The organism is Halalkalibacter sp. HAAS-P014, assembly GCF_056619965.1.
Genome location: NZ_JBWQTV010000013.1, coordinates 115,343 through 173,013 on the forward strand (window position 1 = coordinate 115,343; position 57,671 = coordinate 173,013).

The 57,671-nt window shown below is 40.1% G+C and carries 45 protein-coding genes and 1 pseudogene (1 of these 46 cut by a window edge); 38 read left to right on the plus strand and 8 right to left on the minus strand.

Annotated elements, in window-relative coordinates; all coding sequences use genetic code 11:
• Positions 1-130: 130 nt before the first annotated feature.
• A complete protein-coding gene (locus AC1FXZ_RS10660; RefSeq protein ID WP_480053364.1) occupies positions 131-1,441 on the minus strand; it encodes a hypothetical protein in 1,311 nt (436 codons plus the stop codon).
• A gap of 783 nt (positions 1,442-2,224) precedes the next feature.
• Between AC1FXZ_RS10660 and AC1FXZ_RS10665 the strand changes: the two genes are divergently transcribed.
• The 14 genes from AC1FXZ_RS10665 (at position 2,225) to AC1FXZ_RS10730 (ending at position 18,741) form a co-directional block, all read left to right on the plus strand.
• Positions 2,225-3,529: a PrsW family glutamic-type intramembrane protease gene (locus tag AC1FXZ_RS10665; RefSeq protein WP_480053366.1), complete on the plus strand. Its 1,305-nt coding sequence runs from the start codon at positions 2,225-2,227 to the stop codon at positions 3,527-3,529.
• A gap of 802 nt (positions 3,530-4,331) precedes the next feature.
• Positions 4,332-5,114, plus strand: coding sequence for an IclR family transcriptional regulator (locus AC1FXZ_RS10670; RefSeq protein WP_480053368.1), 783 nt, complete (start codon positions 4,332-4,334; stop codon positions 5,112-5,114).
• Positions 5,115-5,433: 319 nt separating this feature from the next.
• Positions 5,434-6,771, plus strand: a complete 1,338-nt coding sequence (locus AC1FXZ_RS10675; RefSeq protein ID WP_480053370.1) for a short-chain fatty acid transporter — start codon at positions 5,434-5,436, stop codon at positions 6,769-6,771.
• Positions 6,772-6,840: 69 nt separating this feature from the next.
• A complete protein-coding gene (locus AC1FXZ_RS10680; protein WP_480053372.1) occupies positions 6,841-7,287 on the plus strand; it encodes a MaoC/PaaZ C-terminal domain-containing protein in 447 nt (148 codons plus the stop codon).
• Positions 7,288-7,387: 100 nt separating this feature from the next.
• The gene (locus tag AC1FXZ_RS10685; RefSeq protein WP_480053374.1) at positions 7,388-9,004 is read left to right on the plus strand and encodes a class I adenylate-forming enzyme family protein; all 1,617 of its coding nucleotides are present in this window, start codon (positions 7,388-7,390) and stop codon (positions 9,002-9,004) included.
• A 31-nt stretch (positions 9,005-9,035) separates the two neighbouring features.
• Positions 9,036-10,067: a zinc-binding dehydrogenase gene (locus AC1FXZ_RS10690; RefSeq protein ID WP_480053376.1), complete on the plus strand. Its 1,032-nt coding sequence runs from the start codon at positions 9,036-9,038 to the stop codon at positions 10,065-10,067.
• 41 nt (positions 10,068-10,108) lie between these two features.
• Positions 10,109-11,308: a CaiB/BaiF CoA transferase family protein gene (locus AC1FXZ_RS10695; RefSeq protein ID WP_480053378.1), complete on the plus strand. Its 1,200-nt coding sequence runs from the start codon at positions 10,109-10,111 to the stop codon at positions 11,306-11,308.
• Positions 11,309-11,368: 60 nt separating this feature from the next.
• On the plus strand, positions 11,369-12,145 hold the full coding sequence (locus tag AC1FXZ_RS10700) for an enoyl-CoA hydratase/isomerase family protein (protein ID WP_480053380.1): 777 nt from the start codon (positions 11,369-11,371) through the stop codon (positions 12,143-12,145).
• 23 nt (positions 12,146-12,168) lie between these two features.
• Entirely contained in the window at positions 12,169-13,344 is a 1,176-nt protein-coding gene (locus tag AC1FXZ_RS10705) for an acyl-CoA dehydrogenase family protein (protein ID WP_480053382.1), read from the plus strand.
• A gap of 99 nt (positions 13,345-13,443) precedes the next feature.
• Positions 13,444-14,637 (plus strand): thiolase family protein, encoded by a 1,194-nt coding sequence (locus tag AC1FXZ_RS10710; RefSeq protein ID WP_480053384.1) that lies wholly within the window; start codon positions 13,444-13,446, stop codon positions 14,635-14,637.
• A gap of 49 nt (positions 14,638-14,686) precedes the next feature.
• Entirely contained in the window at positions 14,687-15,985 is a 1,299-nt protein-coding gene (locus tag AC1FXZ_RS10715; protein ID WP_480053386.1) for an acetyl-CoA hydrolase/transferase family protein, read from the plus strand.
• Positions 15,986-16,054: 69 nt separating this feature from the next.
• Entirely contained in the window at positions 16,055-16,807 is a 753-nt protein-coding gene (locus tag AC1FXZ_RS10720) for an SDR family oxidoreductase (protein ID WP_480053388.1), read from the plus strand.
• A gap of 134 nt (positions 16,808-16,941) precedes the next feature.
• Positions 16,942-17,868, plus strand: coding sequence for a hydroxymethylglutaryl-CoA lyase (locus AC1FXZ_RS10725; protein ID WP_480053390.1), 927 nt, complete (start codon positions 16,942-16,944; stop codon positions 17,866-17,868).
• A 42-nt stretch (positions 17,869-17,910) separates the two neighbouring features.
• Complete coding sequence (locus AC1FXZ_RS10730; protein ID WP_480053392.1) at positions 17,911-18,741, plus strand: enoyl-CoA hydratase-related protein; 831 nt, start codon at positions 17,911-17,913, stop codon at positions 18,739-18,741.
• A gap of 263 nt (positions 18,742-19,004) precedes the next feature.
• Here the strand turns inward: AC1FXZ_RS10730 and AC1FXZ_RS10735 are convergent, their stop codons facing one another.
• Positions 19,005-19,895 (minus strand): LysR family transcriptional regulator, encoded by an 891-nt coding sequence (locus AC1FXZ_RS10735; RefSeq protein ID WP_480053394.1) that lies wholly within the window; start codon positions 19,893-19,895, stop codon positions 19,005-19,007.
• A gap of 222 nt (positions 19,896-20,117) precedes the next feature.
• Here AC1FXZ_RS10735 and AC1FXZ_RS10740 point away from each other — a divergent pair, with 222 nt between their 5' ends.
• The 6 genes from AC1FXZ_RS10740 to AC1FXZ_RS10765 all read left to right on the plus strand — a co-directional run bounded on the left by AC1FXZ_RS10740 (position 20,118) and on the right by AC1FXZ_RS10765 (position 26,359).
• Complete coding sequence (locus AC1FXZ_RS10740; protein ID WP_480053396.1) at positions 20,118-21,137, plus strand: phosphotriesterase family protein; 1,020 nt, start codon at positions 20,118-20,120, stop codon at positions 21,135-21,137.
• A 23-nt stretch (positions 21,138-21,160) separates the two neighbouring features.
• Positions 21,161-22,117, plus strand: coding sequence for a phosphotriesterase family protein (locus AC1FXZ_RS10745; protein WP_480053398.1), 957 nt, complete (start codon positions 21,161-21,163; stop codon positions 22,115-22,117).
• A gap of 160 nt (positions 22,118-22,277) precedes the next feature.
• On the plus strand, positions 22,278-23,216 hold the full coding sequence (locus AC1FXZ_RS10750) for an MBL fold metallo-hydrolase (RefSeq protein WP_480053400.1): 939 nt from the start codon (positions 22,278-22,280) through the stop codon (positions 23,214-23,216).
• A 267-nt stretch (positions 23,217-23,483) separates the two neighbouring features.
• A complete protein-coding gene (locus AC1FXZ_RS10755) occupies positions 23,484-24,305 on the plus strand; it encodes an ABC transporter ATP-binding protein (protein WP_480053402.1) in 822 nt (273 codons plus the stop codon).
• Between the two features lie 51 nt (positions 24,306-24,356).
• Positions 24,357-25,175, plus strand: coding sequence for an ABC transporter permease (locus AC1FXZ_RS10760; RefSeq protein ID WP_480053404.1), 819 nt, complete (start codon positions 24,357-24,359; stop codon positions 25,173-25,175).
• Between the two features lie 53 nt (positions 25,176-25,228).
• Positions 25,229-26,359 (plus strand): ABC transporter substrate-binding protein, encoded by a 1,131-nt coding sequence (locus AC1FXZ_RS10765; RefSeq protein WP_480053406.1) that lies wholly within the window; start codon positions 25,229-25,231, stop codon positions 26,357-26,359.
• A 154-nt stretch (positions 26,360-26,513) separates the two neighbouring features.
• On the opposite strand, the gene AC1FXZ_RS10770 is transcribed toward AC1FXZ_RS10765, so the two are convergent.
• Complete coding sequence (locus AC1FXZ_RS10770; protein ID WP_480053408.1) at positions 26,514-28,322, minus strand: tannase/feruloyl esterase family alpha/beta hydrolase; 1,809 nt, start codon at positions 28,320-28,322, stop codon at positions 26,514-26,516.
• 595 nt (positions 28,323-28,917) lie between these two features.
• On the opposite strand from AC1FXZ_RS10770, the gene AC1FXZ_RS10775 reads away from it, so the two are divergent.
• The 7 genes from AC1FXZ_RS10775 (at position 28,918) to AC1FXZ_RS10805 (ending at position 38,796) form a co-directional block, all read left to right on the plus strand.
• Complete coding sequence (locus tag AC1FXZ_RS10775) at positions 28,918-29,607, plus strand: nuclease-related domain-containing protein (RefSeq protein ID WP_480053410.1); 690 nt, start codon at positions 28,918-28,920, stop codon at positions 29,605-29,607.
• 5 nt (positions 29,608-29,612) lie between these two features.
• The gene (locus AC1FXZ_RS10780) at positions 29,613-29,768 is read left to right on the plus strand and encodes a hypothetical protein (protein ID WP_480053412.1); all 156 of its coding nucleotides are present in this window, start codon (positions 29,613-29,615) and stop codon (positions 29,766-29,768) included.
• A gap of 562 nt (positions 29,769-30,330) precedes the next feature.
• Positions 30,331-33,516, plus strand: coding sequence for a TcaA NTF2-like domain-containing protein (locus AC1FXZ_RS10785; RefSeq protein WP_480053414.1), 3,186 nt, complete (start codon positions 30,331-30,333; stop codon positions 33,514-33,516).
• 3 nt (positions 33,517-33,519) lie between these two features.
• A complete protein-coding gene (locus tag AC1FXZ_RS10790) occupies positions 33,520-35,445 on the plus strand; it encodes a dynamin family protein (RefSeq protein ID WP_480053416.1) in 1,926 nt (641 codons plus the stop codon).
• A 3-nt stretch (positions 35,446-35,448) separates the two neighbouring features.
• A complete protein-coding gene (locus AC1FXZ_RS10795) occupies positions 35,449-37,218 on the plus strand; it encodes a dynamin family protein (RefSeq protein WP_480053418.1) in 1,770 nt (589 codons plus the stop codon).
• Positions 37,219-37,261: 43 nt separating this feature from the next.
• Complete coding sequence (locus tag AC1FXZ_RS10800) at positions 37,262-37,648, plus strand: hypothetical protein (protein WP_480053420.1); 387 nt, start codon at positions 37,262-37,264, stop codon at positions 37,646-37,648.
• A gap of 191 nt (positions 37,649-37,839) precedes the next feature.
• On the plus strand, positions 37,840-38,796 hold the full coding sequence (locus AC1FXZ_RS10805; RefSeq protein WP_480053422.1) for an Rpn family recombination-promoting nuclease/putative transposase: 957 nt from the start codon (positions 37,840-37,842) through the stop codon (positions 38,794-38,796).
• Positions 38,797-38,833: 37 nt separating this feature from the next.
• Here AC1FXZ_RS10805 and AC1FXZ_RS10810 read toward each other — a convergent pair whose 3' ends face one another.
• Entirely contained in the window at positions 38,834-40,300 is a 1,467-nt protein-coding gene (locus AC1FXZ_RS10810) for an amidase family protein (RefSeq protein WP_480053424.1), read from the minus strand.
• Between the two features lie 158 nt (positions 40,301-40,458).
• Between AC1FXZ_RS10810 and AC1FXZ_RS10815 the strand changes: the two genes are divergently transcribed.
• The 7 genes from AC1FXZ_RS10815 to AC1FXZ_RS10845 all read left to right on the plus strand — a co-directional run bounded on the left by AC1FXZ_RS10815 (position 40,459) and on the right by AC1FXZ_RS10845 (position 47,158).
• The gene (locus AC1FXZ_RS10815) at positions 40,459-41,508 is read left to right on the plus strand and encodes a response regulator transcription factor (RefSeq protein WP_480053426.1); all 1,050 of its coding nucleotides are present in this window, start codon (positions 40,459-40,461) and stop codon (positions 41,506-41,508) included.
• A gap of 366 nt (positions 41,509-41,874) precedes the next feature.
• Positions 41,875-42,633 carry an SDR family NAD(P)-dependent oxidoreductase gene (locus AC1FXZ_RS10820; RefSeq protein WP_480053428.1) on the plus strand — a complete coding sequence of 253 codons (759 nt, stop codon included), beginning with the start codon at positions 41,875-41,877 and terminating at the stop codon, positions 42,631-42,633.
• Positions 42,634-42,674: 41 nt separating this feature from the next.
• Entirely contained in the window at positions 42,675-43,448 is a 774-nt protein-coding gene (locus AC1FXZ_RS10825; RefSeq protein ID WP_480053430.1) for a hypothetical protein, read from the plus strand.
• A 36-nt stretch (positions 43,449-43,484) separates the two neighbouring features.
• On the plus strand, positions 43,485-43,742 hold the full coding sequence (locus tag AC1FXZ_RS10830) for a hypothetical protein (RefSeq protein ID WP_480053432.1): 258 nt from the start codon (positions 43,485-43,487) through the stop codon (positions 43,740-43,742).
• 87 nt (positions 43,743-43,829) lie between these two features.
• Positions 43,830-44,045, plus strand: a complete 216-nt coding sequence (locus tag AC1FXZ_RS10835) for a DUF3311 domain-containing protein (RefSeq protein ID WP_480053434.1) — start codon at positions 43,830-43,832, stop codon at positions 44,043-44,045.
• A gap of 59 nt (positions 44,046-44,104) precedes the next feature.
• Complete coding sequence (locus tag AC1FXZ_RS10840) at positions 44,105-45,664, plus strand: sodium:solute symporter family protein (protein WP_480053436.1); 1,560 nt, start codon at positions 44,105-44,107, stop codon at positions 45,662-45,664.
• A gap of 30 nt (positions 45,665-45,694) precedes the next feature.
• Positions 45,695-47,158, plus strand: a complete 1,464-nt coding sequence (locus AC1FXZ_RS10845; RefSeq protein WP_480053438.1) for an aldehyde dehydrogenase family protein — start codon at positions 45,695-45,697, stop codon at positions 47,156-47,158.
• 60 nt (positions 47,159-47,218) lie between these two features.
• On the opposite strand, the gene AC1FXZ_RS10850 is transcribed toward AC1FXZ_RS10845, so the two are convergent.
• The 3 genes from AC1FXZ_RS10850 to AC1FXZ_RS10860 form a co-directional block, all read right to left on the minus strand.
• Positions 47,219-47,983, minus strand: a complete 765-nt coding sequence (locus AC1FXZ_RS10850) for an IclR family transcriptional regulator (RefSeq protein ID WP_480053440.1) — start codon at positions 47,981-47,983, stop codon at positions 47,219-47,221.
• A gap of 181 nt (positions 47,984-48,164) precedes the next feature.
• Positions 48,165-48,617, minus strand: coding sequence for a hypothetical protein (locus AC1FXZ_RS10855; RefSeq protein ID WP_480053442.1), 453 nt, complete (start codon positions 48,615-48,617; stop codon positions 48,165-48,167).
• A gap of 186 nt (positions 48,618-48,803) precedes the next feature.
• Complete coding sequence (locus tag AC1FXZ_RS10860) at positions 48,804-50,165, minus strand: methyl-accepting chemotaxis protein (protein WP_480053444.1); 1,362 nt, start codon at positions 50,163-50,165, stop codon at positions 48,804-48,806.
• Between the two features lie 451 nt (positions 50,166-50,616).
• On the opposite strand from AC1FXZ_RS10860, the gene AC1FXZ_RS10865 reads away from it, so the two are divergent.
• The 4 genes and pseudogenes from AC1FXZ_RS10865 (at position 50,617) to AC1FXZ_RS10880 (ending at position 56,040) form a co-directional block, all read left to right on the plus strand.
• Positions 50,617-52,416, plus strand: coding sequence for an SEC-C domain-containing protein (locus AC1FXZ_RS10865; RefSeq protein WP_480053446.1), 1,800 nt, complete (start codon positions 50,617-50,619; stop codon positions 52,414-52,416).
• 430 nt (positions 52,417-52,846) lie between these two features.
• Positions 52,847-53,821, plus strand: a complete 975-nt coding sequence (locus AC1FXZ_RS10870; RefSeq protein WP_480053448.1) for a quinone oxidoreductase family protein — start codon at positions 52,847-52,849, stop codon at positions 53,819-53,821.
• A 188-nt stretch (positions 53,822-54,009) separates the two neighbouring features.
• A complete protein-coding gene (locus tag AC1FXZ_RS10875; protein ID WP_480053686.1) occupies positions 54,010-54,987 on the plus strand; it encodes a YbgA family protein in 978 nt (325 codons plus the stop codon).
• A gap of 168 nt (positions 54,988-55,155) precedes the next feature.
• Positions 55,156-56,040: pseudogene (locus tag AC1FXZ_RS10880) on the plus strand (Rpn family recombination-promoting nuclease/putative transposase).
• Between the two features lie 235 nt (positions 56,041-56,275).
• Here AC1FXZ_RS10880 and AC1FXZ_RS10885 read toward each other — a convergent pair.
• On the minus strand, positions 56,276-57,671 hold the 3' portion of the coding sequence (locus AC1FXZ_RS10885) for a catalase (RefSeq protein ID WP_480053450.1). 254 nt of this gene lie beyond the right edge of the window; only the last 1,396 of its 1,650 coding nucleotides appear in the window; its start codon lies off the right edge, out of view — the gene reads right to left on this strand; it ends in the stop codon at positions 56,276-56,278.

The following is a 57,671-nucleotide window of genomic DNA, read 5'->3' on the forward strand; positions in this document are numbered from 1 at the left end:
CGTTTTTGTAGTCGTTCTTAATTATAAAAGTACATGTATTCATCTATTGCCCACGAAAGCTCCCTCCTGGGTAGCACAGATAATCTGTCTATCTAGAAAGGAGCCTATCAGTTCTCATGCTACCTTCTATTCATTTTTTGCCGAAAATATCATCGTATTTGCTTTTGACATACATCTCTTTTTCATGTTTCTGTATGTCATGTCCTTTACCGAGATAATACGCTAAAGACATGATCAACAATACTAGACTACTGAGCAACTGTAAAAATTCAAATAGCGACCATAAAGATTCAATTTGGATATCAGGTAAGGTCACAGCTACGGAAAAAGAGTAAAGGATAAATTGGATAATCCCGAGGTCGTGATTCAAAGCAATAGGTGAAGCCCATAACGGAAAGTAATGAGATAATCCAGCTAATAAAAAATAAAGAACGCTAAAAATGATTGTTAGTTCCAAGATGCTATGTAAGGCAAGAGAAGTTCTTGATGATGGAAGCAGAAGAGTATTATTCCAAGAATTGATATAGACAATTTCAGCGTTGCCCAGTTCTTTTTTGCCATTGAATTCTTTGATGTCTTTTATATGATCATGATTAATCGTTCTATATTGATTCTTACTCCAGAAGAAAAGCTTTTCACGTTTAGTAACGATATCATTATAAAAAGCAATAAGAATTTCTAAAACCCTGGAAACCGTTCGGAAGATGACAAAAAGGAGAGTAGCAAAAGGAACCATCCCATATAAAAGTGGTTTATCCGAAAAGCTATAAAAACAAATAATCGCTATAAAAACAGTTACGATAATATTTAACCAATTACTTCTTTCGATATAGAACTTCTTAAGAAGCCGTGAATATTCTAATGCACCCAATGAAATAACATCCATATCGCAAGCAATTGACCCCATTTTTCGTTTGTAATATTCAGCCCAAAAATAATCAGGAGTCAAAAGAAACTTCAGGATTTTTGTTATAAGAATATAAATACATGATCCTATAATATAAAAGATTTTACCCAGAATGTTTTTATCCTTTGTTGGAAACAGCTCTCCCCAGCTTTTTACTTCTGCAGATAGTTCTTTAATAAAGCTTCCCTTTAAGTAATCGTATTTCTTCTTTGGAACGCTTGCACCTTTGATTGTCCGCCAAGCCACAAGTTTATGAAGCCAAAAAGAGAGGAGGTGTGTAAGGAAAAATACGGCAACAAGGAACCACCACCAATGGCCGTTAAAATCTATGGTCTTTTCTTCTAATGAATAGCTGAAGCCGTTAGGGCTGAAGGTAGAATACAAACTCACCACAATAAAGGCTAATAGAAAAAGGTATTTCCATATAGCCCATGTATTGTTCTTTTCTACAAGACTAGTATATTTTCCAGTGAGACCATGATATTTACCTGTTTCATAGATTTCTGCTAGTGTTGTGTGCTTAATTTGATTCATAACTAAAATCCTTTTATCCTTTTTTTGTAAGTTGTCTGCATAGATGTGTTAGGTATCATGATACAGTTTTTACCTGTTAATGAAAAGAGTAGTGAGGAAGCACCGGGTATGGAGACCTTTGTTTCAAAGAATAGTAGTGAACAGAACTAATGTTTGGTATAATTGAGTGACAACTACATTAAGTGGATGGTCGGTTGACCATCTCCCGATAGAAGGGAGGTGGGGAAAATGACGACATATGAAGCAATTACTGTTGCGCTGCAATCAAATTTAGTTTTGGTAGGAGTACTAACATTGATACTAATATTCGTCAAAGAAAGAAAAAAGTAACCGTCCAGCCCCTGACCAAAGGATAGGATAGGTTACTTTTTCCTTGAGAGATCTACTTAATTCACATGGTCAGCCGCTCTTCACGCGGCATGTAGTTGTGTTGACCGGGTGTTGACGCACTCGGTCTTTTTTACTCTAGGTTGATCTTGATAATATTATACATGATTAGTATTTGACTTTCATGATATTTTTACATTTATATATGAACATTCACAAATGATGCGATGTATTGGTGTGAGTTTGTTGAAGGGTTGGGGGAGAAGTAGGAGCATGGGGTTCTGATGCTTCCTCCAGATAAGAAGAGAACGACAATCAGTGGGCCAGCCCAAAAGGAAGCGCGAGAACCGACCCTGCGCTTCCTCGCATATTTCCTAGTTTTGCTCCTACTTTCCTACTGGTCAATATAGTAATATAAATACAGAATTGTTGATTACTAGATAGGAGGGTGCCTTTGTGTCAGAGCAGTGGTACTACTTAGAACAAGATCAAGAGATGGGCCCACATGACTGGGGAGAATTACAGCAACGTTATGAACGAGGGGAAATATTAGATTTGACGCTTGTTCGGAGGAATGCAAATGACAAGTGGGAACACTTTCAAGTGGTGAAAGCGATGGAAGAAACGGCGGTAACAGCAAGTACGGCGCCTACGTTAGATGATTTTACCCACCAAGTAAAAGGGACTTTTTTGCAAGCAACGGCCAAAGTAAATGAAATGGTCGGGGAAAAAGGAAATATTGATTTGAAGTTAAAAGATGTGTTCTCTGCTGTCTTGAAACCACACACGAAAGAGGAAGGCGAATTGCTTTTCATTTCTGGAACAACGGTCACGACACCACCTGAGAATGAAATCACGACATCATGGCCGAAGCCCTGGCTCTTCTTCAGGGTCTTTCTAGTATTTGCCGTGACGTATGTATTATTGTACATATGCACGTATGCCTTTCAAAATATGAACACGATACCTGGTTTGATTGTGATTGGGTCGTTTGCTGTGCCTTTTTCACTGCTTATATTCTTCTGGGAAACGAATGCGCCTCGAAATATCAGTATCTTTGATGTTGTTCGAATGTTTTTTGTTGGGGGAGTAGCCTCTTTAGTCGCAACCTTGTTTCTTTTTACGTTGTTTCCTATTTACACGTTAAGTTATTCAGGGGCGATTACGGTTGCGATTGTTGAAGAGGTGGGCAAGTTAATCGTTGTGGCTTATTTCATTTATAAATTACGGACGAAATTTATTTTAAATGGCTTATTGATCGGTGCAGCAATAGGAGCGGGATTCGCTGCCTTTGAATCGGCGGGGTATGCGTATAATTATGGGATGCACTATGGTGATGATGTCATGCTCTCGGTGATTATCGCTAGAGCTTGGTCATCAATAGGTGGTCATGTCGTATGGGCTGCCATAACGAGTGCAGCACTTGTGCTTGTAAAAGGTGAACAGCCCCTTTCGCACTCGCACTTTTTCGACTCAAGATTTCTGAGATTATTTTCTGTGCCGATCATCCTTCATGCGGTTTGGAATTCGCCTTTTTTACAGGAGTTAACGATTATTAAATACCTCATTCTTATTTTTATTGCTTGGGTCTTTATTTTTACAATTATGAATGCAGGGTTAAAACAGATCTCTCGCTTGAATGAATCTGCTAGTCTGTTAGCGGAAGCTGCTGTTACGAGTTCTTTCTGTCCAGAGTGTGGCAGCCGAAATGAGAAGAAGGGGTACTTTTGTTCGAACTGTGGAAGGAAGTTGGGAGCGTGAGTGAAGTGTGGGGACGGTTTAGCTGAGGAAGCGCGAGAACCACGCCGACGATCCCTGTAAAATTGCTACTAAGCGTTGTTTGCTATTAAATTGGGCCAAATTGCCGTTATATCAGTGGTTTCGCCGTTATATTGCGAAAGTCGCCGTTATATCAGCGGTTTCGCCGTTATATTCGCAAAATTGCTAGTAAACTTGAAAAATTGCAATAAAACGTGATTCGTAAGGGTGTTGAAGAGTTAAAAGGGGCACTTTGAAGGCAAATGAAGCGTTAAAAGTAGAAAATACTACACTTTGAATCTATTTTGTGAAAAAGTGTGCTGTTTTTTTCATTATAATGATTATTTTTCGTTGCCATGCTACTAGTTAATGAAAAATAACAACCTTTTGATTGGCTGCTGAAAATCGTTTCACCGGCAGTCACGGTTCTAATGCGTTCTCTAGATGACAGAGAACTAGGACCGCGGAAGCACGAGAACCATTCGAGGCTGGTGAAAAAGCATCTCGAAGAAGCGCAATGGCTCCACACGTTACGCGTCTTACTATGAGAAACCCACTCATAGTAAGGCTTTTTAAAAGAGGGTAATAGCTTCGCTTATTGCCTAGAGGGTAGTGGAAAAGGGAAAACGCCTTCTTCACTACCCTCGAATCATCCTCGCGCTCCTCCCACTTTCAGCTCCTTGCTCACACATAAGATCGGAGTGACAAGAATAATATTTCATATACAAAATATCTTTTAATACTCTAAATATTTCATTGACAAAAAAATGTTTTGTATGTAAAATCCAATTAAGAGGTGGGGGATATGAATACACAAAAAAAAGAAGCAAACAAAAAATATTCAGTACCGGCTTTAGAGAATGCTTTTGAAATACTTAAATTATTAAGTAGGAAACGGTTCCGTGAAAGTACCGTTACCGAAATTGCCAATGCTATCCCGTTGAGTACAGCTACTTGCTATAGACTTTTACAAAGTTTAGAAGGGTTAGCCCTTGTTCGCTATATAGAGGAAAAAAAACGATATACCTTAGGACCTTATCTTGTGGTATTAGGTGAGAGAGCGAAAGAACATTTAGATTATATATCAATGATTATGCCGTATCTTGAAAGATTAACAAAGGAAACACAAATGACTTCCATTCTGGTTAACAGGATAGGGGAAGAAAAAGTCGCCATTGTTGCAAAAGAAGAGGCGAGTGATTTTGGAATTAGCGTTTCGGTTGGGAGACATTTTGACATCACGGATGGATCATATGGAATGTGTTTCTTAGCTTATTTAAGTAAGGAAGAGCGCGAATTTCATTTGAAGCAAAATAAGGGATTAAAACCTTTCTCAGATGAAGAAATTGCATTTCTTGAAGTGGAAATTGAAAAAGTTAGGGATAATGGATTTTATATCACTTATGGAGAGTATCTAAAAGGAATATGTGGTATAGCAGCTCCAATTTTCAGTAGTAAAGATAAGGTTGAAATGTCAATCGCTTTAGTAGGGTTAACAGCCCAATATGATAAATCGGAACTTCATAAAAAGGGAATATTAGTTAAGCAAGTCGCTGAAGATATAACAAGAAAAATAAGAATAGAATAGGGATTTTACTCTTCGCTATAGAAACTGAATATAGCGAGGAGGAGGAGCCTACAAATAAATATGACCTCTGAATGTTAGGTGAGCATTTGTATTAGTTTGTTTTGTAACCGTTTTCAAAATGGGGGGTGTTGATATCTGTTCCACATCTAAGAAGGATTTGCTGGGCCCCGTATCTTTTCAAACTTTCAATCACTGGTAGTTTCAATGAAACCTAGATAAATAGTCTTGAATTCTTTATAGGGGGTGAGATTAAACTAGTTGCTGTTTCTTTGTCCCGTGAGAAAAGAATTATAAGTGAAAAGAGGGGGATGGTTAGTTGATGAATAAGGTAACTTCGTTTTTTACAGAATTGATGAGGAAGTATACGCCTGATCCACTTGTATTTGCAATTGGTATTACCTTTTTCACATTGTTTTTAGCGGTTATTATGGGCAATAGTTTTATGGGTGTCACACAGATGTGGGGAGATGGTTTTTGGGATCTGTTAGCTTTTACCGCACAAATGGCAGTGATGCTAGCAATGGGCTATGTATTAGCCATTACACCTATTGTTGATAGAGTATTAACCGCTATCGTTAGAAAAGTTAAAAAGCCAAGAACAGCTATTATAGTTGCAACATTAGTTGGGGGGATTGGCTGTTATATTAACTGGGGATTCGGTCTTGTACTTGGGGGGATTGTAGCTAGAAAACTTGCTTCTCAAGTTAAAGGGGTTCATTATCCTTTAATTATTGCCGCGGCTTACAGTGGATTAACAATGTATGGATTAGGGCTTTCATCAACCATTCCATTGCTCGTTTCATCACCTGATCATCCATTAGTAGAGCAAATGGGCGTCATTCCTCTTTCAGAAACGATCTTCTCACTACCTATGCTAGTAACTGGCCTTATCATCATGATCACCTTACCTATTTTCAACTCGTTACTACACCCGAAGCAAAGTGAGGAAATCATTGAGTACAACTCTAGTGTTGATTCAAGTAAAACTCAGACGGCAGCTGCTTCAGAGAATGTATTGCAGGACAATACAATAGCACAAAAGTTAAATCAAAGCCGTTTTATAGTCTGGGGCATCGCATTATTAGGCCTTACTTATGTTATAACCTACTTTATAAACGGTGGGTCATTAAGTATAAATATTATCAATTTCTGTCTTCTATTCCTTGGATTCATGCTTTTAGGATCAACCGAAAAATATGTGGAAAAGTTATTGGAAGGGATTAAATCTATTTCAGGTATTATTCTACAATATCCTTTCTATGCTGGGATCATGGCTATTTTGGTAGGATCCGGATTAGTTGCAACGTTTGCAAATGGGTTTGTTAATTTAGCTTCAGCAGAAAGTTTACCTTTTTACAGTCTATTAAGTGCATTCTTTGTTAATATGTTAGCTCCTTCTGCTGGTGGTCAGTGGGTTGTGCAAGGACCTGTTATGGTGGAAGCAGCAAGGGAATTAGGGGCTTCATTTTCTCAGGTATCTATGGGCGTAATGTTAGGGGATGCTTGGAACAATATGATTCAACCATTCTGGATTTTGCCAATATTAGCATTATCGAGTTTAAAGTTAAAAGATATTATGGGTTACTTGGTGCTTATTATGGTTTGGGTTGGAATTGTGTTTACCGTTTCATTTTTAGTTTGGGGATATTTCGGATAGTTATAGCCTTTATTTTCAGAATATTAATTATAATCTGTAAAAACAGAATAGTTAAGGGGTGTTGTACAGGTGGGAGCTTTATATTTTGAAGATTTCGAAGTGGGAAGTACATTTGAAACACCAGCTCGAACGATAACAGAAAGCGATATTATGATGTTCGCTGGACTCTCAGGTGACTATAATGCTCTTCATACGGATGAGGAGTTTTGTAAGAATACGAAATTTGGTCATAGAATTGCGCATGGCTTGCTTGGAATTTCGATTGCAAGTGGATTAATGAGCCGCTCAGGAATTTTTGAAGGGTCAGCCGTTGCGTTACTAGGGATTAATAATTGGAAGTTTTTAAAGCCTATTTTTATAGGAGATACGATTTTTGTTAGATTTACTATCGCTTCTAAAAAACGATCAAAGTCAAATCCAACAACAGGCATCCTTAATAGAAGCTATGAACTTGTGAATCAGAGAAGCGAGGTTGTTCAACAAGGTGAAATGCCAGTTATGTTAAAAACTCGTTAATAAATCTCCTTTTATGAAGTTATAAAAAGAAAGATAACATCATCTATTAATGAAGTAGTTCCTGTTATCTTTAAGCAGTAGAATTTATGGGGGTTGGAATATGGTCCTAAGTATCGGTGAATGGGTCGAAAACGTACTTTCCGAAAAAGATTATAAGAATCAAACTGCTTTTATGAATGGTGAGGGTTTACAAGTAAGTTATGAGGAATTAATTAAGCGATCTAGTGAGGTAGCGAATGCGTTGAAGGGCGCTGGAATTGGAAAAGGGGACCACATTGCAGTGTGGCTTCCTAATTCGATTGAGTGGGTAACGTTGGAAATAGGCTGTGGAATGGTTGGTGCCACGCTTGTATGCTTAAATACTAGATATCGAGCTCATGAATTATCCTATATTCTTAAACAATCTGATAGTAAAATGCTATTTTTTACTGATAATGTTGATGGGCATAAAACGAATGACGTCTTAAAAGAGATTATGCCAGAATTATTCAACAGCAACTATACCTCCCGATTCAAAGAGTTTCCTTATTTGCGAATGGCAGTTTGTATATCAAACTCTGTCGTTCGGGGGGCATGGACACTCCAAGATTTTATCCAACATTTTAAAGCTACCGATGAAGTTACCTTTCAAACTAACAAGACGGATATACTAAATATCCTCTACACCTCAGGAACAACTTCTAAACCAAAAGGCGCGATGTTATCGCATCAAAACGTTTTGGGTCATTCTTCTAATATATCAAAGCATTTAAGAGTAAGTAAGGCTGATACATCGTTAGAGATTCTTCCTTTTTGTGGAATCATGGGTTTGAATTCTTTATGGCTCTCTCTTTTGGGGGGATCTAAGATTATCGCGCCAGAAACGTTTAAAGTAGAGCAAGTTTGCCAGTTTATTAGTAAATATCAATGTACCATTTTGAACGCAGTAGATGAAATGTATTGGGTCATTATTAATTATATGAAGCAAAATGCAGTTGATTTATCAAGCTTAAGAATTGGAACTACCGGAATTTTTATTTATGAAGAATGGGACATTTTGAGTCAAATGGAGCAAAGGAATCAGTTTCGAATCCTTCATACGTATGGAATGTCGGAAATCGGTTCAATGTTATTACTTAGAAATCCGGAAGATTCAATTGAAAGCAGGGTGATTTCAGGTGGTAGACCCGTTAGTGGTCAAGTGAAAATAATTGATCCAAATACGTTACAAGAAGTTCCGGATATGGAACGAGGAGAAATTGTTGCCTCTGGTATAAACGTCATAGATCAATATTATAAAGCACCTGATAAAACGGCTGAAGCATTTTTAGAAGATGGATATTTTAGAACTGGTGATTTAGGAATAAAGCACCCTGATGGAACGGTTGAATTCCATGGACGTATGCATGAAGCTTTGCGACTCTCAGGATTTCTTGTTTCACCATCAGAGATAGAAGAGTTTTTGAATAGATTAGATGGAATTGAATTAACGCAAGTGGTTGGGTTGAAATCTAATCAAAAAACAGTAGTAGTAGCCTTTGTTATCTTAGAAAAAGATAGTAATTTGCAAATAGATGAGATTAGACAATATAGTCAAAGCCTAGCTCACTTTAAACGGCCGAAGCACTTTTTTATCGTTGATGATTTCCCGAAAAGCAAAGGGCCTAACGGGGAAAAAGTTATGAAGAAAAAACTAGTTGAAATGGCTGAAGAGATGATTGTAGGGCAGAGTCAGTAGGAAAAAACCGGGAATTAATGGAGGGGTTATAATGCGTGCATGTTATATAGAATCATTTGGTGGACCAGACAAAATTAAATATGGAGAAGTTCCAAAACCAGTAGTTGGGGATAAGGATGTATTGGTCAAGATCGCCTCATGTGGAGTTTGTTTTCACGATACATTGACTAGAAAAGGAGTGTTTCCAAGAACAAAGTTACCAGTTATATTAGGCCACCAAGCTGCTGGAGAAGTCATCGAGACAGGTCCTTTAGTAAAAGATATTAAACCAGGGGATCGTGTACTGTGTTTACCATTTTCGACATGTGGTGAATGTGAGTATTGTCTATCAGGCAGGGAGCCACTTTGTCAAAATGCATTATTTGTGGGAGAAGAATTAGATGGGGGATATGCAGAGATGGCTGCCTTACCAGAAACAGCATGGGTCAAGGTTCCCGATGAGGTATCTGACGATGTCGCTTCCGTGTTAGCATGCAGTCTCGGTACTCCTTATCACGCGCTTAAAACGATTGGTGAAGTGCAACCGAATGAAAATGTTGTTATTACTGGGGCGAGCGGAGGCGTTGGGAGTCACGCGATTGAAGTTTTGAGATGGATTGGAGCCCGAATCATAGCGATCACAAGCTCCGATTCGAAGGTAGAGTATTTAAAACAATTAGGTGCCGATGAGGTGATCGTCAACCGTGATGCTACTTATTCAAAAGAAGTCAAAAGGCTCACAAACGGAAAGGGAGCAGATTGCGTGCTAGAAATAGTCGGAGGTGCATACATCCCGGAGAGCTTAAAGAGCTTGAAAAAAGATAGCAGAATTGTACTGGTCGGTAATGTTGCTGGCACACCAACGGAGTTAAAGCCAGCAGTAATGATTTTGAAGCAACTAAGAATGCTAGGAACAAAAGGCGTTACCAGAGCAGAAATGCTAGAAATACTAGAGCTCGTCAAAAATGGTGAACTAAATGTAAACATAAGTGAAACGCATCATTTAGATCAAACATCTGCGATTCATGAACGAATGTCGAATCGAGATACGACGGCAAGAGTTGTGTTACATCCCGATAAGTAAAACATTAGTACCTATTCATACAAAAAGTTTTGGAGGGAATTATGGGCTTACTTAATGGAGTTAAAGTATTGGATTTATCAAGATTATTGCCTGGGCCATATTGTACGTTAATGATGGCTGATTACGGTGCAGATGTCATTAAAGTGGAAGAACCAGGTAAAGGAGATTATATACGTTGGAGAAAGCCAGCAGTTGAAGGGATTGGTGCACGTCATTTAACGATCAATCGAAATAAAAAGAGTATTGAATTAAACCTTAAATCTGAGGAAGGGAAAGAAATTTTTAAACAAATGGCAGCAGAGGCTGATGTCATTTTGGAAAGCTTCAGACCGGGGGTTATGGAACGGCTAGGACTAGGTTATGACGAGATCTCTAAAATAAATGAAGGTATTGTGTATTGTTCATTAACTGGTTATGGCCAGACAGGACCGTATCGCCACTTACCAGGACACGATATCAACTATATAGGGTATAGCGGGATCCTAGGTCTAATTGGAGAAAAGGATGGAAAGCCAGTTGTGCCGGGAGTGCAAATTGCTGACTTAGGTGGAGGAGCGTTAATGGCACTGTCTGGGATTTGCATGGCTCTTTTCCACAAGGAGCGCACTGGAAAAGGGCAGTATATTGATGTATCGATGATGGATGGCGCTGTTACATGGTTATATGCTGCAGCATCAGATTATTTCGCTTCAGGCAAGGTTCCTGAAAGAGGGAAAAATCGATTGGATGGTTATTACGCTTCTTACAATGTGTACGAAACAAAGGATAACAAGTTTCTATCGATTGGAGCATCAGAAGAGAAATTCTGGAGGAGATTTTGCGAATTAGTAGAGAAGCCAGAATGGATTGAACTACACGAAGGTTCAGAAGAAATACAAACAAAATTGAAAGAAGAGCTCTCCCATTTATTTAAGACAAAAAATCAACAAGAGTGGCTAGACTTATTGGCGTTAGAAGATACATGTGTAGGTCCTGTTAATGATATAAGCCAAATTTTTTCTGATCCACAAATTATCGATCGAGAATTATTTACAGAAACAACTCATCCAGTCGCCGGAACGATAAAACAATTTGGATTTCCGATAAAGTTTTCAGAAACACCTGGAAAAATTCAATCACACGCACCGATACTTGGTGAGCATACAGAGAGCATACTAGAACAGTTTGGACACACAAATGAAAGCATTGAAAGTCTTAGAAATAAGGGTGTTATAGGTAAGAAACTTTCTATAAATATCTGAATGTTCTAACAAAATATTTTGGGTTGAAGCGATTTTCCCTAAAGAAAGGGAGTACGAAAATTGAACTATCAAAATATTAACGTATCCATAGAAAACGGTGTTTGTACGGTTACATTGAATCGACCAGAAGTGAGAAATGCGATTGTACTTGAAATACGCGAGGAGCTAAGGGATTTTTTCACGCATATAAAAGACAACGATGAAGCGAAAGTCATTGTGTTAACAGGTGAAGGGAAAGCATTTTCAGCTGGTGGTGATCTTAATACATTAAAAGATATCGATGCTGTTTCTGGTAGAAATAGATTAAAAGCAGGTCATGAGATGATCCAGGCCATTTTGAACTTAGAAAAGCCAGTTATTGCAGCAGTAAACGGGGTTGCGGCCGGAGCTGGAATGAGTCTAGCGTTAGCTTGTGACATGATTGTAGCTAGTCGTTCAGCTGTCCTGATTCAAAGTTTTGCCAAGGTAGGGTTAGTTCCTGATTTGGGTTCTATGTACTTCTTGCCGAGATTAATTGGCCGTCAGCGTGCCCTTGAGCTTATGTTTTTCGGTGAAAAGATAACCGCAGACGAAGCAAACAAGATCGGGATCGTCAATCGGGTTGTAGAAGATGAATTGCTTTTAAAGGAAGTTCACACTTTGGCATCAACACTTAGTGAAGGACCAGATATGGCACTAGGTTTGATGAAAAAGTTAGTCAATAGAAGTATGCTGGCTGCCATTGATGAAACGTTTGAATTAGAAGGCTTTGCACAAGGAATGTGTTTAGAGTCAGAAAACTTTCAAGAAGGTATTCAAGCATTCTTTGAAAAACGAAAACCTAAATTTAATAAATAATAGATTATTAGGAGGAATTTGATATGAATTCAGCAACTGTAAAAGAAAATACCGAGTTTCATGAAGAATTAAGAAAGAGTGTTCGCGCGGTTTGCAGCAAATATCCCGATGCTTATTGGAGAGGGCTAGAAGCAAATCAAGCTTATCCTGAAGAGTTCGTGAATGAGATTACGAAAAGTGGTTTCTTATCTGCACTCATACCAGAGGAGTATGGTGGTTCGGGGCTTGGAATCTTAGAAGCTTCTATTATATTAGAAGAAATCAATCGTTCAGGTGGAAATGCAGGGGCTTGTCACGCTCAGATGTATACGATGGGAACTCTACTACGACATGGTAGTGTTGAACAGAAAGCTAAGTATTTACCAAAAATTTCCGATGGTACTCTGAGATTACAAGCATTCGGTGTTACGGAACCAAACACGGGCACGGATACGACCCAATTAAAAACATTCGCAGAGCGTAGAGGGGATAAATATATCGTAAATGGTCAGAAAGTATTTATTTCACGTGCCGAGTATTCAGATTTAATGCTTCTCCTAGTAAGAACAACGCCAATTGATCAAGTGAAAAAGAAGACAGAAGGAATTTCTGTTTTACTCGTTGATTTAAAAGAAGCTGTCGGAAATGGTTTAACAATAAAGCCGATTCGTACAATGATGAATCACGCAACGACAGAGCTCTTTATCGAGGATCTTGAGGTACCTGTTGAAAATCTAATCGGTGAAGAGGGCAAAGGCTTTAAATATATTTTAGATGGTATGAATGCAGAACGGATTCTGATAGCGGCAGAATGTGTAGGGGATGGTCGCTGGTTCATTGAACGTGCTACAAATTATGCGAATGAAAGAGTCGTCTTCAACCGTGCAATCGGTCAAAACCAAGGGATTCAATTTCCAATAGCTCGTGCACATGTAAATATTGAAGCAGCTGATTTAATGCGCTTTCAAGCAGCTAAGCTTTTTGATGAAGGTCAAAAATGTGGTGCAGAAGCGAATATGTCAAAGCTACTAGCTGCAGATGCATCTTGGGAGGCAGCAAATGTTACTCTGCAAACCTACGGTGGGTTTGGATTTGCCGAAGAGTATGATGTTGAGCGTAAATTTAAAGAAACGAGATTATACCAAGTCGCTCCAATATCAACGAATTTAATACTTTCATATGTTTCAGAACACGTACTTGGGTTGCCGAGATCGTATTAATACATTGCATACTATTCACAATCTGAGAAATGAGCATTCTCAGATTGTGAAAAAACTTAGTTTTCAAACACTTGTGATGAGAGTATGGGGGAAAATCAAATGAAAAATGCGTTGATTATAAATTCTGTTAGAACGGCAGTAGGTCGAATGGGTGGAACACTAAAAGATGAACCAGTAGATTTTCTAGCAGCTAAAGTAATTGATGAAATTGTGGTTCGCTCCGGAGTAGAGAAACAGGATATTGATGAGGTCATCATTGGCCAGGCTAAGCAAAGTACAGATGCTCCCAATTTAGCAAGATTGGCTCTATTACGTGCAGGCCTTCCGATTGAAGTAACCGGTTATACTGTCCATCGCCAATGTGGATCTGGTCTCCAAGCGATTAATAATGCGGCGCAACAACTTATGTGTGGGTTGTCAGATATTATCATTGCTGGTGGAGCAGAAAGCATGAGCACGGCTCCTTTTTATATTCGAAATGGGAGATATGGATTTGGTGTTGGAAATACAGAAATACTAGATTCCAATACGGAAAGTCAGCCACGTGCACAACCTATTGAAACATATGGGAACTTAACCATGGGTCTCACTGCAGAAAATTTGGCTGAAAAATATCAAATTTCAAGACAAGAGCAAGATGAGTTTGCGATGCGTAGTCAAGAGCTGGCTCAAAATGCGATTGAACAAGGGCTATTTGAAAAACAAATTGTCCCATATGAAGTGAAACAAAAGAGAGAGACAGTCCTATTTGATAAGGATGAACATCCACGCTCAACTAGTATTGAAAAGTTACGTACCTTGAAGCCTGTATTTAAGGAGAATGGTACAGTCACTGCGGGAAATAGCAGTGGACGAAACGATGGAGCGGGTGCTGTGTTGATGATGACAGAGGAAGCAGCCAATAAATACGAAGCACAGCCAAAGGCTAAAGTCATAGCTCAAGCAGTAGCGGGGGTATCCCCGGAATTAATGGGAATTGGGCCTGCACCTGCCACAAGAAAGGCTTTACAACAAGCAGGATTAACGTTAGATGATATTGGACTCATTGAGCTAAATGAAGCGTTCGCAGCACAATCGCTTGCTGTAATTAAGGAACTAGGTCTAGATATCAACCGAGTGAATGTTAATGGTGGAGCAATTGCTTTAGGTCATCCAATTGGTGGAACAGGTGGAGTATTAATGACAAAGCTGCTTCATGAAATGGAAAGACGTGGAGAAAAGTATGGATTAGCTACATTTTGCATTGGTGGTGGGCTTGGAATTACAACGATAGTGGAAAATCTCCAAGTTTAAGTACTGAATCCTCTTAAACTAGTAGCTATAACAATAAGGGGTGAACTGAATGAATATGCCGACAGAAGAGTGGGAGGCACTATATCGCACGAGACAAACAAGTTCTAAAGAAGCAATCGCTCACATTGAATCTTTTCAAAAGGTTTTCCTTGCACCTTTCTGCAATGAGCCACAAACACTCGTTGAAGAGCTAGTACGACAAAAAGACCGAATGCATGGTGTTTCTCTTTATAATCTTGTAATTGGTAGCCCGTGTTTATACGCCGATCCAACGTGTCACTCGCACTTTAACATACGTACATTTTTGGGTTCTCCACTTCTAAAAAGTGCCTATATGGACGATGTGTGTGACTATGTACCAGTGAATCTATCGGAAATTCCTCGATGGTTAGAAGATGAAAAAATAGACATAGCCCTGATCCAAGTGTCACCACCTAATCAGGAAGGATACTGTAACCTTGGTATTTCGGTCGATACAGTACAATCTTTAATTAAGAATGCTGTAAAAGTAATCGCACAAGTAAATAATGAACTTCCTTTCTCATCAGGAGAAACACTTGTACATGTATCAGAGATTGATCATTTCGTCTGTTCTGATCGCCCATTGCTCACGATTCCAAGTGGAGAACCTTCAAAAGAAGAAATGGCAATTGGAAGGTACGTGGCAGAACTAATACCAGATTATGCTACCGTTCAAGTGGGACTTGGCAAAATTGCAGATAGCGTACTAATATCGCTTAGATCAAAAAAAGGACTGGGCATTCATTCAGGATCAATTACAGATACGGTTATGGAGCTTATGAAGCAAGGTATCATTACAAATGAGCATAAAGAGATTAATCGAAATCGAACGGTATGTACCACTATTACAGGTACTAGTGAATTATATCAATTTGCCCATTATAACCCAAATATTGAGTTGTACCCCTCAGACTATACACATAATGCAGCAGTCATATCCCGAATAAGTAACTTTCATTCGGTTAATTCAGCATTAGAGGTTGATTTATTTGGGCAAATAAATGCTGAACAAGTAGGCGAGTACCCAGTTGCTGGTGTAGGTGGGCAAATGGACTTTATACGTGGAGCGAGATTATCTCAAGGAGGTAAGGCCATTATCGCTTTACCATCAACAGCGAAAAGAGGAACTCAGTCACGTATTAAGATCAAGACTTCTTACGTTACTTCGATCAAATCAGAAATTGATTATGTAGTGACGGAATTTGGAATAGCGAAATTATTTGGCAAATCGCTAAATGAGCGTGCAAAAGAATTGATTTCGGTTGCTCATCCAGATTTTCGTGATGAACTTTCACATAGCTTACGAACAAGGAGTGCAGGTGTATAAACCAGCATTAGAAATGATAACAGTTCCAAAATAAATACTTACAGACAGACGCTGAGGGAGAGATGAAATGTGAATGTTCAAGGACGCGTAGTATTAGTTACTGGTTCAGGAAGTGGGATAGGGGAAGGAATTGCAAAGAAACTTGCCGAGAAGGGTGCAAAAGTAGTTATTAATGACATTGACCTAGCTAAAGCCGAACAGGTAGCACATTCCATTAATGCAGAAGGATACGAAGCGATAGAAGTGCAAGCAGATATTACGGATACAGAACAAGTAAATGAAATGACAAGCAAAATTATAGAGAAGTATGGAAGAATTGATATTCTCGTTAATAATACGGGAGTCGTACGAGACAATTTAATTTTAAAGATGCCAGAAGAAGACTTTGATTTTGTGATGAATGTGAACTTAAAAGGGGCTTGGGTTTGTTCAAAGTCTGTACTTGGATACATGAAGGATCAAGAATATGGCCGAATCATTAATATTTCTTCTCGTGCATGGCTTGGTCAGGCTGGTCAATCAAACTATTCTGCATCAAAAGGGGGACTCGTGAGTTTAACTAGAGCCCTTGCAATAGAGTTTGCTAAATATAATGTCACAGTTAACTGCATTGCACCTGGTTTAATTGATACACCACTTATTCAAAACCTTCGAGAAGATGTCCAGGAAAAGCTTATCCAAGCACAGCCAACACCAATGATTGGTCAGACTTATGACATTGCCAATACAGTTTTATTTTTCTCTTCAGAAGAGGCCCGTTACATTACCGGTCAAGTCTTACATGTAGATGGTGGGAAAAGTTTAGGTGCGAGAAATGTGTAACCAATTTTCAGCCAATAACCTTAATCTAATAGAAAGGTTAAGGTTTTTCCACTTCTATGAAAATAAAATGTTCAAATTCTTTTTGGGAGTCAATCCAGACATAGGAATAGATTTACCGATGGGAGGTTAAATGTATGGAACTACCTGAACGTGTGACGATAAATGAGGTAGGTTTAAGAGATGGTCTCCAATTAGAGACAAAAATTCTCTCAATTGATGAAAAATGCATGCTGTTAGATCAGCTTGAACAGGCAAATATATCCACAATTGAATTTGGTTCATTTGTGCATCCCAAAGCAGTTCCTCAGATGGCAAATACTAAAGACCTTTTTTATGCTATTCGCTCGAAAGGAAATCTTAATTTAACGTCTTTAATCCCAAATTTAAAAGGGGCTCAAATCGCTTCAGAAATTGGTGTGAAGGAAGTCAATTATGTGTTTTCCATCAGCAATACTCATAATGAACAAAATGTAAAAAAATCCACTCAAGCCTCTCTAGAAGAATTTAATAGGATCAAAAACTATTGTGATAGTCATGATATTTTAGTGGATGTCACGTTGGCTACCTCATTTGGATGTCCGTTTGAAGGGGAAATAGCTGAGGAGCAAGTATTTCAAATAACAGATATCCTTGTAGAGCAAGGTGTTCATATTTTGACTTACGCAGACACAACCGGAATGGCCGATCCACTACAAGTGTTTACCTTAGTATCAAACGCTAAAATCAAATATCCGGATCAGGTCTTTGGTTTACATTTTCATAATACAAGAGGAATGGGACTTTCAAACGTTTTAGCTGGGTTACAAGCTGGCGTCACCCGTTTTGATGCTGCCCTAGGTGGGATTGGTGGATGTCCGTTTGCCCCTGGTGCAACAGGTAATGTTTGTACAGAAGATGTCGTCCATATGCTAGAAAGAATGGGGATAGCGACAAATATTAATCTAGATAAATTACTTGAGACTTCGAAGTTGTTAGAAACAGTATTAGAGCATGAACTCCCTGGGCAAGTGGCAAAGGCAGGAAAAAGCACAAGGAGGTACCCGGTTCCAAATAGAATATAACACAAATAGACGTTTGTTAAACAAAAAGGTGAGGTGGAAACAATGCAAATGAAAAGTGCTGAAACTAAAGGGGAAATGATGAAGGTGAAAGAGACAGTTAGTGTTGCAAGACATGATCGTTATGAAGGAATTTATACGTTAATGCTTAATAGACCTGATTCTATGAATGCAATGTCAACACAAATGGCAGTAGATATTATCGACTCGCTACAAGAACTGAAAAAACAAGAGGATTTGAGAGTGCTTGTTATGACGGGCTCTGGCAACAAAAGCTTCTGTGTTGGTGCGGATTTAAAAGAGAGAAAGGGAATGACACGTAAACAGTGGCAAGAACAACATGACATTTTCGAAGATGCAGCTGAGTCAATACGAAAATTTCCATTCCCTGTTTTTGCTGCAATCAATGGATTTGCTCTGGGAGGAGGGCTTGAACTTGCATTAAATGCCGACTTCAGAGCAGCAGCAAGTCATGCCAAAATGGGATTTCCTGAATCAAAACTAGGAATTATCCCTGGAATTGGAGGAACACAGCTTTTGGCCAGGGCTATCGGCGTTGGAGCAGCAAAAGAGATGTTATTTAGAGGAAATCAAGTTGTAGCAGAAGAAGCAAAACAACTAGGAATCATTAATCACATTTTCACTAGTGATGAACTATTAGATAATGTGTACGAGATTGCAAAGGAAATTTCAAAAAATGCACCACTCTCTTTGAAAATGTTAAAAGCTTCTGTTGACAATGGCATGCAAACGGATCTCACTACGGCCTTATCGATTGAACTTCAAAGTTATTATAAGTGTGCTGATTCAGAAGATCGAGTAGAAGGCATTAACGCATTTAATGAAAAACGTGCACCACGGTGGCAAGGGAAATAAGGGGACTTGGAGGAGCGTGGGGACGGTTTCTCGTGCTTCGTGGCCCTTTGATTAGAATAATTGTTTCTAACAATCAACAAAAACACATGGAAGATTAATTTTGTATACTATTCATGGCTACGCACATCGCCTATAGGGTAGTGAAAAAGGGGAAAACACCCTTTTTTACTACCCTTGGACGGTTCTAATGCTTCCTCCAGATGAGAGGAGAACGGCAATCAGAGGGGACTATCCAAAAGGAAGCGCGAGACATGTCCCCGCGCTCATTCATCCTTCTTATAATATAGTTTTAATTCTTTTAAGAACGTGTTAAGTGCTGGATTTGTATCACCTTCATGCCAGACTACTCCCCAATGATAATTTAGATTTTTCCCTTCTATCGGTATCTTTCTATGATTTTTATCTCCGAAATTCCGAACATATTTTGGTAATATCGTAATGGCGAAACCGGAATCTACTAGCAGGAAAAGTGCTTCTATTTGATTCACTTGGAAAGCAATTTTGGGGGGGAATCCTTCCTCTTTACATAATTTAGCGATTAGGTTATAACTCCCGGGTGCTTCAGATGTAGACATGATGACAAAGGGTTCGTTTTTTAATGAGGCAATTGGTATCTTATCTAGAGTCGACAAATGGTGATCGATGCTAGCGATTACAACCATTTCACCTTGAATAAACGTTTCCCATGAAAGGTTTGGAAATCGTTCCATTCCGGAAGAGTATGTAAAGCCAAGGTCTATCTCTTTATTATCTACTGAATTCATAAGTAAGGCAGCATTCATTTGATGGGGGAGAATTTCTATTAATGGATACTTTTTTTGAAACATTCTTAGAAAATTGGGGAGAGACTCCATATATTCTACAAACCCTATTTTTAATGTTCCTATAATTCCTTTATTTGCTTTACGGGTGTCTAAAATCGCTTCCTGATATTGTTCTACTATTTTTTTAGCTCTTTCATAAAAAATTTCACCAGCAGAAGTTAACTCAACTGTTCGTTTATTCCTAAAAAATAGTTTGACCTCAAGCTCTTCTTCTAATAATGCTATTTGCTTGCTTATTGCTGACTGGGATACATAAAGGTGCTTACTGGCTTCGCTAAAATTCAAATGTTTGCAGACTTCAAGAAAGTATTGTAAGCGAGTAGTATCCAAGATTACACCACCTATATATTTTTCTGATAAATTTGAACTTTTATACGATTATGGTACAGGTCCTATGACAATATTGCAAGTTTGGAATAACTGTTATTCCTTTTCGATGTTTCAAAGTTCTGAATTTATAGTTTAGTATAAGTAATGTAAACGTTTCCAAGAACAAAGATAATCGATAACAACCATTTCTTAAATATCATGAATTCATAGGAGGTTTTAATGATGATTAGGAGTTCAGAAGAGAAAGGTTTAGGTTTCGCGCAAACTGTTAACGGACCTGTGCCGGTTAGGGAACTGGGAGTTGTCCTCATTCGCGAGGCTCTCCTCTCCGTCGTGCCTGGGGCTGAACTTGCCCCTGAAATCAACATTGATGAGCAACAAGTTTTTGAGACCTTGCAGAAGGCTCTCATTGAATATCGTAATCTAGGTGGCAAGACAATTGTCGACTGTGGCGGGATGGCTCAAGGTCGCAATATGGTACTTTACCAACTTCTCTCTAAAGAGACAGGTGTACATATCGTAGCTTCGACCGGACTAGGGCGCGAACGAATGGTGGGTGGTTATTTCACCATGCCACCGACGATGATGTTGAACCCACCGAAACCACTCCCAGTAGAATACTTGGCAGATCTGTTTATTAAAGAGGTTACAGAGGGAGCTGTCGTACCGAAACGCTTTCGCTCAGGACCCGCTGGTGTAATCTGCGTTGCTGCTAGTCAAGGAAGCATCACGATGTTCGAGGAGCAACTTTACCGGGCTGCTGCTCAAACAGCACTTGTTACAGGAGCTCCCTTATCAATTCAGGTCGGGGCTGACGCTGCGTATGAGCTCGACATCCTTGAGCGTGAAGGCCTTGCTCTTGACCGAGTCATCGTCGGGGGACTCGATCGCCTAGAACATAATGTTGAGGTCGTTTCGATTGCACGAAGGGGTGCGATTGTTGCATTCGATCATGCAGGCTGGTCTCCGACAGATGGCTTTATCGACGAACGCCAACGAGCAAAGTCGATGCTCGAACTGTTTGAGGCGGGTCTTGGTGATAAAGTGCTTGTTTCAAGCAACGCTGTTGGCTGTGCATTTGGCCATGAGTTGCCACTTACCGGTTTCTCTCATCTGCTTGGCTCATTCATGCCAATCTTGCGTCAGGAAGGTGGCACAGAAGATCACATCGGTATTTTGTTAGAAACTAACCCACAGCGACTACTTGCTTTTGACACAGCGGTCGTTGCACAAACCAAATAGGATAAAAGAGGAGTGAGGATATTATGGGAAAAGTAAACACAGTTCTCGGCCCGATTGCAACGGAAGCACTTGGGATCACGGCGATGCACGAGCACATTGGGTTTGGAATACCAGGCCATGAATTGGATCCAAAGTGGTGGACACCCCACAACGTTATGTTAGAAGCTGCACTTACGAAGCTTAGCCGCTTCCATGAACTTGGAGGGCGTACGATCGTTGATTGTTCTGGGATGGGCTTTGGACGCGACGTCGCGTACTACCAAGTCATCTCGAAGGAAACAGGTGTGAATATTATTGCATGTACGGGATTCTGGGCAGGTGATGGGATACCAGCGTATTTCCATGACAAGTCGGTTGAGTATTTGGCTGATCTCTTCTGCCGTGAGATCACAGATGGAATCGATGGGACGAACGTGAAGGCCGGTGTCATCAAAGTTGGCGTTAGCAACGGTGGATTAAGCGAATTGGATGAACGCATGTACCGTGCAGCAGCTCGGGCAGCGCAAGCTACTGGTGTTCCGGTCCTTACACATTTATCGAAAGATGCTAATCATCAAATGGATTTGTTTGAGACTGAAGGCCTAACGTTAGACCGCGTGGTTATCGGTCACGCAGATCATGCTTTTGATTGTGATCCTGAACGCGATTTTATGGTAGCGAAGCGTGGGGCATTTGTAGGATATGACACGATCGGCTACGACACCGAGAAGGCAACGCCGGATAAACCTGCACCTCCATGGTCGCGTCCTCGGGCTGAACGTCTGAGTCAAATCGTTAATTTCCTCGAGACAGAGGGACCACAGCGTGCCATCCTTTCCACGGATGCAAATTGTTTTCCACTGGGTTTTGAGTCTACACCGAATTCGGTTACAGAACTGCTAGAAGTCTTTGTGCCGGATCTTAGGGCTTCAGGTATCAAAGAGGAGACGATTGAACAGCTTTTAGTAAACAACCCGGCGCACCTCCTAACGATGAGTTGATTAACCATAGTGGTCAAGTTAACACAACACTGCTGTGAATGATTCCCCTAGACATTGTGGCACTGAGAAACGTATACGTTTTTTGCTAGTTGAAAATCTACAACACCTGTATCCTCATAGCGTTGCAGGTGTTGTGGAAAAAATTCGGAGGAGTGAAAAAATGGACAATTCGATACGTGTCATTACGATTAAGTGTACCTTTGGCCGTTCAGCCTCGTATGCTTACTACATCGATGCCACACAACCCGTTCTAATTGATACCGGGGTCGTGGCGTCACCTGTACAGGTGATAGCGCCAGCTCTTGCAAGACACGGCCTACGACTTGAAGATATACGCTGGATTTTACACACTCATGGTCACGCCGATCATATAGGAGGAACACGAGCGATATGGGAGCAAACAAAAAGACAGGCAGAAGTGGTCATTCACGAGGCAGATGCTTCGTTACTAAGCGATCGACGTTCTCATATTACGAGTCATGATCGGATTCAAAGACAATATTTAGATGCGTCAACTTATGCTCAACAGACAGGCATTTTAATGAAGGTCATCGGAGACGAGGTAGAACCTACGCAAAAACTCGTCGGTGGAGAGCGCCTGTCGCTGGGAGATGATGTGTCTATAACCGTAATACCTACCCCAGGGCACTCTTTAGGTTCGGTAACATACTTGCTTGATGGTCTTGACTGGGCTTTTGCGGCTGATGCTGTACAAGTGTGTGGTACGATCAACACTCGCTTTCCGTCCATTGAGAAGCCTACCCTTTACCGTCAAAGTTTGAAGCATCTTCTCGAGGATGTACAACCTAAGCGTTTATATTTGGGGCACAACTTTCTCGACCCAAGTGGGGTGGCGATGAGCGAACAGCTAGATGGAGCTGATGTTTCTGCTGTGCTACGAACGAGCCTCGAGGTGGAGGAGCGAATTGCTGATGTAGCCAAACGGCACCTGGTAAGTGGGAAAGGGTTCGATGAGAATGATGATATGTACGCGCCGTTCACGGCTATTGCTAAAGAACTTGGATACACTGGCGATACACGAATTTTGCCTTCACCGTTCTTTGTCACGATGAATGGGTATCGAGAAGAACTTGTATAGTGGATCGAAGAATTGGAGCAAGGTTCGTAAACTTGCTTCCCAATAGTGCTTTTTCTATCTAAGCAAAGTATGAAATATAAAAAAGATTGGTGTAATGTTATAATAATATGATTTTGTAAAAGGGAAACAAAGGTTTTTATAGAATATTCAGAGTGACTTCTTCTTTAGGAGAAGCTGAGATGAGTTCAGAGTTGAAAAATAATCGACGATGAAATTGAATCCACAAAAGACAAAATGGATCTAAAAGATGAATAGGGGGAAGAGTTGATGGCTATTAAAGCATTAAAAAGCAACGTCCTAGGAAAGAGAGAGTCTACTCGTGAATCGATCATTGAAGTACGTAATTTAGATCAAAGGTTTAAGACGACTTCTGGTAACACTGTTGTAGCCCTCGAAAATGTGAATGTTAGTATAGGGGATACCGAATTTTTAGCAGTTCTAGGTCCAAGTGGTTGTGGGAAAAGTACATTGATGCAAATCATGGCAGGCTTAGTGAAGCCAACTTCAGGAGAAGTACTTTTAAAAGGAAAGCACGTGAAAGGTGCAAGCCGTGACATTGGCATCGTGTTTCAACGACCAGCACTATTCCCTTGGAGGTTGGTAATCGATAATGTCATGTTGAGTGCTGAAGTACTAGGTATGGATAAGGCACAAGCCAAAGTGCGAGCTCAGGAATTACTGGAATTAGTAGGGCTAGGTGATGCAGGAAAACTATATCCGTATGAATTATCTGGTGGGATGCAGCAACGTGTTAGTATTGCTCGAGCTCTGATGCATGATCCTGAAATTTTATTCATGGATGAACCGTTTGGTGCCTTAGATGCCCTAACACGAGAAACGATGGGGATAGAGTTGCTACGTATTTGGGAAATGAAACGTAAAACCGTAGTATTTATTACTCATAGTGTGACAGAGGCACTTTTCTTGGCTGATCGTGTACTCGTGTTGTCACCTCGTCCAGGAAGAGTAGCAGAAGATTTTAAAGTCGACTTAGGTCGTCCCCGTAATCTTGAAGTCATGTCAACACCAGAATTCAATGAGGCCGCTCAACACCTTCGTCATTTACTTGGTGCGACAATAGGAGAATGAATTTATATCAGTATTTTATAATCAGGTAATTGCTAAGAAAGGGGAACTAACATGTTAAAAGTAAATACTCAAAGTAAACCAACAAAACTAAAAATGCGTTCTTGGAATCCTGATTATTTATTGATTCCTGCGGTGTTTGTTGCTTTTATAATTATCTGGGACTTAATTGTTACTATTTTTGACATTCGGTCAGTTATTCTTCCAAGACCATTAGCAGTGTGGCAATCGTTTATAAGTGGTTTAAATCCAGGGGGAGCTTTAAATTACTATCCCCATTTTCTGACGACACTCTATGAAGTACTTGCTGGTTTCGTAATTGGATCATTGATTGGTATTTTCCTTGCTTTATTATTATCACAAATTCCGTTACTCGAACGGGTATTTAAACCATTTATTGTGGCATTTCAAAGTGTACCTAAAATTGCTGTTGCCCCTTTAATTATCATCTGGTTCGGTTATGGAATGGGATCAAAAGTTGTGCTAGTCATTTTGATTGTCTTTTTCCCAGTACTTGTAAACGCTTTAAGTGGTTTCAAATCTGTGGAACCAGAGCGACTAGCAGTCATGCGTTCATTAGGTGCTTCGAAATGGAACACTTTTAGAAAACTTGTATTACCAGGTTCGCTACCTTTCTTGTTTGCAGGTCTTGAAGTTGCATTAGTTCAAGCGATAACAGCAGCCATTGTTGCGGAGTTTCTTGCTGGCCGTGAAGGGTTAGGCGTTCTCATCATTCAAATGGAACAAGTTTTGAACACGGCTGGTATATTTGGAGTCCTTGTTATTCTAGCTTTGCTTGGGTGGGGGTTAACGATGATCCTCAATCTAATACGTAGAAAGCTTGTGTTCTGGTCGGATGCAGAGCGAAATTAGAAATAGAATAAAAAATGTAAGATGATTGATTAACTAGAAAATGGGGTGCTTACATGAAAAGGATTCTGAATTTACAAAAAAGTCTTGTGGTGGTGTTTTTGACTGGCCTGCTATTATTCATTAGTGCATGTGCGTCAACTGACACTGGATCACCTAGTAACTCAGCATCAGGTAACCAGTCAGATTCTGAGGAGAAACCTTTAGATAAAATTGTTGTCGCTACGCCGTTTGTTTTAGGCTCATCTAGTGGAATTCCAACGTGGCTTGGTGAACCGTTAGGGTATTTTGAAGAAGCAGGATTAGATGTTGAAATTGTCTCGTTACCAGGTAGACCAGCCGAAGTATTTGGATTAGTAGTTGCTGGACAGGCGGATGTTGGAACGTCTCAACCGGATGCTCTTGTTTATCCGATGGCAGAAGGAAATGATCAAGGTATCGCTTATACGTTTACACCTTATCAACAACCAGTGTTTGGAATTGTTGTAGATGAATCAAGTGATATCAATTCCCCAAGAGATCTTGAAAACAAAACAGTTGGTGTGACCTCTCTAGGTGCTCCATTTGAAACGTTTATGCATGCAAATGTCATTGAAGATGGAGGAGACCCTTCAACCGTTGATGCGGTTGCTATTAACAGTGTAACAGCAGCTATGGAAAATTTAAGAGGAGGACGTATGGATGCATTAGTAGGGAATCAAGCCGATTTGGCTTTAGCTTCACTCGTAACTGGAGCGGAAACGAGAATGTTACCTTTCCCTGAAGAAGTGGCAGAAGGCTTTGGTGCTGGATTTGTTATGCAAAGGGATGCGGATGAAGAGAAAAGTGACATCGTTGCTCGTTATATCCAAGCGGTCGTAAAAACAGCCGTTTTTGCTCAAGAAAATCCAGAGGAAGCAGTGAGGTTAAACTGGGAACTTTATCCTGCATCTAAGCCAACGGATAAATCGGAAGAGCAGGCGCTAGAGGAAGCCATCGTATCATTAGGTGTAACCGTTAATAATTATCAACCGGCCTCTGATGGTCAATGGGGATATATTTCAAAAGAACGCTGGGAAAAATTCGTAGCATCTAATGGATTCGCAGATGAAATTCCAGACGTGTCAGTCCTCTATGATTACTCACTCCTCGATAAAATTAACGATTTTGATGAGGAAGCAGTTAGAGAGCAGGCAAGGAATTATTAAGTAGTGGAAGCTTGGGAAGGGTGAGGAAGCCTGGGGGCGACGGTTCTTGTGCTTCCTCCAGATAACAAGAGAACTATCAGATACAGTACAGACCAGCTAAATAGAGATAAGGGGAAGCGCGAGAACAAGCGCTTCCCTTATCTGTTCTGAAGTACTATCGGTTCAGGCCTGGTCCTCCTGAACTTGGCTTACACTCGAAGCTTGTGGCAACTTCTGGGTCACCTTTTGTATAGCGAGCTACCGATGGGTAAGGGCATAGTGGACGAGAACGGTCCGCTGCCCATGTGGAAGGCACATCGTCGTTAACGCCACCTGGATTACCCTCGCCACGCGCTGTCGCTGTAATTCGGTCCGGTGCTTTACCGTATTCAACCCAATCGATTAAAGCGCCCAAACCGTCAAATTGATCGGTGGCAGGGCCGCCTCGGGAGTGCGCCATGCCAGGGATTTCGAAGTAGTGGGCGAACTCATCGGCTTTGTTTCTGTAGTTTGCATTAAGCTCTTCGTACCAACGCGCCGTGTCATCAGCCGAGAAGACTCCGTCAGAGGCGCCGTGATAGACGATCAACTTCGCTCCTGAATCGCGCATAGAGTCCAGATTAGTCGGGTCCGGAGGCGTCATGAACTCCATCGCACTTTCGGTGTAGAGCTCGTTGGAATTATAGATTGTCTGTCCTTGAGTGTCCAAATCAAAGTTCAGCGCATAGCCAAGCGTATCGTTCATCATGCTAGGACTCTCTGGTGGCGTTGAGAAAATGTATCCAACAGCCACAGGGTCTCGGTTACTTACGGAGCTATTAAACTTCCAACTGGCCCAATTTTCACTAACGAGTCCCGGATCAAATGGGAACGAAGAATAGAACTCTTCCCCGTCACTAGTGCGAGCTCCTGCGAAAACATCTTTAACCACTTGCTTTTGCTCTTCAGTCAGACAAGTACCGTCCCGTTCTGCATCGCAAGTTGGGACATCTCGCTCAACGTCGAAAACTTGTTGGCAACGCTCTTTGTCTTGTACCATACCATCAACAAGTCGGTCCAAGCCATCACAGCGGTCAAGGATCGCTTGTGCAAGCACTTCACGCTCTGCTGGAGGCAGCGCAGTCTCTAAGTCGTCCTTAGTTGTTGCAACTTTTGCCCATTGCTGAGCACCCCACAGCTGGGCAACTGCCGACTTAGGCAAGTTGAACCCAGGCGCCCCAGCTAGGAATTCGTCGTACTGATCTGCGTAGCGGGAAGCAGCTACCATTGCATGTCGCCCTCCGTTGGACGTGCCGGCAATGTATGAGCGATCAGGCTCACGACCGTACGCCTCCTCGATTAAGCTCTTAGCCATTGGCGTAAGCGTTCCGACTGCTTGGTAGCCGTAGTCTAGACGTGCCTGTGGATCAAGTCCGAAAAGGGGATTCTGTGATCCGCTATGGCCTGCATCTGAACTCAAAACAGCGAATCCCATCTGCAGTCCGTTTTCTAACTGACCACCTGTGAAACTTCCTAGTGCAGGGACAACATTTCCATCCAATCCACCATTAGCTTGGTAGAGGAATCGTCCCTCCCAATCTACGGGAAGTCGCATTTCAAAACCGATCGCATAGGTCTGGCCGTCTACAGGGCTCACTCGCTCATTCATTTTGCCCTTGATGAGACAATGCTCACCAACCGGATTACCGGCATTGGTAAGCGTTCCCTCAGTAACGACCTCTACCGATGTGATAGTGGTTTGATCAAAGTCAAAAGTGTCTTTTAGATCCACACACGCCTCTAAAGTGCCTGGTTGTGCGGGCTCTAGCTGAGGGATTGAATCGTTTGACCCCTTATTAGGTGTCGATTTGTTTGCATTTTCTTGATGTGAGGAGTTGTTTCCTGTTAAAGCGTTTCCACTATTCGCCATAGCAAAGGAAGGAATTAACGCCATAACGATAAGAACGGCTGTTAGTAGAATGGAAAAACTTATTTTCTTATTCATAGATTTTCCCCTTTCATAAAGATTGTATCTAGCACAAGGATTGTACACAATATTATGAAAATTTTGCGCCGTCTTGATATAGGAATTGAAACTTAAAATTCATATGCAGTGATTGAAGGATATTTATGGAGCATGGGGACGCTTCAGCTGCTTCCTCATGAATCGTCCATGAAGCTTTTGGGAAAGTAAAATTAGGCTCAACTGAATTGTCTCTCTTATTTAATGTGTAAGCTCCTTTCTTAGACTATCACTTATTGGAAGGTTTTTGATTGGGAATAGTAAAAGCATGAACCCGGGTTGATGGGCTCATGTTTTTTTGTCGTAGGTAATGAATGGTCGAGCCCACTTTTACGAGTTTTGCGATGTCCTTTTTTATGGGCTCTACAGCATGAAGGATTCGTACCTGCGTGGGACTTCTGCTTTTGGCCGATTTAGAATTTTGTGAAGTTCCGTTTGATATCATCCTTTTCAATATATTTATTACTATCTGACTAGAGCATTTTAACCATATAGCTTATAATAACAATATTTGGTAGTAAGGTGGAAACTATGAAAATTTGAATATAATGACAAAACAAATAAGGAGCATTCATAATTGGGAACTCTACTATTTTTCTTTTTATTAGGGATTGGACTTGTTATCCTGCCTAAATACTTGAGCTTCAGTCGGTCAAAATTCGGAGCTACTAGTGGATACGGTTTTTGGAAAACGTTATTTGATAAAGGAGTTTATGGTGAATTTATGACTTTTTCTTATCTAGAAAAGGTAGAGGGATACCAGAGGCTCATGACCAATTTGTACATACCAAAGAAGGATGGTTCAACTACTGAGATTGATTTAATCATGATCTGTCAGACTGGTATTTATGTATTTGAATCGAAGAATTACAGTGGATGGATTTTTGGTGATGAGAAAAGTAGAAACTGGACGCAAACTCTGCAAAGCAGGCAGAAAAATCGATTTTTTAATCCAATTTGGCAGAACAAAGGACATATCAATGCTTTGAAATTGAAAGTAGGGCTAGATGATCAGAATCTCTATAAATCTTACATTGTATTTAGTGAGCGATGCACACTTAAGAAAGTTACGGTGACGTCGCCAAATGTGAAAGTGATCAAGAGAAATGAACTATTGAAAACGATAAAGAAAGAGATTGAGGGTAGCTCTAAAGTACTAACAACGCAAGAAGTGGATCAACTCTATGCGAGGTTACAGAAATACATACTCGTTGATGATGTGATAAAGAAAGTTCATGTTGATAGGGTTCGGCGAAAGAGGAGTTAGGAAGTGTGAGAACCGCGGCAGCGCTCCTTGGAAATTGCTACAAAGCGTTGTTTGCTATTAAATTGGGCAAAATTGCCGTTATATTAACAATTTCGCTGTTATATTACGAAAATCGCCGTTATATCAGCGAATTCGCCGTTATATTTGCAAAATTGCTATAAAACGTGATTTCGTAAGGGTATTGCCTAGTCTTAAAGGGCATTTTGAAGGCAAATGAAGCGTTAGAAGTAGAAAATACTACACTTTCAATCTATTTTGTGAAAAAGTGTGCTGTTTTTTCATTATAATGATTATTTTTCGTTGCCATGCTACTAGTTAATGAAAAATAACAACCTTTTGATTGGCTGCTGAAATCCTTTCACCGGCAGTTACGGTTCTGCTGCTTCCTCTAGTTGCCAGAGAACTAGGACAGAGGAAGCGCGAGAACCCGAGGCTGGTGAAAAAGCATCTCGAAGAAGCGCAATGGCTCCACACGTTACGCGCCTTACTATGAGAACCCACCCATAGTAAGGCTTTTTAAAAGAGGGTAACGGCTACGCACATTGCCTATAGGGGAGTGAAAAAGGGAAAAGCGCCCTTTTCACTCCCCGAGCAATTCCCTAAAAATATTTCAACCAATAATAAAAAAACATCCAATTTTGTATTAAAATAGTAATAGGTAGATATAAGGAGAATCTTGGGGTGAACATAAGTATTACTTAGGGAGTAGAGAGGGTTTTTACTATGGGGTGGAAAAAGGATCTCGATCGGGCCTTATCCAAGTGGAAAGAGCTAGTGAGTGGTCATGATGATTATAGATACATTTTAGAGGAAGTTACGGCGATTCAACAAGACTTGAAGGAGCCTCCTATTGTGATGATAGCAGGGGAGTTTAAGGCGGGGAAATCGACGTTTATTAATGCTTGGTTAGGAGAGAAGATTTTAACGGCGGATGTGACTCCTGCAACAGCTGTCGTCACAAAATTAACGTACGGGAAGACGAAGAAAGTAATCGGTCATTTTAAGAATGGTGAAACGAAAGAATACGACGAACAGTGGTTGGAGCAATTAACAGCAGAGCGGGATGGTCGCTTCAACTTTGTCCGTAAGCAGCTTTCTCATATTGAGTTGAAACTTCCGGTTGAGCAATTACAGCACGTGACGATCGTTGATTCGCCGGGGCTCAATGCGACGATCGACCACCATACTGATGCAACGGAAATGTTTTTGCATCGAGCTGATAAGATGATTTGGTTGTTTAATTATCAGTTTTTTGGGACAAGTACGGAAGTGGCAGAACTAAAGAAAATTAATGAATTAGGTATTACGCCGATCGGAGTCGTCAACCGGATTGATCTTCATGATGAAGAGGAAGAAGATTTGGATGAGTTCCTAGATGCAGAAAGGCGAAAGTTTCGTAGTTTGCTCAGTGGTCTGACTGGAGTCTCTGCTCTTGAAGCGTTAGAAGGAAAGCTTGAAGGGAATGACACGAAATTAAAATGGAGCAATTGGACTGAGGTTGAGAAAATCTTTGAAACGTTGAAAGAAGAGGACACCAAGCCACAACGGATGTTTGAACGGCTTAAGAAACCACTGCAACAACTTGATCAATTATGGATTAATGAAAAAGCTGATGCCGACTTTTACCATTTGGAGCCATTGGTTTACTCCTTTTTTGATCGGGATTTACCGAATGTTCTGAAGGGACGAGAGAAAATAGAAGAGAAGCTCGTTCAACTAGATCAGGAGTTTCGTAACGTTGATGAGGGGATTGCAAACGTCTCAAACATTCAATCTTTTGAAGAGTTGAGTGAATCAATCAACGGTGCAGGAATTGATCTTAGCAAGAAAAATTGGAAGGACAAAGTCGAATTCAAGCTTCGTAGATATCAGCGTGAGTCATCAGAGTATAGCGACCACCTCAGGGAATTGGAAGCTGAGGAGAAGCGTTTGAAAGACTGGTGGGCGACGCTTTGGGGTGCGAAGTTTTTTGGGAAGAAAAAGGTTAGACAGTTTGGACAGGAACAATTTACGTATAATGTCGAGGCAAGAAAGCTACAGGAGAAGAAAGAAGCTATTAATTCGAAACGTAATTCATTGAGTCGCTTGTTAAAGGAATGGGCAACGATTCATGAGTTTGGTTTACGGAAACCACTTGAAAAGCAGATAAAAGAAACGGAGATTCTCTGTAAAAAATGGAATAGCGAGTATACAAAAGTGAGTCAAACGTATCGAGAATTTGGTGAGGGACAGATCATACGTTTACATGAGTATCTTTCTGTCTTAGAGCAGTGGGTAGAGGTATTTGAACCACTGTTTGAGAAAGTAGAAGAAGACGTCTCCTCACTAAAACCGTTTCAAGAGTGCCAGTATTTGTTTGAGAATATCGAGGGCTTGTATGAATTTTTGCCGATTAAGGAAGCGATCAAGGAATATGAAAGCCTTCGCAAGATAAATTCGTATGATTTCAAAAAACGTACGAGTAAACGAGGGCAAGCACATATAGATGTCTCTCACTTGGTTGATCACCAGCTCGGGCGGGCCCCGAGCGAGATGCACTATGCCGTTGAAGAAAAGGTACAAGAATTAGCGAGCAAGCAAGGTTGGACAAGTGGGATGATGATCGTAGCGGCGATCATGGTAAGTATTGTTTTATACAATCAGGGGGAGCGTTTTGAAGAGGCTGAGGCGTTTGTGCTATCGGAAGAGGTCAAAGAAGAGCCGATTGAAGAACCAGAAGTAGTCGATGATCAAAGACTCGAAGATCATTGGCTACGAGAAGATGTTGAGCGTTTTATGATGGGAATGGCGGATGAGCTTTCGCGTTTTGTATCAGGGTACGAACAATTTGTGATGGCGAAATGGTTTGTCGAAGAAAGTTGGAACGAATACCGGCCTCATGTGGAATCGATCTATGACTCGGAGCTTGAGTACTTTGAAGTGATGGAGATTGAGTATAGGGGAGATCATGAGGTTCTCGTTCGAACCGAAGAGCATATCAACCAAAATGAGTTCGTAACGGTCTATCGTGGACAGTATACGTTAATGGAAATAGAGAATGACAAGCTTAGAGTTGTGGCGTCAAGCCATGATGTCATCGAAGTAATTGAACCAGATTATCACATCTATAACGAAGATTTAAGCGCGTTTTTGCGTAGCTTCCGCGCTGACTATATGGATGCGTTAAATGAGGGGTATTTTTCGTATATTGAATCCTATTTAGCTGAGAATGGGAGCGCGTATGGTGGATTGGAGAATTATATCGATTCCATAGCCCACCAAGGCCATCGCTTTGATTTTTATGCGAATGAGATTCTGTCGATTGAAAAGGTAGGCAGGAATCAGTATCGAGTAGAGACGTATGAGGAATTTGTCTTTACTAGTAATGAAGGCAAAAAAACGGAGTATCGCAAAGAAAAAGAGTACATCGTGAACGCGTTAAGTGAGATGACTTTTTCGATCGTTCAAATTGAAGATCTCCATACAGAACGTGAAGACATCATCGTACGAACGATTGACAACATCAGCGCTTGGCAAGTGCAAGACTTTATCGAAGGGTATTATCGTGATTTCATCTATGCCTTTAATGGTGCAGGTTTTTCCTATATAGAAGATTACTACGTATATGGAAACAGTGAGTATAACGCTACGGTAGACTACATTGGCAATGCGAATGAAAAGGGCATGCATGTTCAAAATCAATCATTTCGAGTTGTAGAGATTTGGGAGTATGACGACACTCGTGTGCTCGTTGAAGTAGAAGTAGTCGATGCCTATTCATATCGCAATGGAAGCGGAGATGAGAAACGAGTTTCGGTTGATTATTTAGTTCATGTGTCAGAAAACGGGACGATGCGAATCGAGGACATTCCGAGATTGGACATTTTAGAGGAATACAGATATAGCGCTGAAGAGTATGAGGGGGAATAGGGCATGAGTTTTTCTTTGGATGCATTTAAACAAACAAGAGCAAACGTCGTACAGTCCTTTACTCAACTTTCATTTTTACTAGAAGAAATGAATCTTGAGAAGGAATATGAAAAGATCATACGGCTAAAAGAACAGCTACAAGATGAGGAATTTACCATTGTTGTGGTAGGGGAATTTTCGCGTGGGAAGTCGACATTTATTAATGGGTTATTAGGAAGACGAGTACTGCCATCACTCGTTCGTCCGACGACTGCTGTCTTAAATGTGATTACGCACGCACCACAACCGTCTATTCGCTTGCATTTTCATCAGTCAAACACGAACAAGTCCATTAGTGAGGAACAATTTAAAAAGTTGATCGCGCCAAAAGAACCGATTGAAGGAGACGAAGAATCGGAACAGGCATACAAACAGCAAGTCGAGTTTTTAGGCAATATTAAATACGCCGAGATTGGCTACCCACTTCCATTTTGTGAAAATGGAGTGCGTATCATTGATACGCCAGGCGTAAATGATCTTGATCCGGCACGCGAACAAATTACTAATACGATTATTCCAACGTCAGATGCAGCGATATTTATTCTAGCAGCGACGAAAATTTTATCGGATTCAGAAAGAAGCTTCTTGCGCGATCGCTTATTAGCCAATGACATTCACAAAATCTTTGTCGTCATTAACTTCAAAGATCTGTTGAACAGCGACGAAGAGATTGAAAAAGTAATGACGTATGCGCGCAAAGAGTTAGAAGCCCTGCTGCCTAATACAAAGATTTTCATGGTCGCAGCGAAGGAAGCCTTGAATGCAAGAAGAATCGCAAATGGAGAAGAACTCACGGTTCGAGGCCAACCGATTGAGCCGTGGCCGATTGCCGATACAGGCTTTGTGGAACTAGAGAAGGCATTAGCTGAATTTCTACAATTTGATCGTGGTGCGGTCAAAATGCAAAAGCCGATCCAACAAGCAACAAAAGTTATTGATCAAATTTTAGAAAAGCAAATTGCCTTTGAAAAGAAAACGTTACAAAATCAAGTGCAAGGCGTGCAAGCGAAGGTGGATGCCTTTATCCCGAAAATTGACCATGTTAGAAAAGTTGGACAAGAGGCCGATCAACAGTTGAACTTTGCATTAAAAAAAGAAGCACTCTCGCTTGAGAATTGGTACCAAAGTGAGCTGAAGAAGATTACGGCAGCTGCATTCGATGTGTTTGAGGAAAACAGGTACCTGTCAACCGAACAGATCAACCGTGTAATTGAAGATGCGATTGCCCCAGCAGAACGCAAATTGCATCAACAAAAGTCGGAAAAGATTAAAGCAACGATAAAAGTGGCGATTGAAAAGTCGAGTTCAAATGTGAATGATGAGTGGTTGAAGCTTGACCACAATCTACAACAGATTTGGTCAGAGCCAGAAGAAAACTTGGTGCCATCAACGCTTTCGTATCAAAAAGAAGCGAAGCCGAGTATATTTGATGATCTGTATGAAGAACTTGATGAGGCATGGGTTAATAGTACAAGCTTTCTCGGAAAAGTGGCGATTGGTGCCGGGTACGCAGCGACGGTTGTAGCCAATGGAATCTCGTGGCTTTGGGGGTTGTTCACCTCTGGCGAAGATGAAAAAACGAAGCTGCGCAGAGACTTAACGAACCAGTTTAGTACAACGGAGAAAAAGAAACTAGGTGACTTTCAGAAGCAATGGAAGGCCATTTCAAAAGCTGCGAGCGATCAATTCAAACAAACGGTCAAGAACCACGTTCAACAAGCAGAAGATCAATTGCGCACATTAAAAGAAAATGCCAGCTTAGAGAAAACCGAAGTGCTAAAGAAAGTAGAAGTCGTCCAACGTCAAGAAAAGAAATTGATTGGAACGAAAGAGCAACTGCAAGCACACTATCGTGGTTTGAGCATGAAGACAGAAAAGGTAGAGGTATAAAACGTGAATTATTCAGAGCAGAAAGCGAAACTATTATACAAAGTGGAAGAGTTACGTGATCAAGTAGCAGACGTCTTAGGAGATAGCCCCCAAGAGCAGGTAATAGCCGAATTGATCGAAGACATTCAGCAAGATTTTTATACGATTGTCGTAGTAGGTGAATTCAAACACGGGAAATCGACCTTTGTGAATGCGCTTCTTGAACAAGAGATGATGCCAGTCGATGTCACGCCTACAACCGCTACGATTAACGCGGTCTTTTACGGCGAAGAGCCAGAGGTTCACATTATCAAAACAGATGGGGACATCGCCAAGCACCCGTTCTCGCAAGATGTGCTTCGGCAATATACAGCTTCAGCCGACTTTAACCCAGATGAAATTAAGTATTTAAAAATCTTCACCCCATCGCCTTTGTTAAAAGAACGCGTCGTGCTAGTTGATACACCTGGGGTCAATGATTTAAATCAGCATCGCTCAGACGTGACGCATCAATTTATTCCACGGGCCGATGTCATTTTGTTTATGCTTGATATGACGGCGCCTGTAAAGCATACAGAGAAGAAATTTTTAGAAGAACGATTGCTAAAAACAGGTTCAGATCGCATCATCTATGTAGCCAATTTTCTCGATCGAGTGGATGAAGAAGAGGTTGAGGAGACGGTCGAACATATTGAACGTCGAGTGCAGCAAATGACAGGCGACAAACCAACTATTTACCCGATCTCAGCGCTAGAAGCCCTGCAAGGAAAGGTAAGTGGCAATGATCAGCTACTAACCTACTCGGGCTTACTAGATGTAGAGAAGCAGATTACCCGTCTTGTTGAAAGTGGCTCACGTAGCCAGGAAAAGGTCGAGCGCTTTTATGAGCGACTTGAGGACATTCACGCTCAGTTGCTTCTCGAAATCAAGACGGTTCAACAATTATCGAATGACTCATTAGACAAGCTGAAAGGACAACGTCAAGCAGTAGAAGAGTGGCTTGCCCAGAAGGAGCAGTGGCAAGGGTCGATTGAGCAATATTTGATCGATCGTGAGGAAGAAGTTCAATTTATGGTGCAAAAGTCGGCGAAATACTTTGGAAACAAACTGCACTCTGATTTACAGACGAAAATTGACCTTTACCAAGGAAATGATATTAAAGCGCTTGTTGAAACACAACTACCTATTACAATCAGAACCCAATTTGATCAATGGGTCGATCAATATAGTGATTACATGCAAGAATTGCTAAGAAAGTTGCAAAAGGAAGTATCAGAGGGCTTATCAAGGACGTTTGAACAAACCGTCCAAATTCATCTGAACCAAGAACAATACAAATATGAGGCTGCGCTTCCAATCATTAATCAAAGTACCGGAAATGCATCAATTAAAGCGGGGGTAGCCGTTGGTGGAGCAAGTACGCTCGCCCTTATGTTAGGGGGTCCTTTCCTCATTCCAATTGTCGGGATGGCCGGGTTGCCATACCTCCAACAAAAAATAGCCGATAAACAACTAGAAAAGGTAAAGCCAGAATTGAAATACAATGTCGAACAACATGTAGACACGATTATGCAAGACTTCCAATCGCAATTACAGTACTATATCTCCTCAGCCATTCAAGATATTAAACGAAATTCGATTGATGAATTCGCAAAACGAATGCATTATTTGAAAAAGAAAATTGATCAAGAGCTAGACGCAAAAAGAGGAGAAGAACAAGAAGAACTGCAATACCAAAGGAAATTAAAAGAGTTAAAGGAACGATTAGAGTCATCTCAGGTCGAGAGTGTGTGACCTCTGGGAAAATAGATTCTTCCAAACGAAAGGAATGTTAATGATGAGCGAGTTTACGAGTTTAAATTTGTTAGATACATCATCAAGCTTTGATAAGGAATACTCAGCATTCAATGAATTTGATAAAATACCACCAACTGTACCGATGCTAGAAATTAATTCGTTTAGTCATTACCAGGATATCTTTTATGCGCAAGACCCTTTAAAGCAAGCGTATAAATTTCAATTCGAACCGATGAAGATCGATCAAAGCAACATTCACTTTGTGAAACCCCACTATGTTGATGGCTATTTCAGGCAAGATGGAACCTATGTTGAAGGTTATTACAGAGACGGAGACGGCGATACGTCAATCAACCGTACTGTCGAACAGGGTGGTGGCTATGTAAGGTCGAACCCAGATGGAGTGCCGTGGAATAATTTGGGTTAGGTTTTGGTGAGGGGGCGTGAGCGTGGGGATGGTTCTCGCGCTTCCTCTTTTTAATTAAGGCACATGCCTCTTGAGATAATTCAGAAAATTCTATTTACTATCTTTGGGTTTTTGTTTATAATGAGAACGTACATTCCTGTTTGTTGCTAGTTACCCCTTCCTGCCAAACATCTTTAAGGAGGTCCTCTCATTTGTCCAAAGAGCTTGAAGTAAAAGATCATGATCGTTGGTTCAAGGAATTAATCCAAACCTTTTTTGAAGAGTTTATCCTCGCGTTTTTTCCGTCGGTTTATGAGCATATTGATTTTCGACATACTACGTTTTTGTCTGAAGAGCTGTACACGGATATTTTAAAAGGAGAAAAGCGCCGTGTTGACCTTTTGGTTGAAGCAAGTATGAAAGGGCAAGAATCATTAATCATTATCCATATTGAACCTCAAAGTTATTATCAACCTCAGTTTTCAGATCGAATGTTTGTCTACTTCAGTCGCCTCTACGAAAAGTATCGCCGTCCAATTGTACCGATTGCTGTTTTTAGCTATGATAAAATGAAAGAAGAGAATAATCAGCTGTTAATGAAATTCCCATTTTTTCAAGTGTTGGATTTTCGTTTTTTAAAGCTGCAGTTAGGGAACATGAATTGGCGTGACTATCTTGGCCAGTCGAATCCAGTAGCGGCTGCTTTACTAAGCAAAATGGGGTATCAACAGGAAGAGCGAATACAGGTGAAGAAAGAATTTTTAAGAATGCTTGTGAGATTAGAGCTTGATCCAGCGAAAATGAACTTGCTGACTGGCTTTTTTGAGGCATATTTACACCTTTCAGAAGAAGAAGAACAAATACTGCAATCAGAACTCGAACAACTACCAAAAGAAGAGGAGGATCAAATTATGGGAATGATCAGTTCTTGGGAACGTCGTGGATTGGAGAAAGGGTTGGAGAGAGGATTAGAGCAAGGATTAGAGAAAGGATTAGAGAAGGGGCTAGAGCAAGGGATGGAGAGAGGGTTAGAAAAAGGATTGACGGAAGGAGAACGAAAAAAAGCGCTAGAGGTTGCCAGGAAAATGTTAGAAAAGGGTTTTGCAATGGAAGAAATTCAAGAGCTGACTAACTTATCAATTGTGGAAATAGAGAAGTGTAGAAAGTAGAGGAAGCATGAGAACCCACGCTTCCTCGCCACTTCCCTCATCCAATTGGATCGATCGGTGTTTTAATTCTATTATACGTTTCCAATATCTCTGCTGCGTCGAATAGTGTATCTTCGCGAAACCTTCTTCCAAGAAGCTGAACACCGACTGGAAGTCCATTTTCAATCGATGTCGGAACAGAGATGGCAGGAAATCCAAGTAAAGGAATCGACATCATTGACCATTGAGCTGCCATAACGCTTCTCATTCTTTCTACGCTTTTAATGTCAGCATCTTGTTCAAACGCTTGTTCCGCTGATACTGGCATTAATAAGATCGGATATTCCACTAGAAATTGCTGAAGTTCTGAAATGAGAGTTCCTCTGCGAGCATAACCATTCATATAATCTGTCAAGCTTGGTTCGGATCCCCACCATTCTTCAGCTACAGCATAATAGTGCTTTGCCGCTGTTTGCATTCCGTAATCGCCGACTTCGGCTACTAACGGCATGATTTGACGGAATTCTTCCATACACAGCAAGTACCAAAGTTTGTAGGCTTCTTCAAATAATGGAACGTCCACTTCCTCGACGATATAGCCAGCATCAGTCAACTTCGCTGCGGCTTCATCTAACGCATGATCAACTGCTGTTACAGGAGCGGCTATATTTGCACCTTTTAAAAGTCCAACCTTTATTGGTCTCTGAAGTGGTTCACCAATTAATGGAACAGGGGCATGAATTGGGTCACGTGGGTTAAAAGGAATTAAGGACTTAGTTGCTAAACGTATGTCTTCCACACTTCTTGCTAAAGGACCTTGCGTTAGCATTGTTTGAACGGACAAAGGCTGGTCTTGCCCTTCTGCACCATACCAACTCGGTATTCGCCCAGCTGTTGGTCGAAGTCCAATAATTCCAGTAGCATAAGCTGGATACCTGACTGAGCCACCAATGTCATTTCCGTGGGCTATTGGCATCATTCCGGATGCAACAGCAGAAGCGGCTCCACCACTTGACCCTCCTGGAGTTTTTGATTTATTCCATGGATTCAGGGTTTTGCCGTGTAAATCATTATCTGTAAACCAGCGATATGAAAACGCAGGCGAGTTGCTTCTACCAACAAAAATAGCTCCTGAGTTTCTTAAGTTGGCAACATGAGGGCTATCCTCGCTAGCGATATTATCTCGAAATGCCACAACGCCATTTGTGGTAGCTTTGCCTTTTTCATCGCTGTTAACTTTAATTGAAATCGGAACACCATGAAGAGGGCCAAGTTCTTTACCTGATGCAACCATCTGATCCGCTTGATCTGCTGCAAGGAGTGCTTCCTCTCCATAAACTTCGACAAGTGCATTCAGTTTAGGATTCACTTCCTCTATCCGTTGCAGGGAACTTTGTACAACTTCCCTTGAAGAGACTGCTCTCGCTTTAATGGCTTTGGCCATTTCGGCAGCTGACCACTGCCACAATTCCTTGTTTCCTTCTCTTCCTACACCAATGTTCTTATCAGCAGACCTATCAATCATGAAAATCCCCCTTTAATTTTAGCGTCTAAATAGTTTAAATATTTAGAATTAATGTTATTATAAGTAATGTAAGCGCTTTAATATAGTGCTCTAAAGGGTAATTTAAATTGAAAAAGGTACTAAGTTCAGTACCTTAGTACAAGAAAAGGTGGATTTGGATGACTTCTAAAATCAATTTGTCAAAACGAGATTATGAACGAATGACGAGGCTAATTGATGGATTATCTACTAGTTTTAAAAATGGATCGGATGAGCTGCAGCATTTGTTAGCTCAATTATTTGGGTATCAATCATCAATCTTTTGGAAAGTTGATCAAAAAGGCAATTTATCAAACCCAAGCAATCACCAAATTAGTGACGATTTAGTAGAAGATTACTTAGATAACTTTCACCACCACGATTATTTGCACCCTAAAAAACAACTGATGTTATATAAGGAAAAAACCGTTTTACGACTTGAAGATGTCATTCCTTTACAAAACTACGAACACTCTGATTACTACAAAGAATTTATGAAAAAACATCGTTACTATCACGAGATGGTGATCACTTTCCATTCTAGAAATAAATTTGTCGGTGTACTTGGAATCACAAGACCCTTATCAGAAAAGAGGTTTAATGAGGTTGATATTAATAGATGGAAGATTCTCGCTCCGATCATATCAAATTTGTTGTATTTAGAAAGAGAATATGAACAGCAGCGTAAGGAGAAAGAAGTGTTAGAGGCTTTCGCAGCTAAGAATGATACAGGTCTCATTCTGCTTGATCAAAAGTACAATGTTATATATATGAATCCGGCAGTGTGGAATATTTACCGAGAAACGACAATGTACAACCATGTTGAGGACTTTATTAACGAGATTATTTCAACACTTAGTAATCGATTTGGAGCCTCATCTACGTTACAGCTGCAAGGCTATAACGTTCAAGTGATCGCTCACCAAGAACTATTTTTATCTAATGAAAGCCGCTATGCGATTATATTAGAACGGGAAAAAAATCAGACTCCGTCACATGTTGGGAATCAGTTGTTAGATGTATTGACGAATCGCGAAAAAGAAGTTTGTTACTATTTGAAAAAGGGCTTCACGTATAAGGAGATAGCCGAGAAGATGTATATTAGTATCCATACTGTCAATAAGCATGTGAAGAACATTTACAAAAAGTTGGGAGTAAATAATAGAGCAGCATTGCAAGTGCAGCTTTAGGGGGAGTGGAGGCTTGTGCTTCTCGGGGGGAGCATATCAAACCGTCCCCATGCTTCCTATGCTTCCGAGGACTAACGTAACCGAATCCGTTAGTCCTCTTTTTGTTGCTAGTCCATTTCAAAAAGGTGGGTTCATTTAATAGTCCTATCCCATTCAAGAAAACATTCCCATTATCCATAAATAATTGTCATTATTTTATTTTTTATAACGTATAGTTAAATATCTTAACCATTGGTTAAAAATTAGAGGTGATAATTTACTGAATAATAATTTTAACGGTAAAAGAAATGTTATCTTATTATCTTTTAATCATTTAATTGAAAGCGCTTTATTATTAACTGCAATAAATCCAAAGGTGGTGATGAATTGAGATTGAAAGGTAGAACGGCAATTATTACTGGTGGTTCCTCAGGAATCGGAAAAGCTACAACTGTTCTTTTTGCATCAGAAGGAGCGAATGTCGTAATTGCTGATACAAATGTTGAAAATGGTATGAAGGTTAGAGATGAGTTGGTTTCAAATGGTTATAATATTGAATTTGTTCAGGCAGACATAAGTAAAAGTTCCGACTGGAAGAAGACGGTAGATTATACGATGGAAACCTTTAATAGAATTGATATCTTATATAACAATGCGGGTATTCCTCAAGCATTTCAATTAGCTGAGAACATTGAAGAAGAGTTTTTGGATAAAATTCTCGGTGTAAATATAAAAGGTTCCATTCTAGGATGCAAGCACGTTATTCCGATTATGAAAGAGCAAAAAGAAGGCAATATTTTGTTTACTTCATCAATGACAGGTGTTCGTCCAATGCCGGGAACGAATGTATATGCCGTAACAAAGGGAGCAACGAATACATTAACGAAAGCGCTAGCCATAGAATTAGCCGAGTTTAATATACGGGTTAATGGCATTGCGCCAGTTGCAGTTGATAGTCCGATGTTAGACAGTTTTATCTTGGGCGAGGACAAAGAAAAGGGAAGAAAAGAGTTAATGAGCAAATTTCCATTAGGCAATTTGGTTTCTCTAAATGAAGTGGCTAACACGGCATTATACCTGGTATCTGAAGAATCACGAATGATTACAGGCAGTGTTATTCAGCTTGATGGAGGACGGGGCATATAGCTGATTTTATATTATTTTAACTTTGAGGGGGAAATGTGACGATGGATGTAGCTTTTGAATTACCAAAGTACCACGAGCTTTCAGATAGTGAGTTAAAACAATGGGAAGATGAGGAATTTGCCGATAGATTGCTAAATAGAGCCTTTCTATTAGGTGAAAAACTTTTACACAAGGATGGGTGGCAGATAGAAGAATTAGATCACGAAACCAAGCAGAAAGGTTTATCTGAATATTGTATTCGCCTAGCTTGGCTTGAGTATTGGAATGGAGTTAATCCTCCTGCCAAACAAATAGTCATGCTAGAAAGAAACCCAGATGATATAAATATTCGTATTAGACTCTCACAGCAAATTATTGATGAGGTCAAGCACCAAAGGGTTTGGAGCAGTTGGGTTAGGAAATATGGAGGGAATCCAAGAATACAAGATTATCAGGTAGGTGAGGATGTTTTCCAGATGTATAGAGCAACCTTTGATTTTGATGATCCTGCAAAAATTGCTGCGACTTTGCAATGTACGGGAGAAGCCATTTTGTCGTTCCATTTAGGAGGAAAAATGGATCCAAAAGACAGTATTTCTTATCAAGTATTTCCTGAAGATTTACGGACGGATATTGCGAAGAGCGTTATTGCTGAAGAACCACGTCATATAGCAGTTGGAAGAGATATTATGGTCAAATACAACGGGGATGTTGAAAAAAGAAGAGAGCTTTTGAACATTCAAATTAGTAAAATGAAAGCTTGGTTGCCAAAGGCAGTTGAAGATCTATCATTACTAGGGGCACAAAGAGTTAAGCCATTACCAATAGTTGATTAATATTAATATTATTTTTAAAAAGGTTGTGTTCATTGAATGGTTAATATGAATCAATGGGAAGAACGAGTGCTTGAAATTGTTGAATGTATGGAACAGGGCTATTCAATTGATTTATTTAACGAGGATTTAAATAATCTTTGGGCCGAATTAATGGAAGAAAATGATGATCAATATGTACTTTTTTTAAAAGCTGTCTTACATGATATGAAAGGTTTAGTAGACGGCCAAATCCCAGTTAACGATGTCGAAAGAAATATAGGCCATTTAAGAACAAGCTTATTAAAGGACCTGTAAGATGAGTGATTTATCGGGAGTTTATGGTACGTAATACTTTAGACTCCCATAATGATAACTGATTAACAGCATAAAGGGAGTGAATATATGAGAAAAAGGTATTGGGGATATCTACTAATTGCAATATACTTTGCACTCCATTTTGATATTTTTTGGTTTGAAAGGGTTGATCCGATTATTTTTGGAATGCCATACATTATGTGGAGCAAAATTGCTTATGGCATACTAGCTGCACCATTTTTGTACTTTGTATATAAGTTGATGTGGCCTAAACTTCCAGAAGATGATGAGGCTTATAAGTAGGCAGTTAATAAATGTGTGAATAGGAACTTGAATAATGTTCTCAAAAAAAGGAGGTTACTATGGGGTCCGTACCAATTCTTATACTATGTGTAGGGGTTTACCTAGGAATACTAATAGTGATTGGTTGGTATTCAAGAAGTAAAGCGAACCACTCTGAAGATTATTATATGGCTAATCGTGGTTTGAAGACCTTTGTATTATTTTGTACCGTTTTAGGGACTAATATGTCTGCTTTCGTAATGCTCGGGATGGCCGGCCAGGCTTACAGGGGCGGTATCGGTATGTATAGTTTAATTATGGGAGGAGCGATTCTAGGGATTTCTCTTTTTCCTTTTATCTTTGGATTGCGTGCCTGGTCATTAGGGAAGAAATTTAAGTATTTAACACCAATTGAATATATTGAAAAGCGTTTCCAAAGCCCAGCGTTAGCCATTCTTGTTTTTATTGTTTTTGTTGTGTATACCTTGCCTTATATTACAACAGGACAAATTGGAGCTGGGGCAGCATTTTCAAATTTCACAGGGGGATTCGTTCCGTTCTGGTTTGGGTCTTTACTAGTAACGGTGATAGTAGGTTACTATGTTTGGAGTGGAGGGATGAAAGGGACTTCTTATACGAATGTATTCCAAGTTGTCATTTTCATGAGCTTTTTGATTGTGGCTTTAGTTTGGATTGGTATTAAAGCGGGAGGCCCAAGTAACATATTGGAAAGCGTGAGAGGAGTTAATGAAACTCTCCTTCATAGAGGGAATTCTGAAATTTATACATGGAAAATTATGTTGAGTCAACTGCTGTTATTTAGTATTTGTAACTTCACCTTGCCTCATATTTATATTCGCTTCATGGCGTCAAATAGCGCCGAGTCTTTACGGAAAGTGTCCGTTCTTTACCCACTAGGTGTATTGTTCACCTGGGTGCCGGCCTGTATTATTGGCTTTTGGGGAATCTCTCTTATTCCAGGATTAGAGGGAACTGCTTCGGATAATATTTTGTTTATGCTTAGTAATGAGTTTTTACCTGTTTGGATGTTTGGTATTGCCATTGTTGCATTGCTAGCTGTGGTCATGTCGTCAATGGATGCACAAACGTTAACGATTTCTAGTCTATTTACGAATGATATTTTAAAAGCAAGGTTTAAGATTGAAAACGGGGTTACATGGGGAAGAGCCTTTGTAGTAATAGTTCTTGCTATATCCTACTTATTTTCATTAATGCAGCCTGCAACGGTTTTTCAGTTAGCTCAGGCAGCATTTACTGGGACCTCAGCTTTAGCGCCTGTACTAGTCGGTGCTATGTATTGGAAACGCTTAAATAAGTATGGGGCAATTGCTTCAGTTGTGACAGGAATGGTGTTAGTTCCTATGTATTTTGCAACAACATTTTTTCCAAATAGCGAGATAGCACAAGGTGTGGTTAACTTTATACCTACGTTTGGATTTGACCCGATTGTACCAGTACTTGTAACGGCAACGGTTGTCATGGTAATCACTACACTTATTACCAATCAAAAAGAAAATAAAACAGCAAAAGAGCAATTTGAATTTCTTGATAAGATCTATAAGAAAAATGACAATGGGAACACCATGATCGAAGTACCAGGAAAAGAAAATACGAACTAGTTATTAACTTTATCGAGATTGAGGTGTGACATGAAAGAAATAAAGCAAGATAAATTCGTACAATCAATGTTGATAAATAAGGAAGAGATAGTAACTGCTAAGACTACCGAAGTGTATAATCCTGCCAAACTTACTGAGGTGGTGGGGACAGTATGCATGGGCAACGAAACTCATGTTCAAAAAGCAGTGTTGGCAGCAGAAGCAAGTGCTAAAGAGTGGGCACAAACAGAGGTGAAACAACGTGCAAACTATTTACTGACGCTTGCTGAATATATAGAGGGGGATTTAGAAAGCCTTACACAGTTATTAACAAGAGAACACGGGAAGATATTAACTCAAGCAAAAGGAGATCTTTTGGCAGGGGTAGAAGTCTTACGTTATTATGCTTCTCTTACTGATGAGTTGAAGGATAGAATTGTTGAGAATGAACAGGGAACATTAGTGCTGAAAAGGCAGCCGGTCGGGGTCGTATCTATTATTGTGCCTTGGAACTACCCCATTGTATTAGCTTTCTTAATGTTGGTGCCTTCATTGTTAGCAGGTAACACGGTTGTCATTAAACCTCCAACTTATGTCCCTTTGACTTTGACAAGAATATTAACAGCATTGGTGAATGATTTGCCAAAAGGTGTGGTAAATGTCGTCTTAGGAAATGGGGGAACAGTAGGAACAGAAATGGTGAAACATCCACGGGTAAGAAAAGTGGCATTTACAGGCAGTACGGAAACCGGCAGAACCATAATGAGAGATGCGGCTGATACGATTAAGAAAGTCACGATGGAATTAGGAGGAAATGATGCTGCACTCATTCTTCCAAATGCTATAATAGATAAGCAATTTATTAACGAGTTTATTCAAGCTACATTAACAGCAAGTGGACAAATTTGTTACAGCATGAAGAGGATTTATGTCCATCAAAGCCAATATGATGAATTTGTTCAAAAGTATACCGAAGGCGTAGAAAAAACTGTCGTTGGAAATGGATTAGACCTTGAAACGACAATGGGGCCTGTAAATAATAAAACACAATATGAAGTTGTACAGGATTTAATCAATAAAGCTAAAAAAAGTGGTGCAACTGTTTCAACCGTTGGAAAGTTAGGGGACGGTGTATCTAGAGAAGACGGCTATTATATTTTGCCAACGATTGTCACAAACTTGAATGGAGACGAAGATGTTGTTCAGTGTGAACAGTTCGGACCTGTTGTACCGATTGTATCTTACCAAGATGTAGATGAAGTGATCATGCATATTAATAACACTGAGTTTGGTTTAGGAAATTCAGTTTGGACCTCGGATGTAGATAATGGCTTTGAAATTGCTAGTAGATTTGAATCGGGAAGTGTATTTGTAAATACACATCGATTAGGAGCATCAGCGGTTAATATGCCATTTGGTGGATTCAAACAAAGTGGTATTGGTAGAGGTCATGGGGTAGAGGCATTACATGAGCATACAGAGTTACAAGCTTTAATTCACCGAACTGATATGTAACCTTATGGAATAAGCTGGTTCTTTTGAACCAGCTTATTCCTAATTATAGGTTATAATAGTTTAAGAGTAAAAATAACCTAAGCTATTAGAGAATTCTTCTGCTATTTTTAATAAATGTAAGGTTGCCTTAGAGCCTGGAGAATAATCAAGGACTCCTGTTAATCCGACAACACTGATAGCAGCAACTAGTTCTTTTTTATGATTAAAAACAGGAGCTGCAATGGCTGTTACTCCATCTAAATATTCTGTAGTATAAGCATAGCCGTTTTCTATGACTTCGGATATCCTCTCATTAAATTCATCAGCTGTTAGTGCGTTATCGTTCATTAGTTCGCTTTTGATTAAATTTTCTGTTTTCTCCTTCGGGTAGTATGCAGCAAAAATATTGCCTGTTGCACTCTTAGTTAAAGAAGTAATGGATCCGACTTGAATATTTATTTTTATGGGTTTATCATTTTCTTCCCAACCTGAAAATACAGGTCCTTCTCGTGTCCAAGTAGCCAGTGTTATGGTTTGATCAAGTAACTCATTTAATTTCTTAATATATGGAAGTGCTTGGCTATTAATATTCATCTTGTCCAGTGAACGCAAACCAATTAATTTTAATTCACTCCCTAAAGTAAACCGTAAATCATCGTTTCTTTCAAGAAATCCAATTCTAGTTAAGCTAACTAAATATCGGTAGACTTGACTTGTAGGCATATTACACTTCTTGGAAATATCTGTGACTGTGAGAGGGTTTTTAGATGTTGCGATTGATTTAACAATGGAAAACATTACCTCCACAGATTTGATCCCTTTCTGATTATCACTACCAAAGTCCATTTTTTCCTCCAATTTAATTGTTGTTATGAATAGTATACCATCAAGATAGTTGTGGTACCTTAATTGTAATACCAATCACTGGACAAAGGTTGCTAGATTTTGTCGAAGGAAACACTCCAATAGTAAGAGAAGTTAGAAGCTACCAGTTCATATCGCTAGTCGGAGTTTAGTTGCTTCTCTTCTACTCCTTATAATCCCACAGAATCCCCGGTTCTTCCTCATCTAAAGATACATAGACATATTGGACAAACTGAAAGCGTCCATATCTCCCGTTATAATCTTTTGTCACAATCACTTCATATACGTCCATTGGCTCAGCTTCCTCTGTCATTTTCCACTTGGTTATTTTGTTTGGTTTTGAGGTGGTAAATGTATACGTGTCTGCTCCGAAATGATTCATAAAAGTATGTGCTCTATCTCTTAAGTAAGAAGACCTTGAGAAGCGATCTTTCATCTTTGGATGGAGCAACTCCCATGAAGTAGCGAAATCAGCTTTTTGTTCTGTTTTATAAAACTCATCTACTAGGTTACTTGCTTGTTTGGAGTTAGAGGGAATAAGAATGACAACCAAAACAATCATGATAACAATTGCGAATGGAATGATCAGAATGAGTGGAGAGCTCTGTCTGCGCATGGAAGTCACCTTCTTTTTCAGGGATTGTATCCATTTTATTCCTTGATTGAGCAGAATATGCGTTCTTCGGCTTCTTGGATGACAAGAGAGCTCAAGGTACAGTTGGTGAAAAGGTATCTAGAATAGGGTAGTGAAACAGGGCATTTTCCCTTTTTCACTACCCTCAAACCGTCCCCTCACTCACGCTCACATTCTTACTTTTTTCAATCCTTTTAAGAATTCTTCTGTTACGATGTCTAACTCGTTTAGATAGTGGTTGATACTACTGTTGTCCTCGTTGTTATTGATTGCACGGAAAACCTCTTTTGTTAACGTATGGATTTTCTTATGAGGTTCTTCAAGTTTTTTTATGTCACTAGGGACGTTTTTCCCCTTCAAGAACTTCCCAACTGTACATTCGGTATGACTTTGAATGCTATTTTCATCTAGTTTTACAAATCCACATGCGGCATTATACGCTTTCCATTTCCAGAATAAGTGTTCAGAGGCAACAGGGATAAGTACATGGTTTCCTTTAAAGTCTTTATAGAAAGGCAAGGCCTTTTTTCGATGGTCTTCTAGCATGGAACTAATCGAGTAAATCCCTTGGCCTGTTTGTAAGACGATATCATTTAACATGCTCGTTTGATCGTTGAGTTCAACTAACCTGGCTGATACTTCTTGGGTTGCGGCAGATTGTTCTTCTACATTTGCAGATATATTTTCAAAAGTGGCATTCACTTCCCCTAATGAGGCTTCCATTTGATCGATGGAAGTGACTGCGTCTTGGATGTGCTCTTTACCTGTTGAGAATACAGAGATGGAATCTATCAGCTTTTCATTGAAATCGTCTACTTCTCCTCGTAAATTTGCCAACATACTATTGATGTAAGAGACGGATTCCTTCGTTTTATCGGCTAGTTTCTTTATCTCTTTCGCTACTACTGCAAAACCTCTCCCTGCTTCTCCAGACCTTGCTGCTTCAATACTAGCATTTAACGATAGTAGATTCGTTTGATCTGCTACTTCTTTAATAATATTCACTACCTTATCGATCTCTTTTGTACCATCTACAACTGTTTGCATTTTTGTTTTCATTGTTTCCATTTCATCAAATGATTGATCAATGTAGGTAAAGGAGTGGTTAATCGTTTCAAGGGAGTTCTCAGACATTTCAACGACTTCCTTTGTTTTTACGAGCGAGTTCTGGACATAATTCGCGATTTCCTCACTTGATGATCTCATTTCTTCACTCGTTGCAGCGATGTCATCGACGGATCTCTTTTGAACAGAAATGTGATCGACCATATCTTTTACATACGTCATCTCTGTAACATATTCAACAAGTTCACTGTTATTAAGAAATAGTTGTTTTACTTGCGCATTCTTTAACTCTAAAACTTTATTAATTGCTTTTTCTAATTCAGTGTTACCCTCTAAGTACACACTCTCAGTTGATGTGCCAAAGTTTGCACTCAATTCATATATTCTTTCTAATTCCTCAATTAAACGATTTTCATCCTCTACACGTTGCTCGGTAAGGGCTTTCATTTTTGTGATTTGAAACATATCGTTTTCCTCCAAGATGTATATTTGAAAAGTAAGTTGTAATAGTAAATGCAGGATGAAGTTTCCATCCAGCCGTTATTTTAAAAATAGAAAGTGGAAGAGTGTCGTGTCTTCTGTCCTGTGTCTATAGTTGGGAAGTGGAGAATGTGGTTATATACAAGTATACATCTTTCTTCTTGGTTTTTACTAGATTAGAAATAATAGATGTGAAGAAAGTATGACGGGGAATTATGGAAAAACGCGCTTTTTCACCGGTCTCGGGCGATAGAACTAAGTAGGTGTGCAGTCCACACCTTGTTTTGATATAATATTGACGGTAGAACTGTCACTTTAATAGTAATTTTGTCAGAGAGGTGTTAGAAGCACTTCTCTTTATTTGTTTTGTTTGGAAGCGAGGGAATCGCCCCACTGATTCTCTTCTTCCTCTAACCCAAGCAAAAGGAGATAGGATATGACTGTTACAATCCAACGAAACGACCCTTGTCTTTGTGGGAGTGGAAAAAAATATAAAAGATGCTGCATGAATAAGGGAAATGTCGTTCAGATGCAGCAAGCAAAGGAAGAGCGATTTTTACAGAGAAAGCATCAACTAACAGAAAAGCTAAGAAGTTTTATTTATTCAAACCTGTCTTATAATCAAGAACAAATGCTATTTACTCAGTTTAAAAGACGAACGGATCGGTCGATGGATGAGCATGCAGAGCAGGTGTTTTTTGATTTTTGGCTCTTTTTCTTTCATCGATATGAAAATGGATTGCGTGGGATCGAATGGTTTACAAAAGAACGGGCTTCTAAATTATCAGGAGCAGAGCTTCAACTTACAAAAGTATGGTCAAGTTTACAGCCGAGGCTTGTTGAAGCAATTGAGAAAATGGAATCAACTATTGTTTTCAGAGACATCATGACACAGGAAACGTTGCCTGTTCCTTTTCCTTCTGAGCAATTACAGACGTTCGCTCCATGGTACGGAACGTTTGCATTACTTGAACCGGTGGGGGAGCAATATTTCTTTCACGGTGTCAATGTCATGATTACACCAGAAGGGATTGAGCGAGCAAAAGGAAAGATAGAGGAATTAGAAGCGAAATGCCAATACGACTATTATCCGGAAATATTGGCTGCCTCGATTCAGAATTCGGATACATTTGGACGAGAGTTGAAAGAAATGTCCGTTTATAAAATCCATGCAGATCTACTTGATAATAGAAAAGTCGAAAGCTACTTTTATCGATTGAATGAACTGTCCATTGATGAGTGGAATGAAACAACAAAGCAAGCAGGGTGGGTAGAGAACTGGAAAGTCTATCAAGATAGCGAAATAGAAGAAGACATTTTTTTGGCCGATGTTTGGGGTCAGATCACGTTAGACGATCATGATCTGACGTATACATGCTACAGCAAGCAGGCAAGAGATGCGTTTTTAACCAAGTTGGAGGATGTTCATCTTTACGTGGCAAATGTCATAGAGGAACAAGAGACGATAACGATACCATTAAATGCTGAATTGCATAGTACGATGATCAAAATGAGTAAACAGGTCCCACCATATGTCTCACTTTATGCTCAAGTTGTTGGAATGATTGATATTCACGCTAAAATTCCCAAATACGATCATCTCTCTTTACATGAATTAGTCAAACAAAATCGTGCAGAGGAAGCAGTTAGATGGTTGAAACAAATGGAGTATCACATTTATTTGATGACAAAAAAAGACTTTGGGGAAGTTGAATTTAGCGCTGACTTTAATTCAATAAGGAAAAATCTCGGGCTCCCACTCTCACCATTTGTTACAGGAGGAGCTTCAAGGAAATCCACGGTTCATGAAACGGAGCCACAAAATGAAAAGCCGGAACTTATCACGGAAGAAGAAGCGATTCTGTTTGAGAGCTTAGGCTTTAGCCCTCAAACGTTTCACACCTTTTATACGGAAGACATCATCAATTTTTACAATGAAAAAACTAGCGGAAAAAGCATAAATACAGTAAGAAAATACCGCGACAGCCTCTTTGATATTCGTGAAGCGCTCGAACAATCTGATTATAAGAACTGGGATGAAGTAGATAGTGGGTTTTGGAAGAAAGTGATCGTTTATGATTTTTATAGAATAAACGGAACAGCAAGTAAATCTCATTTTAAAGAGTTTTTATCAACAGTTAAATTGTTTACAAAATGGCTCGACAAACAGAAGAAAACACAGGTTGCCAAAGAGGTTGCCACGTTTATTTCAAGCGTTGAGCAGGAGGAATTATAGAGACGGTTCTATCAAGGGACAATCGGAAGTTTTGCGAAAGAAGCACAACTAGTGGATTTATCTGCTAATTGTGCTTTTATCTCTTTTTCTCCATAAACCTCACACGCGTCTCTCCTCGATTCTTGTCTAAATAAATCGAATTTTCTAACTATTATTGACTTTGTTATAACATTGTTATATTATGTTTAATGTATTAGAGGTTATTAAGTTTTGTTAAGTAATTTTAGTAACAGTTCAGGGCCTACTAGCTGGCATAGTAGGGACTGGGACATTGCTTTTAATAGTGGTAGTGCAATTAATGAAGAACCGAAAAGAAGACGTAACTCTATCAGCTTAATACAGCATTATAAGAATGACACAGCCATCTGGTTTCGAGTTTTATTCGGCGCCAGATGGTTGACTCATGTTAACGGATAAAGGGGGAATGGTCATGAAGGCAGTTTTGATTAACGAGTTTGGTGCACCAGAAGTGATGAAGTACACCGATGTTCCAGATCCAGAAATAAACCGTGATGAAGTCTTAATTGAAGTGAAGGCCTGTGGAGTCAATTTTACAGATACGACACGGAGGATGGGGAAAAACGACATAGCGTTACCGTGGATACCTGGGAATGAAGTATCAGGCATGGTGATGCAGATTGGCGAAGCTGTTCAAGATTTTGCAGTTGGCGATCGAGTTGTAGCACTCGTCTCTAATACAGGAGGTGGATACGCACAATATTGTAAAGCAAAGGAACGATTGGTTCATCGAATTCCAGAAGGGTTAGATTATATTCAAGCAGCTGCTATTCCGTTACAGGGATTAACGGCATACCATACACTTACGACAATGGGGAGAATTCAAGAAGGTGAAACAGTATTAATTCACGCTGCCGGTGGGGGAGTAGGGACTCTAGCCGTTCAAATGGCTAGACAGTTAGGCGCTAAGAAAATTATTGCTACAGCAGGCAGCCATGAAAAGCTCAAACTAGCCAAATCTTTGGGTGCTGATTTAGCCATTAACTATAATGAAGAAGATTGGACTCAAGTAGTACACTCAGCCACAGGGGGAAAAGGAGTTAACCTTATTTTAGAATCAATTGGTGGGGAATTTAGAGTCAAGAATATTAGTTGTTTGTCTGATTTTGGGAGATTAATTACATTAGGGCAATCAAGTAGAGAATCGAAAGCCTTTGATCCAATTGTTTTAATGAAGCGCAGCCTTACACTAGCAGGGTTTTACCTTTCTAGTGTCATCCAGAAGAATGACATGTACCACGAAAGTTTAGAGACAGTGCTACAGCTTGTACTTGACGAGAGAATACGACCAATTATTAGCGAAATAGTCCCTTTATCAAGTGCAGTTACTATACATGAGTTGATCGAAAATCGAAAAACAATCGGGAAGTCGATACTGCTTCCGTGAAGGGAGAAGCGTGGAGACGGTTCGAGACTGGTGAAAAAGTACGTCGAATAGTAGTAAAAAAGGAAAAACGTCCTTTTTTACTACCCTTGCTTCCTGCATATCTTCTCAACAAAAGCAGCAAATTATAAGAAATAGGAAGTCACTAATGCATTGATATTTTGGAGAGAAGGGAAATAAGGCATATGTACGTGGATGGGTTTGAGAAACCAAGAGTGGTCATCAGCAAATGTTTAGGGTTTGAGTCATGCAGATTCAATGGTGGGATCATCCAAGATAAGTTTATTCAAAAGCTAAGCTCCTTCGTACAATACATTATGGTTTGTCCTGAAGTGGAAATCGGGTTAGGGACACCTAGAAATCCAATTCGATTAGTCACTTCTCCTCCTTTTGAAGAGGTAAGACTAGTCGAACCGGCAACAAAGAGAGATCTAACAGACAAGATGAAGGAGTTTTCCACTTCTTTTTTGGATGGGTTGGAAGAGTTGGATGGGTTTATTCTGAAGAGTCGCTCTCCAAGCTGTGCCTTTTTTGATGCCAAGGTAACAAACGGGATAGAAAAAGCTCCGACGATTGGGAAGAGACCTGGGTTATTTGGTGAAGCTGTGTTACAGCGTTACTCGCATTTAGCTGTGGAGGATGAGGGGAGGCTAACAAATTTTACAGTCAGAGATCATTTTTTAACGAAATTATTTACCATCGCTAAATTTAGAAGCATCAAGAAAAAGGGTCATCTCAAGGATTTGCTCTCTTTTCATACAACGAATAAATACTTATTTATGTCCTGTCATCAACAAAAGCTGAAGGAATTAGGAAGAGTCTGTGCAAATTGGGAGCAACTTTCTTCTGGTCAGTTATATGAAGCATATGAAAAAATTCTGTACCAACTTTTGGAGAGGGCACCGACAAAGATGTCTGTTATTAATGTCCTCTACCACATTATGGGATACTTTTCAGATCAGTTAACGAAAGCAGAAAGGTACTTCTTTCTAAATCTTGTCGAGCAATACCGAAATCATAAGGTCCCATTAAGCTGTCCGTTAGGTGTACTGAAATCATGGAATGTACGATTTCAAAATGAGTATTTAGCTTCGCAGACCTTTTTTGCTCCATACCCGGATGAGTTAATGGAGATTACAGATTCTGGAAAAGGCAGGAACTATGCGTAGGAAGCAGGGATCACAGGGGTGGTTCTAATGCTTCCACGCGTTTTCTGTTAAAGGAATATTCTGATATTTTTATTTACTTCCATTACTCGTCCGGTTATAATGAGAACGTACATTCTTATCTGCTTTTACTTGTCCCTTTCCAAAACATGCTTAAGGAGGTTCTCTTATTTGTCCAAAGAGCTTGAAGTAAAGGATCATGATCGTTGGTTCAAGGAATTAATCCAAACCTTTTTTGAAGAGTTTATCCTCGCATTTTTTCCGTCGGTTTATGAGCATATTGATTTTCGACATACTACGTTTTTGTCTGAAGAGCTGTACACGGATATTTTAAAAGGAGAAAAGCGCCGTGTTGACCTTTTGGTTGAAGCAAGTATGAAAGGGCAAGAATCATTAATCATTATCCACATTGAACCTCAAAGCTATTATCAACCTCAGTTTTCAGATCGAATGTTTGTCTACTTCAGTCGCCTCTATGAAAAGTATCGCCGTCCAATTGTACCGATTGCCGTTTTTAGCTATGATAAAATGAAAGAAGAGAATAATCAGCTGTTAATGAAATTTCCATTTTTTCAGGTGTAGGATTTTCGTTTTTTAAAGCTGCAGTTAGGGAACATGAATTGGCGTGACTATCTTGGCCAGTCGAATCCAGTAGCGGCGGCTTTATTAAGCAAGATGGGGTATCAAAAGGAAGAGCGAATGCAGGTGAAAAAAGAATTCTTAAGAATGCTTGTAAGATTAGAGCTTGACCCAGCGAAAATGAATTTGCTGACTGGCTTTTTTGAGGCTTATTTACATCTTTCAGAAGAGGAAGAACAAATACTGCAATCGGAACTCGAACAACTTACAAAAGAAGAGGAGGATCAAATTATGGAAATGATTAGTTCTTGGGAACGTCGTGGATTGGAGAAAGGGCTAGAAAAAGGATTGACGGAAGGAGAACGAAAAAAAGCGCTAGAGGTTGCCAGGAAGATGTTAGAAAAGGGTTTTGCAACGGAAGAAATTCAAGAGTTGACTAACTTATCGATTGTCGAAATTGAAAAGTGTAGAAAGTAGAGGGAGCGTGGGAACCGTTTCTTGCTTAATTGTGGATAAATAAAAGTAGATTTATCGAAAATTCGAGCCTTTCTATACAAAAAAGTGAATAACCTATCCGTTATACACGCAGTTTTCCACATTCCATTAGATATTCACAGGGAGTGCTAGCTTTTTTTAAATCACCTTGATATATATCCACAAGAAGAGGAAGCAAGTGGCCATCCCTCTGCTTCCTCTTCCTAGACTCTTTATCTTAATAAGGATCCGCTTCATGACCTTTCTTCACAGCGTCTTTCGTTGCTTCATTCGCAGCTATTGAACCTTCACCATATTTAGACTTACCTGCTTCGCGTCCTGGTATATTGCTCTCTGTATCCATTTCTTTCATTTCTTTCATTTTTGTTTCCAACGCTTCCTTCACACGGCGGCCATAGTCTGCATCGGCTTGTGTGAATTGCTCAATCATGGCATCTTGGATTCGTTTATCACATACAGCAAGAGCATCGGATAGGTTTTTGATTAGTTCATCGCGCTCCCAATCTTCAAAGCTGCGATACGTGTGGCCCGCTTGACCGTAGTTGTTAGGGCGATCAATTGGTGCACTCATTGCTGCAGCATTATATGTTGGTCGATGTGGGTAATGATTTTCTTTGTTTGCTTCCTTCAAGCCGTCCAGCATTGATGGCTCATAGTTAATATGTGGATTGTCTCCAGACTCTTTCTGGTCACGTGTAGCCATCTGACCTCGTTGCTGATTTGTGCGTACAGGTGCCTTCGGTGCATTCACAGGTAGTTTCAGATAGTTCGCGCCAACACGATAGCGTTGTGTATCAGAGTACGAGAAGGTACGGCCTTGCAGCATTTTGTCGTCTGAGAAGTCCATTCCATCGACAAGAACCCCTGTACCAAAAGCTGCTTGCTCAATCTCTGCATGGAAGTCTTCTGGATTTCGATCAAGAACCATACGTCCTACCGGCAACCATGGGAATTTATCTTCCGGCCAAAGTTTCGTATCATCAAGTGGATCAAAATCAAGTTCTGGATGGTAATCATCCTCCATGATTTGGACAAAGAGCTCCCATTCAGGATAATCTCCACGCTCAATCGATTCATATAAATCTTGTGTTGCATGACCGACGTTTTTCGCTTGAATCTCATTTGCTTCCTCTTGTGTTAAGTTTCGAATCCCTTGCTTCGGCTCCCAGTGATACTTCACTAGCACAGCCTCGCCTTTTTCATTTACCCATTTATAAGTATTTACCCCAGAACCCTGCATATGACGGTATGTAGCAGGAATCCCCCATGGAGAGAATAGGAATGTAATCATATGAGTTGCTTCTGGTGAACGGGAAACGAAGTCAAACATTCGCTCAGGATTTGGTACGTTCGAAGCTGGATCTGGCTTAAACGCGTGAATCATATCAGGGAACTTCATCGCATCACGGATAAAGAAAATTTTCAAATTGTTCCCGACCAAATCCCAGTTGCCGTCTTCTGTATACATTTTCACGGCAAAGCCACGTGGGTCTCTAGCAGTTTCCGGTGAATCCTTCGCTCCTGCCACTGTAGAAAAGCGCACCATGAGAGGGGTTTTCTTTCCGGCACCTGAAAAAACTTTCGCACGAGTATAGTTTTCTACCGGTTCCTCT

Bases quoted from the DNA above. Each gene is read 5' to 3' on its own strand.
- AC1FXZ_RS10670 (WP_480053368.1), top strand. From the start codon at position 4,332: ATGAATACACAAAAAAAAGAAGCAAACAAAAAATATTCAGTACCGGCT.
- AC1FXZ_RS10710 (WP_480053384.1), top strand. From the start codon at position 13,444: ATGAAAAATGCGTTGATTATAAATTCTGTTAGAACGGCAGTAGGTCGA.
- AC1FXZ_RS10810 (WP_480053424.1), bottom strand. From the start codon at position 40,300: ATGATTGATAGGTCTGCTGATAAGAACATTGGTGTAGGAAGAGAAGGA.
- AC1FXZ_RS10800 (WP_480053420.1), top strand. From the start codon at position 37,262: ATGAGCGAGTTTACGAGTTTAAATTTGTTAGATACATCATCAAGCTTT.
- AC1FXZ_RS10690 (WP_480053376.1), top strand. From the start codon at position 9,036: ATGCGTGCATGTTATATAGAATCATTTGGTGGACCAGACAAAATTAAA.
- AC1FXZ_RS10730 (WP_480053392.1), top strand. From the start codon at position 17,911: ATGCAAATGAAAAGTGCTGAAACTAAAGGGGAAATGATGAAGGTGAAA.
- AC1FXZ_RS10695 (WP_480053378.1), top strand. From the start codon at position 10,109: ATGGGCTTACTTAATGGAGTTAAAGTATTGGATTTATCAAGATTATTG.
- AC1FXZ_RS10870 (WP_480053448.1), top strand. From the start codon at position 52,847: ATGAAGGCAGTTTTGATTAACGAGTTTGGTGCACCAGAAGTGATGAAG.
- AC1FXZ_RS10715 (WP_480053386.1), top strand. From the start codon at position 14,687: ATGAATATGCCGACAGAAGAGTGGGAGGCACTATATCGCACGAGACAA.
- AC1FXZ_RS10770 (WP_480053408.1), bottom strand. From the start codon at position 28,322: ATGAATAAGAAAATAAGTTTTTCCATTCTACTAACAGCCGTTCTTATC.
- AC1FXZ_RS10755 (WP_480053402.1), top strand. From the start codon at position 23,484: ATGGCTATTAAAGCATTAAAAAGCAACGTCCTAGGAAAGAGAGAGTCT.
- AC1FXZ_RS10865 (WP_480053446.1), top strand. From the start codon at position 50,617: ATGACTGTTACAATCCAACGAAACGACCCTTGTCTTTGTGGGAGTGGA.
- AC1FXZ_RS10840 (WP_480053436.1), top strand. From the start codon at position 44,105: ATGGGGTCCGTACCAATTCTTATACTATGTGTAGGGGTTTACCTAGGA.
- AC1FXZ_RS10790 (WP_480053416.1), top strand. From the start codon at position 33,520: ATGAGTTTTTCTTTGGATGCATTTAAACAAACAAGAGCAAACGTCGTA.
- AC1FXZ_RS10675 (WP_480053370.1), top strand. From the start codon at position 5,434: ATGAATAAGGTAACTTCGTTTTTTACAGAATTGATGAGGAAGTATACG.
- AC1FXZ_RS10815 (WP_480053426.1), top strand. From the start codon at position 40,459: ATGACTTCTAAAATCAATTTGTCAAAACGAGATTATGAACGAATGACG.
- AC1FXZ_RS10745 (WP_480053398.1), top strand. From the start codon at position 21,161: ATGGGAAAAGTAAACACAGTTCTCGGCCCGATTGCAACGGAAGCACTT.
- AC1FXZ_RS10705 (WP_480053382.1), top strand. From the start codon at position 12,169: ATGAATTCAGCAACTGTAAAAGAAAATACCGAGTTTCATGAAGAATTA.
- AC1FXZ_RS10855 (WP_480053442.1), bottom strand. From the start codon at position 48,617: ATGCGCAGACAGAGCTCTCCACTCATTCTGATCATTCCATTCGCAATT.
- AC1FXZ_RS10765 (WP_480053406.1), top strand. From the start codon at position 25,229: ATGAAAAGGATTCTGAATTTACAAAAAAGTCTTGTGGTGGTGTTTTTG.
- AC1FXZ_RS10845 (WP_480053438.1), top strand. From the start codon at position 45,695: ATGAAAGAAATAAAGCAAGATAAATTCGTACAATCAATGTTGATAAAT.
- AC1FXZ_RS10850 (WP_480053440.1), bottom strand. From the start codon at position 47,983: ATGGACTTTGGTAGTGATAATCAGAAAGGGATCAAATCTGTGGAGGTA.
- AC1FXZ_RS10785 (WP_480053414.1), top strand. From the start codon at position 30,331: ATGGGGTGGAAAAAGGATCTCGATCGGGCCTTATCCAAGTGGAAAGAG.
- AC1FXZ_RS10825 (WP_480053430.1), top strand. From the start codon at position 42,675: ATGGATGTAGCTTTTGAATTACCAAAGTACCACGAGCTTTCAGATAGT.
- AC1FXZ_RS10860 (WP_480053444.1), bottom strand. From the start codon at position 50,165: ATGTTTCAAATCACAAAAATGAAAGCCCTTACCGAGCAACGTGTAGAG.
- AC1FXZ_RS10750 (WP_480053400.1), top strand. From the start codon at position 22,278: ATGGACAATTCGATACGTGTCATTACGATTAAGTGTACCTTTGGCCGT.
- AC1FXZ_RS10725 (WP_480053390.1), top strand. From the start codon at position 16,942: ATGGAACTACCTGAACGTGTGACGATAAATGAGGTAGGTTTAAGAGAT.
- AC1FXZ_RS10760 (WP_480053404.1), top strand. From the start codon at position 24,357: ATGTTAAAAGTAAATACTCAAAGTAAACCAACAAAACTAAAAATGCGT.
- AC1FXZ_RS10740 (WP_480053396.1), top strand. From the start codon at position 20,118: ATGATTAGGAGTTCAGAAGAGAAAGGTTTAGGTTTCGCGCAAACTGTT.
- AC1FXZ_RS10835 (WP_480053434.1), top strand. From the start codon at position 43,830: ATGAGAAAAAGGTATTGGGGATATCTACTAATTGCAATATACTTTGCA.
- AC1FXZ_RS10660 (WP_480053364.1), bottom strand. From the start codon at position 1,441: ATGAATCAAATTAAGCACACAACACTAGCAGAAATCTATGAAACAGGT.
- AC1FXZ_RS10685 (WP_480053374.1), top strand. From the start codon at position 7,388: ATGGTCCTAAGTATCGGTGAATGGGTCGAAAACGTACTTTCCGAAAAA.
- AC1FXZ_RS10830 (WP_480053432.1), top strand. From the start codon at position 43,485: ATGGTTAATATGAATCAATGGGAAGAACGAGTGCTTGAAATTGTTGAA.